Origin of the sequence: Sulfuritalea sp., from assembly GCF_017302275.1 — a bacterium.
Taxonomy (GTDB): domain Bacteria; phylum Pseudomonadota; class Gammaproteobacteria; order Burkholderiales; family Rhodocyclaceae; genus Sulfuritalea.
The window spans coordinates 1-51,991 of sequence record NZ_JAFLDR010000028.1; the positions used below are offsets into that span (position 1 = coordinate 1).

General features: G+C 64.3%; 50 protein-coding genes, 1 tRNA gene and 1 other RNA gene. 31 read left to right on the top strand and 21 right to left on the bottom strand.

All coding sequences use genetic code 11. From position 1 onward, the window contains the following. The first annotated feature begins 317 nt into the window (after positions 1-317). From J0M27_RS14635 to J0M27_RS14720, 18 genes are all read left to right on the top strand, one after another. A complete protein-coding gene (locus J0M27_RS14635) occupies positions 318-1,523 on the top strand; it encodes a hydrogenase small subunit (RefSeq protein ID WP_294993144.1) in 1,206 nt (401 codons plus the stop codon). A 2-nt stretch (positions 1,524-1,525) separates the two neighbouring features. Then, entirely contained in the window at positions 1,526-2,581 is a 1,056-nt protein-coding gene (hybA, locus tag J0M27_RS14640) for a hydrogenase 2 operon protein HybA (protein WP_294993146.1), read from the top strand. Between the two features lie 2 nt (positions 2,582-2,583). Then, the gene (gene hybB / locus J0M27_RS14645) at positions 2,584-3,750 is read left to right on the top strand and encodes a Ni/Fe-hydrogenase cytochrome b subunit (protein ID WP_294993148.1); all 1,167 of its coding nucleotides are present in this window, start codon (positions 2,584-2,586) and stop codon (positions 3,748-3,750) included. A 15-nt stretch (positions 3,751-3,765) separates the two neighbouring features. Continuing rightward, positions 3,766-5,472, top strand: coding sequence for a nickel-dependent hydrogenase large subunit (locus J0M27_RS14650; RefSeq protein WP_294993151.1), 1,707 nt, complete (start codon positions 3,766-3,768; stop codon positions 5,470-5,472). Positions 5,473-5,474: 2 nt separating this feature from the next. After that, positions 5,475-5,963, top strand: a complete 489-nt coding sequence (locus J0M27_RS14655; protein WP_294993154.1) for a HyaD/HybD family hydrogenase maturation endopeptidase — start codon at positions 5,475-5,477, stop codon at positions 5,961-5,963. Position 5,964: 1 nt separating this feature from the next. Continuing rightward, positions 5,965-6,228 (top strand): HypC/HybG/HupF family hydrogenase formation chaperone, encoded by a 264-nt coding sequence (locus J0M27_RS14660; protein WP_294993157.1) that lies wholly within the window; start codon positions 5,965-5,967, stop codon positions 6,226-6,228. Next, the gene (gene hybE / locus J0M27_RS14665) at positions 6,225-6,710 is read left to right on the top strand and encodes a [NiFe]-hydrogenase assembly chaperone HybE (protein ID WP_294993159.1); all 486 of its coding nucleotides are present in this window, start codon (positions 6,225-6,227) and stop codon (positions 6,708-6,710) included. The genes J0M27_RS14660 and hybE overlap by 4 nt, the downstream gene beginning before the upstream one ends. A 57-nt stretch (positions 6,711-6,767) precedes the next feature. After that, positions 6,768-7,154, top strand: a complete 387-nt coding sequence (locus tag J0M27_RS14670) for a hemerythrin family protein (RefSeq protein ID WP_294993161.1) — start codon at positions 6,768-6,770, stop codon at positions 7,152-7,154. Positions 7,155-7,169: 15 nt separating this feature from the next. Further along, complete coding sequence (gene hypA, locus J0M27_RS14675) at positions 7,170-7,511, top strand: hydrogenase maturation nickel metallochaperone HypA (RefSeq protein WP_294993164.1); 342 nt, start codon at positions 7,170-7,172, stop codon at positions 7,509-7,511. Positions 7,512-7,527: 16 nt separating this feature from the next. Continuing rightward, positions 7,528-8,547: a hydrogenase nickel incorporation protein HypB gene (gene hypB, locus J0M27_RS14680; RefSeq protein ID WP_294993166.1), complete on the top strand. Its 1,020-nt coding sequence runs from the start codon at positions 7,528-7,530 to the stop codon at positions 8,545-8,547. Beyond that, entirely contained in the window at positions 8,544-9,662 is a 1,119-nt protein-coding gene (locus tag J0M27_RS14685; RefSeq protein ID WP_294993169.1) for a carbamoyltransferase HypF, read from the top strand. Before hypB ends, J0M27_RS14685 begins: the two co-directional genes overlap by 4 nt. Before the next feature lie 375 nt (positions 9,663-10,037). Continuing rightward, entirely contained in the window at positions 10,038-10,271 is a 234-nt protein-coding gene (locus tag J0M27_RS14690; protein WP_294993172.1) for a HypC/HybG/HupF family hydrogenase formation chaperone, read from the top strand. Continuing rightward, positions 10,268-11,395: a hydrogenase formation protein HypD gene (gene hypD, locus J0M27_RS14695; RefSeq protein ID WP_294993174.1), complete on the top strand. Its 1,128-nt coding sequence runs from the start codon at positions 10,268-10,270 to the stop codon at positions 11,393-11,395. Before J0M27_RS14690 ends, hypD begins: the two co-directional genes overlap by 4 nt. Continuing rightward, complete coding sequence (hypE, locus tag J0M27_RS14700) at positions 11,395-12,459, top strand: hydrogenase expression/formation protein HypE (protein ID WP_294993177.1); 1,065 nt, start codon at positions 11,395-11,397, stop codon at positions 12,457-12,459. Before hypD ends, hypE begins: the two co-directional genes overlap by 1 nt. A gap of 11 nt (positions 12,460-12,470) precedes the next feature. Further along, positions 12,471-14,207 (top strand): hydrogenase maturation protein, encoded by a 1,737-nt coding sequence (locus tag J0M27_RS14705; RefSeq protein WP_294993178.1) that lies wholly within the window; start codon positions 12,471-12,473, stop codon positions 14,205-14,207. Continuing rightward, positions 14,204-15,640 (top strand): sigma-54 dependent transcriptional regulator, encoded by a 1,437-nt coding sequence (locus J0M27_RS14710; RefSeq protein ID WP_294993180.1) that lies wholly within the window; start codon positions 14,204-14,206, stop codon positions 15,638-15,640. Before J0M27_RS14705 ends, J0M27_RS14710 begins: the two co-directional genes overlap by 4 nt. Then, positions 15,637-16,629 carry a HupU protein gene (locus J0M27_RS14715; RefSeq protein ID WP_294993182.1) on the top strand — a complete coding sequence of 331 codons (993 nt, stop codon included), beginning with the start codon at positions 15,637-15,639 and terminating at the stop codon, positions 16,627-16,629. The genes J0M27_RS14710 and J0M27_RS14715 overlap by 4 nt, the downstream gene beginning before the upstream one ends. Then, positions 16,626-18,068, top strand: coding sequence for a nickel-dependent hydrogenase large subunit (locus tag J0M27_RS14720; protein ID WP_294993184.1), 1,443 nt, complete (start codon positions 16,626-16,628; stop codon positions 18,066-18,068). The genes J0M27_RS14715 and J0M27_RS14720 overlap by 4 nt, the downstream gene beginning before the upstream one ends. 4 nt (positions 18,069-18,072) lie before the next feature. On the opposite strand, the gene J0M27_RS14725 is transcribed toward J0M27_RS14720, so the two are convergent. After that, complete coding sequence (locus J0M27_RS14725; RefSeq protein ID WP_294993187.1) at positions 18,073-21,210, bottom strand: EAL domain-containing protein; 3,138 nt, start codon at positions 21,208-21,210, stop codon at positions 18,073-18,075. 144 nt (positions 21,211-21,354) lie between these two features. On the opposite strand from J0M27_RS14725, the gene J0M27_RS14730 reads away from it, so the two are divergent. Genes J0M27_RS14730 through J0M27_RS14755 form a run of 6 tightly spaced genes read left to right on the top strand, consistent with a single transcriptional unit; the run spans position 21,355 to position 26,876 of the window. Then, the gene (locus J0M27_RS14730; RefSeq protein ID WP_294993189.1) at positions 21,355-22,050 is read left to right on the top strand and encodes a VTT domain-containing protein; all 696 of its coding nucleotides are present in this window, start codon (positions 21,355-21,357) and stop codon (positions 22,048-22,050) included. Continuing rightward, positions 22,047-23,405 carry an ATP-grasp domain-containing protein gene (locus J0M27_RS14735; protein ID WP_294993190.1) on the top strand — a complete coding sequence of 453 codons (1,359 nt, stop codon included), beginning with the start codon at positions 22,047-22,049 and terminating at the stop codon, positions 23,403-23,405. Before J0M27_RS14730 ends, J0M27_RS14735 begins: the two co-directional genes overlap by 4 nt. Further along, positions 23,405-24,001: a YHS domain-containing (seleno)protein gene (locus J0M27_RS14740; protein ID WP_294993193.1), complete on the top strand. Its 597-nt coding sequence runs from the start codon at positions 23,405-23,407 to the stop codon at positions 23,999-24,001. Before J0M27_RS14735 ends, J0M27_RS14740 begins: the two co-directional genes overlap by 1 nt. An 18-nt stretch (positions 24,002-24,019) precedes the next feature. After that, complete coding sequence (locus J0M27_RS14745) at positions 24,020-24,457, top strand: PGDYG domain-containing protein (protein ID WP_294993196.1); 438 nt, start codon at positions 24,020-24,022, stop codon at positions 24,455-24,457. Between the two features lie 59 nt (positions 24,458-24,516). Then, positions 24,517-25,911: an ATP-binding protein gene (locus J0M27_RS14750; protein ID WP_294993199.1), complete on the top strand. Its 1,395-nt coding sequence runs from the start codon at positions 24,517-24,519 to the stop codon at positions 25,909-25,911. Next, positions 25,908-26,876: a nickel-dependent hydrogenase large subunit gene (locus tag J0M27_RS14755; protein WP_294993202.1), complete on the top strand. Its 969-nt coding sequence runs from the start codon at positions 25,908-25,910 to the stop codon at positions 26,874-26,876. The genes J0M27_RS14750 and J0M27_RS14755 overlap by 4 nt, the downstream gene beginning before the upstream one ends. A 221-nt stretch (positions 26,877-27,097) precedes the next feature. Here the strand turns inward: J0M27_RS14755 and J0M27_RS14760 are convergent, their stop codons facing one another. The 9 genes from J0M27_RS14760 to J0M27_RS14800 all read right to left on the bottom strand — a co-directional run bounded on the left by J0M27_RS14760 (position 27,098) and on the right by J0M27_RS14800 (position 35,592). Further along, a complete protein-coding gene (locus tag J0M27_RS14760; protein ID WP_294993206.1) occupies positions 27,098-28,726 on the bottom strand; it encodes an NAD(P)/FAD-dependent oxidoreductase in 1,629 nt (542 codons plus the stop codon). A 320-nt stretch (positions 28,727-29,046) separates the two neighbouring features. After that, a complete protein-coding gene (locus J0M27_RS14765) occupies positions 29,047-29,706 on the bottom strand; it encodes a lysoplasmalogenase (protein ID WP_294993208.1) in 660 nt (219 codons plus the stop codon). A gap of 16 nt (positions 29,707-29,722) precedes the next feature. Next, positions 29,723-30,487 carry a DUF2189 domain-containing protein gene (locus J0M27_RS14770; RefSeq protein WP_294993211.1) on the bottom strand — a complete coding sequence of 255 codons (765 nt, stop codon included), beginning with the start codon at positions 30,485-30,487 and terminating at the stop codon, positions 29,723-29,725. Then, positions 30,484-31,287 carry an alpha/beta hydrolase gene (locus J0M27_RS14775; protein ID WP_294993214.1) on the bottom strand — a complete coding sequence of 268 codons (804 nt, stop codon included), beginning with the start codon at positions 31,285-31,287 and terminating at the stop codon, positions 30,484-30,486. Before J0M27_RS14775 ends, J0M27_RS14770 begins: the two co-directional genes overlap by 4 nt. Before the next feature lie 13 nt (positions 31,288-31,300). Continuing rightward, on the bottom strand, positions 31,301-32,584 hold the full coding sequence (locus J0M27_RS14780) for an O-acetylhomoserine aminocarboxypropyltransferase (protein WP_294993216.1): 1,284 nt from the start codon (positions 32,582-32,584) through the stop codon (positions 31,301-31,303). A 9-nt stretch (positions 32,585-32,593) separates the two neighbouring features. After that, complete coding sequence (locus J0M27_RS14785; RefSeq protein ID WP_294993219.1) at positions 32,594-32,812, bottom strand: YdcH family protein; 219 nt, start codon at positions 32,810-32,812, stop codon at positions 32,594-32,596. 16 nt (positions 32,813-32,828) lie between these two features. After that, positions 32,829-33,260 (bottom strand): CBS domain-containing protein, encoded by a 432-nt coding sequence (locus tag J0M27_RS14790; protein WP_294993222.1) that lies wholly within the window; start codon positions 33,258-33,260, stop codon positions 32,829-32,831. A 152-nt stretch (positions 33,261-33,412) separates the two neighbouring features. Further along, on the bottom strand, positions 33,413-34,054 hold the full coding sequence (locus tag J0M27_RS14795) for a response regulator transcription factor (protein ID WP_294993224.1): 642 nt from the start codon (positions 34,052-34,054) through the stop codon (positions 33,413-33,415). A gap of 47 nt (positions 34,055-34,101) precedes the next feature. Beyond that, the gene (locus J0M27_RS14800) at positions 34,102-35,592 is read right to left on the bottom strand and encodes an ATP-binding protein (protein ID WP_294993228.1); all 1,491 of its coding nucleotides are present in this window, start codon (positions 35,590-35,592) and stop codon (positions 34,102-34,104) included. A 101-nt stretch (positions 35,593-35,693) separates the two neighbouring features. On the opposite strand from J0M27_RS14800, the gene J0M27_RS14805 reads away from it, so the two are divergent. Together J0M27_RS14805 and J0M27_RS14810 are read left to right on the top strand one after the other, a co-directional pair. Beyond that, positions 35,694-35,769: transfer RNA gene (locus J0M27_RS14805), tRNA-Thr, on the top strand. A 1,100-nt stretch (positions 35,770-36,869) separates the two neighbouring features. Then, positions 36,870-37,070, top strand: a complete 201-nt coding sequence (locus tag J0M27_RS14810; protein WP_294993231.1) for a hypothetical protein — start codon at positions 36,870-36,872, stop codon at positions 37,068-37,070. 113 nt (positions 37,071-37,183) lie between these two features. On the opposite strand, the gene J0M27_RS14815 is transcribed toward J0M27_RS14810, so the two are convergent. The 6 genes from J0M27_RS14815 to J0M27_RS14840 all read right to left on the bottom strand — a co-directional run bounded on the left by J0M27_RS14815 (position 37,184) and on the right by J0M27_RS14840 (position 43,827). Continuing rightward, positions 37,184-38,914 carry an FHA domain-containing serine/threonine-protein kinase gene (locus tag J0M27_RS14815; RefSeq protein WP_294993234.1) on the bottom strand — a complete coding sequence of 577 codons (1,731 nt, stop codon included), beginning with the start codon at positions 38,912-38,914 and terminating at the stop codon, positions 37,184-37,186. Positions 38,915-38,921: 7 nt separating this feature from the next. After that, complete coding sequence (locus J0M27_RS14820) at positions 38,922-39,626, bottom strand: hypothetical protein (RefSeq protein WP_294993237.1); 705 nt, start codon at positions 39,624-39,626, stop codon at positions 38,922-38,924. Positions 39,627-39,732: 106 nt separating this feature from the next. Then, positions 39,733-40,029 carry a hypothetical protein gene (locus J0M27_RS14825; protein ID WP_294993240.1) on the bottom strand — a complete coding sequence of 99 codons (297 nt, stop codon included), beginning with the start codon at positions 40,027-40,029 and terminating at the stop codon, positions 39,733-39,735. Positions 40,030-40,070: 41 nt separating this feature from the next. After that, positions 40,071-40,346, bottom strand: a complete 276-nt coding sequence (locus J0M27_RS14830; protein WP_294993243.1) for a hypothetical protein — start codon at positions 40,344-40,346, stop codon at positions 40,071-40,073. Beyond that, entirely contained in the window at positions 40,343-41,719 is a 1,377-nt protein-coding gene (locus tag J0M27_RS14835; RefSeq protein WP_294993245.1) for a hypothetical protein, read from the bottom strand. The genes J0M27_RS14830 and J0M27_RS14835 overlap by 4 nt, the downstream gene beginning before the upstream one ends. A gap of 5 nt (positions 41,720-41,724) precedes the next feature. After that, positions 41,725-43,827, bottom strand: a complete 2,103-nt coding sequence (locus J0M27_RS14840; protein WP_294993247.1) for an N-6 DNA methylase — start codon at positions 43,825-43,827, stop codon at positions 41,725-41,727. Between the two features lie 131 nt (positions 43,828-43,958). Between J0M27_RS14840 and J0M27_RS14845 the strand changes: the two genes are divergently transcribed. The 5 genes from J0M27_RS14845 to J0M27_RS14865 all read left to right on the top strand — a co-directional run bounded on the left by J0M27_RS14845 (position 43,959) and on the right by J0M27_RS14865 (position 48,195). Continuing rightward, positions 43,959-44,339: a helix-turn-helix transcriptional regulator gene (locus J0M27_RS14845; protein WP_294993249.1), complete on the top strand. Its 381-nt coding sequence runs from the start codon at positions 43,959-43,961 to the stop codon at positions 44,337-44,339. 195 nt (positions 44,340-44,534) lie between these two features. Next, positions 44,535-46,085 carry a hypothetical protein gene (locus tag J0M27_RS14850; protein ID WP_294993251.1) on the top strand — a complete coding sequence of 517 codons (1,551 nt, stop codon included), beginning with the start codon at positions 44,535-44,537 and terminating at the stop codon, positions 46,083-46,085. Positions 46,086-46,282: 197 nt separating this feature from the next. Continuing rightward, entirely contained in the window at positions 46,283-46,531 is a 249-nt protein-coding gene (locus tag J0M27_RS14855) for an AlpA family phage regulatory protein (protein ID WP_294993253.1), read from the top strand. A 20-nt stretch (positions 46,532-46,551) separates the two neighbouring features. Then, a complete protein-coding gene (locus tag J0M27_RS14860) occupies positions 46,552-47,022 on the top strand; it encodes a helix-turn-helix domain-containing protein (RefSeq protein ID WP_294993256.1) in 471 nt (156 codons plus the stop codon). 54 nt (positions 47,023-47,076) lie between these two features. Further along, complete coding sequence (locus J0M27_RS14865) at positions 47,077-48,195, top strand: site-specific integrase (protein ID WP_294993259.1); 1,119 nt, start codon at positions 47,077-47,079, stop codon at positions 48,193-48,195. 30 nt (positions 48,196-48,225) lie between these two features. Here the strand turns inward: J0M27_RS14865 and J0M27_RS14870 are convergent, their stop codons facing one another. The 5 genes from J0M27_RS14870 to J0M27_RS14890 all read right to left on the bottom strand — a co-directional run. Next, positions 48,226-49,440 (bottom strand): integrase arm-type DNA-binding domain-containing protein, encoded by a 1,215-nt coding sequence (locus J0M27_RS14870; protein WP_294993262.1) that lies wholly within the window; start codon positions 49,438-49,440, stop codon positions 48,226-48,228. Positions 49,441-49,605: 165 nt separating this feature from the next. Continuing rightward, positions 49,606-49,967: a transfer-messenger RNA gene (gene ssrA / locus J0M27_RS14875) on the bottom strand. Positions 49,968-50,017: 50 nt separating this feature from the next. Then, a complete protein-coding gene (locus J0M27_RS14880; protein ID WP_294993265.1) occupies positions 50,018-50,677 on the bottom strand; it encodes an HAD-IA family hydrolase in 660 nt (219 codons plus the stop codon). Next, positions 50,670-51,377, bottom strand: a complete 708-nt coding sequence (ubiG, locus tag J0M27_RS14885) for a bifunctional 2-polyprenyl-6-hydroxyphenol methylase/3-demethylubiquinol 3-O-methyltransferase UbiG (protein WP_294993268.1) — start codon at positions 51,375-51,377, stop codon at positions 50,670-50,672. The genes J0M27_RS14880 and ubiG overlap by 8 nt, the downstream gene beginning before the upstream one ends. Before the next feature lie 81 nt (positions 51,378-51,458). Continuing rightward, a partial coding sequence (locus J0M27_RS14890; protein WP_294993271.1) for an OmpA family protein occupies positions 51,459-51,991 on the bottom strand: 533 nt, incomplete at its 5' end.

Here is a 51,991-nt window from a genome sequence, read left to right on the forward strand (position 1 = left end):
CTCCGCTGAGCCCGGCCTTGGGCGGCGCGCTGCTCGCCGGGGGCTGGCTGGCGGCGCCGCTGATTGCCTGCGGCGTGCTCAAGATCGCCTACGACCTCGCCTTGTGGCGGAGCTTCCGGCAACACCGGATCTGAGTTGTGGTTAGCAGGGTGAATACAAGCTAACCGAAGAAATTACTTTAAGTGGAAATCAAATCTTCGCAAGCCATTGAATGCGCATGGTGCTGAAGAAAAAGCCCAATATGGCCCGGGACTTGCGTTTGTCTCTCCTTAAATACGGGCCGGGGTGCGGCCCGGCACACCAGGGGGACAGCAGACATGGGCAATCTCAACGAATTTTTCGACACCGGCCGCAACGCGCTCGATGATGTCGAGCGGCGCCTCGACATGCCGCGCCGCGAATTCCTGCAGTTCTGCGCCACGGTCGCCGCCACGCTGGGCCTGCCGGCCGGCGCCGAGGCGGCGGTGGCCCAGGCGGTGGAAGCCGCCAAGCGGCCCTCGGTGATCTGGTTGCACTTCCAGGAATGCACGGGCTGTTCAGAGTCGCTGCTGCGCGCCGAACACCCGACCCTGGAAAAGCTGATCCTCGACGTCATCTCGCTCGACTACCACGAGACCCTGATGGCCGCCGCCGGGCACCAGGCCGAAGCCGCGCGCAAGGCCGCCATGAAGGCCAACAAGGGCAAGTACGTGTTGGTGGTGGAAGGTGCGATCCCGACCAAGGCCAATGGCATCTACTGCAAGATCGGCGGCCAGACCGCGATCGACCTGCTCAAGGAATGCGCGGCCGATGCCGCCGCCGTGATCGCCATCGGTTCCTGCGCCTCCTGGGGCGGCATGCCCTCGACGATTCCCTCGATCTCGGGCGCCGACTCCAGCCCGACCGGTTCCGAGGGTGTTGCGAAAATCCTCGGCAAGGATGTGATGACCATCCCCGGTTGTCCGCCCAACCCCTACAACTTCCTTGCCGCCGTGGTGCATTTCCTCACTTTCGGCAAGCTGCCGGAACTCGACAAGTTGGGCCGGCCGAAGTTCGCCTACTCGCGCCTGATCCACGAAAACTGCGAACGCCGCGCCCACTTCGACGCCGGCCGCTTCGCCATGGAATTCGGCGACAGCGGCCACCGCCAGGGCTACTGCCTCTACAAGCTGGGCTGCAAGGGTCCGGAAACCTATGCCAACTGCTCGACGCTGGGCTTTGGCGACGCCGGCGAGAACAACTGGCCGGTCGGCTGCGGCCATCCCTGCATCGGCTGCACCGAAAAGGGTGTCGGCTTCACCAAGCCGATCCACCAGGTCGCCAAAATGCTCAACGTGACGCCGCCGCTGCAATATCCGCGCATCGTCGAAGAGCAGGGCAAGGCCGCTTCCTTCGCATCCGCCGCCGCAGTGGCGGCGGTAGCCGGCGCCGCCGCCGGTGCCGCCGTGATGCTGACCCGCAACCTGGGCCTGTCGCACGCCGCCGAGGAGGCCGAGCGTGCCAAGTCCGCCGCCAAGCAATCCGACGACAAGGCCGGAGCCTGATCATGGGTACCCGGCGCGACTTTCTGAAAGGTGTGCTGGCGGGTAGCGCGGCGGCCACCGCCGGCGCCGTGGCGAGTCCTGCCCTGGCGCGCGAAACCCGCCCGCGTCCGCCCGAAGCACTGGGCCTGCTCTACGACAGTACCCTCTGCGTCGGCTGCAAGGCCTGTGTCGCGGCCTGCAAGACGGCCAACGAAAACCCGGCCGAGTTCTCTACCCTCGACCACCTGTGGGATACGCCGCTCGACACCTCGGGCTATACCTTCAACCTGATCAAGATGTACCGCAACGGCACCATGGATGCCAAGGACCAGGAGACCAACGGCTTCGCTTTCATGAAGACGTCCTGCATGCACTGCGGCGACCCGTCCTGCGTCTCGGCCTGCCCGGTGTCGGCGATGACCAAGGACCCGGTGACCGGGGTGGTCGGCTACAACCCCGACAAGTGCATCGGCTGCCGCTACTGCGTCGCCGCCTGCCCCTTCGGCATTCCCAAGTACCAGTACGATTCCCCCACCGGCCGCATTGGCAAGTGCGAGCTGTGCCGCCATCGCCACAAGGACGGCCACTATTCGGCTTGCGCCGAGGTCTGTCCCACCGGGGCCACGCTCTTCGGCCGCACCGAGGACCTGCTGGCCGAGGCCAAGCGCCGGCTGGCCATGAAGCCGGGCGAGATGAACCGTTTTCCGCGCGGGCACCTGCGCCACGCCCAGGAAAAGGCTCTGCAGGGCAAGCCGGACGGCAAGGGCGTGATGATGCGCGCCGGCTGGCGCGACGAGCCGGACCAGAGCTATGAAACCCAGGCCGGCAAGTACCTGCAGCATGTCTATGGCGAGAAGGAATACGGCGGCACCCAGGTGCTCAAACTGTCGGGAGTGAATTTCCAGAAGCTGGGCATGCCCGACCTGCCGCCCGATGCCGCGGCGGCGATGTCGGAAACCATCCAGCACACGCTGTATGGCGGGCTGCTGATGCCCTTCGCCGTGCTCGGTGCGATGACGTTCGTCGCCAAGCGCAATGTAAAGCCGGAGGATGATGAATCCGGCAAGGAGGGGACCTGATCATGGCCAACCACAATCATGCGGCGCCCGCGCCGGTCGGCGGCAGCCTGGTCAATGCGCTTACCCTGACCTGCGGCGTGCTGATCGCCCTGATGGTGGCGATCCTGATGGTGCGCTTCCTGTTCGGCCTCGGCTCCGTCACCGCCCTCAACGATGGCTATCCCTGGGGCATCTGGGTGGTGGTCGATGTCGTCATCGGCTCGGCCTTCGCCTGCGGCGGCTTCTCGGTGGCGATGCTGGTCTACATCTTCAACAAGGGTGAATATCACCCGCTGGTGCGACCGGCGCTCCTGGCCAGTCTGTTCGGCTATACCCTGGCCGGTGCCGGCGTCATCTTCGACCTGGGGCGTCCCTGGAACGTCTGGCACATGTTCAATCCCTGGTCCATCAACCTGAATTCGGTGATGTTCGAGGTGGCGGTGTGCATCTCGCTTTACATCATCGTGATGTGGATCGAGTTCTCGCCGGTGATCCTCGAGCAGCAGGGCAAGCTCGAGCTGAAGAAGAAGGTAGGCAGGGCGATGTTCTTCATCATCGCGCTGGGCACGCTGCTGCCGATGATGCACCAATCGTCGCTGGGCACGCTGCTGGTGGTGCTCGGGGTGCAGATCCATCCGCTGTGGCAGACGCCGATCCAGCCCGCGCTCTACCTGTTGAGCGCCATCACCATGGGTTATGCGGTGGTGCTGTTCGAGTCCTGCCTGACGTCGACCGCCTACCGGCGCAAGATCGAAGGCCACCTGCTGACGCCGCTGGCGAAGATCATGCTCGGCTTCCTCGCCGTGTACCTGGTGATACGCATCGCCGACCTGGTGGTCCGCGGCGCGCTGCCCAGGGCCTTCGTGCCTTCGATCGAGGCGCTGTGCTTCTGGATCGAAATGCTGAGTTTCATTGTGCCGCTGATCCTGATCGGCGCCGAGGACAACCGCCGCAATCCGGCGCGGCTGTTCCTTGCCGGCGTGCTGCTGATGCTGGGCGGCGCCATGCTGCGCCTTAACGGCTTCCTGATCGGCTACGAGACCATCGTCGGCGATTCCGGCGGTTTCAGCTACTTCCCGACCCTGGCGGAGGTGCTGGTCACGGCCGGCATGTTCGCCCTCGAGGTTCTCGGTTACATCATCATCACCCGTCGCTTCCCGGTGCTGCCCCGGGAAGCCGCTACCCACTGAAGCACGGAGACAACCATGTCCAAGCGCGTAACGATTGATCCCATCACCCGCATCGAAGGCCACCTGCGCATCGACGTCGATGTCGATGGCGGTCGCGTCAAGAAGGCGTGGTCTTCCGGCCAGATGTGGCGTGGCGTCGAACTCATCCTGCTCGGCCGCGACCCGCGCGACGCCTGGGCCATCACCCAGCGTATCTGCGGCGTGTGCACCACGGTGCATGCGATCACCTCGGTGCGCGCGGTGGAGAATGCCCTGAACATGGAAGTGCCGCTCAATGCGCAGTACATTCGCAACCTGATCATCCTGGCCCACGCGGTGCATGACCAGATCGTGCATTTCTACCATCTCTCGGCGCTCGACTGGGTCGACGTCACCTCGGCGCTGAAGGCCGATCCGGACAAGGCCGCCGCGCTGGGCGAGAGCCTGTCCTCCTGGAGCCTCAACAACAAGCACGAAATGCGCAAGACCCATGAGCGGCTCAAGCATTTCGTCAATGGCGGCCAACTGGGGATCTTCACCAACGGCTACTGGGGCCACCCGGCGATGAAGCTTTCGCCCGAGGTCAACCTGATGGCCGTGGCCCACTACCTGCAGGCACTGGAAGTGCAGCGCAAGGCCAACAAGATCGTCTCCATCCTCGGCGCCAAGACCCCGCACATCCAGAACGTGGCCGTCGGCGGTGTGGCCAACCCGATCGCCACCGATTCGCAATCCGTGCTCACCGTCGAGCGCCTGATGGCGATCAAGGGTTTCATCGACGAGCTTTCCGACTTCGTCAAGAACGTGTACCTGATCGACGTCGCCGCCGTCGGCGCCTTCTATGCCGACTGGACGGCGATCGGCAAGGGCGTCACCAACTACCTGGCCGTGCCCGACATTCCGATGGACACCAAGGGCACGCAGTTCGCCATGCCCGGCGGCTTCATCGAGGGCGGCAACCTTTCCAGCTACAAGCCGATCAAGACTTTCGGCGACGAGTATTTCACCAAGGGCGTCGAGGAGTCGGTCAAGCATTCCTGGTACGACTATTCCAAGGGCGGCGCGCTGCACCCCTACAAGGGCGAGACCAAGCCCAACTACACCGACTTCAAGGACGACGCCAAGTATTCCTGGCTCAAGTCGCCGACCTTCTACGGCAAGGTGGCCCAGGTCGGCCCCCTGGCGCGCGTGCTCAACATGCTCGCCGCGGGCCACGAGCCGACCAAGAAATACGCCACCGCCGCGCTCGATACCGTCTCGGCGCTGGCCAAGACCAAGGTAGGCCTCGACGCCATGCACTCGACCATCGGCCGCCACGCCGCCCGCGCCGTGACGGCCGCGGTGCAGGTCGACATGCTGGCCGGGCAGTGGTCCGCGCTGGTCGAGAATATCGGCAAGGGCGATACCAAGACCTTCAACGCGCCCAAGTTCCCGAAGGACGAGGTCATGGGCGTGGGTTTCCACGAGGCCCCGCGCGGCGCGCTGTCGCACTGGGTGGTGATCGACAACGGCAAGATCAAGAACTACCAGTGCGTCGTGCCCTCGACCTGGAACGCCTGCCCGCGCAACGAGAAGGACGAGCCCGGCCCCTACGAGGCCTCGCTGCTCAACACCCCGATCGCCGACGCCGAGAAGCCGCTGGAGGTCTTGCGCACCATCCATTCCTTCGACCCCTGCATCGCCTGCGCCATCCACCTGACCGACAAGGAAAGCAATACCGCGATCAGCGTGAGGGCGGTTTGACCATGCGCGCGGTCGTCCTCGGCGTCGGCAACATCATCCTCAGCGACGAGGCCGCCGGCGTGCGCGCGGTCGAGGAGTTGCAGGCCGCCTGGTCGCTGCCGGAAAGCGTGCTGGCGATCGATGGCGGCACCTCGGGCATGGAGATGATCGAGGATTTGTCGGATCTCGATTTCCTGATCGTGCTCGACGTGGTCAAGACCGGGGCGCCGCCCGGTACCCTGGTGAAGATCGCCGGAGACGAAATCCCCGTGTTCTTCCGCCACAAGCTTTCGCCGCACCAGATCGCGCTGCCCGATGTGCTGGCCAGCCTGGAACTGCTCGACGCCATGCCGAAGGAAATCGTCGTCCTGGGCGTCGAATTCAGCTCGCTCGAACTGGGCCTGGAAATGACGCCGGCGATTGCACGCATGGTGCCGCGCCTGGCCGACCTTGCGGCCGAGGAGTTGCTTACCCGCGGTTACGGCCTGATGCCGGTGAGGAAGGTCGCCTGAAATGTGCCTCGCTGCCCCCTCGCGAGTAGTGGAGGTGCGTAACGGCGTGGCCGTCACGGAGTGCTTCGGCCAGCAGCGCGAAGTCAGCCTGTTGCTGATGGACGAGGAGATTGCCATCGGCGACTACCTGTTGATACAGGCCGGCGGTTTTGCTTTCGAACGGGTCGAAGCGACGCGAGCCGAAGAGGCCCTGGCCCTGATGCGCGAAGTGATGGAACAGGGAGGCGACGCCCGCAATTGGGGTGATGGTCTGGCGGCGGCATGAGTTTCCGGATCCATGAAGCCAGTCCCGCCGATGCGGTGGAGAATGCCTTCTTCCGCATCCAGCGCGAGCAGATGGCCGACGTGCCCATCCTCAATCCTGCCCTGTCCGTGGAAGCCGTCGATTTCCAGCGCTGGCAGGGGCACTGGCTGGGCATCGTGGTCACGCCCTGGTGCATGAGCCTCCTGCTGGTGCCGGGCAGCGCCGAAACCTGGGTTTCGACGGGTGACAACAAGCGGCGTTTCGTCAAGTTCCCGGCGGGCGATTTTGCCTTTCTCGGCAGCGCGGAAGCGGAACTCGGCGAGTACCAGAGCTGTCCCCTGTTTTCGCCGATGGGGCAATTTGCCACACAGTATGAGGCGACCATGACCGCGCGCGCCTCGCTGGTCGCGCTGCTGACCGATGCAGCCGCCGGGGAAGCGACGGTGCCTCCCCCCGCCGGACAGCCGTCGCTTTCGCGTCGACGCTTTCTGGCGATGCGTTAAGCTTGTCCTCCCACGGCAGGATCTCCGATTTCAGGAAAGGGCAGGGCAATGTCTGGCATGGCTGAATTCAATTCCGCATCCAACGCGGATACCGAGCGTGAACACGAGGTCCAGACCGGGTTGTTGCGCGAACTGTGCAAGGCTGCCGGCGCCAACGGCGACCCTGCCGTCGTCGGCGAGATACTGGCGCGACTGATTGACTACAGCCAGGCGCACTTCGCCTCGGAAGAACTGCTGATGCGCATGAAGAGCTACGACGACTACGAGGAGCACGTCGAAGACCACGCGCAGATGCTTGATGCCCTGCGCGGCATCGCCGCCGAGCACGCCCGCGGCGAAACGGCGCTGGTGGCCGGACGTGCCACGGAGACGCTGGATTTCATTGGCAAGCACATCGCCACGCGCGACCGGCGTTTCGCCGACAGCGTGCGCAATGGGCTTTGACGGCGAACGCGGGTAATGCATGAAATGGCGCTTGCCGAGGGGGTCCTGCAACTGATCGAGGATGCCGCCCGCGAACAAAACTTTGGACGGGTGACCACGGTCTGGCTGGAGATCGGGCAACTGTCAGGGGTCGAGGTCGAAGCGATGAAGTTCTGCTTCGACGCGGTGATGCGCGACAGCATCGCCGACGGCGCGACGCTGGAGATCGTCGACACGCCGGGTACCGGCTGGTGCATGGAGTGCTCGATGGCGGTGCCGATGAGCGAAGTGTTCGGCGAATGTCCGCAGTGCGGCAGCCACCAGATGCAGGTCACGGGTGGCACCGAGATGCGGGTCAAGGAACTTGAAGTCGCGTAGGCGATCGGAGAATTCAATGTGTACGACATGCGGCTGCGCCGCGGGCGAAGTGAAAATTGACGGTGACGATCCCCACCACGGGCACGAGCATGTGCATGCCGACGGTACGCGCCACAGCCACGGCCATGAGCACGAAGGCGAGCATGGCCCCGACCATCCGCACACCCATGAACACGTCCATGCCGACGGCACTCGCCACAGTCACGACCACGGCCATGAAGGCGAACATGCCCATGACCACGGCCACCGCTATGCGCCGGCGCATTCCCACGCGGTGGCCCATTCCCACGCCCCCGGCGTCAGCCAGAAGCGCATGGTGCAGATCGAGCAGGACATCCTGGCCAAGAACAACGCCTATGCCAAGCAGAACCGCGAGCGCCTGGCCGAGCGCGGCATTTTCACGCTGAACCTGGTGTCCAGCCCAGGCTCGGGCAAGACCACGCTGCTGTGCAAGACCATCGAGATGCTCAGGGGCAAGGCGTCGGTCGCCGTGATCGAAGGCGACCAGCAGACCGACCAGGATGCCGAACGCATTCGCGCCACGGGGGCGCCGGCGATCCAGATCAACACCGGCAAGGGCTGCCACCTCGACGCCCACATGGTCGGCCACGCCATGGAGAAGCTCGACCTGCGCGAGGATTCGCTGCTGATGGTGGAAAACGTCGGCAACCTGGTCTGCCCGGCGGCCTTCGACCTCGGTGAAGCGCACAAGGTGGTGATCCTCTCGGTCACCGAGGGCGAGGACAAGCCGATCAAGTACCCGGACATGTTCCGCGCTGCGACGCTGATGCTGCTCAACAAGTGCGACCTGCTGCCCTATCTCAGCTTCAAGGTCGACGCCGCGATCGAATTCGCCCGCCGCGTCAATCCGGCCATCGAGGTGATCCAGGTCTCGGCGACCACGGGGCAGGGCATGGACGAGTGGCTGAAGTGGCTGGAAGTCGGCGCCCGCGACACGGCGACGAAGAAGCTGGCGACCGTCGATGCGCTGAAGCGGCGCGTGGCCGAACTCGAAGCCAGGCTCGGCGCCCGATGACCGAGGCGGTAATTCCGCTGACTGCGCACTTCGCCGGCGCCGTGCCGGTGCTGGCGGCTGGCGCCTGGTTCAAGAACGCCTTGTGCGGCGTCAAGGGCGGTGAGGCCCGCATGTCGCGCGTGGTTGGCGACCTGAATACTCCGGAAGCCTGCATAGCCCATGAACAGGAAGCCGAGACTCTGTTGGTTTGGCTCGGCGAGCCGGTGGCGATTGCCCACGACCTGCATCCCGATTTCCATTCCTCGCGCCATGCGGCCGGCATTGCGGCGCGGCTAGGCATCACCGCCGTCCCGGTGCAGCACCACCATGCACACATCGCCGCGGTCTGCGCCGAGCATGGTGAATGCGGCCCGGTGATTGGCCTCGCGCTGGACGGCGTTGGTCTCGGCACCGACAGCACGCCCTGGGGCGGTGAACTGCTGAAGGTCGAGGGCGCGCATTTCGAGCGCCTCGGCCATCTCGCGCCCCTGGCGCTGCCCGGCGGCGATCGCGCCGCGCGCGAACCCTGGCGAATGGCGGCTGCCGTGCTGCACGACCTCGGTCGCGGCCACGAGGTGGCGGCGCGCTATCCGGGCGAACCGGGCGTCCCCACGGTGCTGGCGATGCTGGAAAAGAAGCTGAACTGCCCGCGCACCTCGAGCGCCGGCCGCCTGTTCGACGCCGCTTCCGGCCTGCTCGGGCTTTGCCTGAAAATGGACATGGACGCCGAAGCGGCGATCAAGCTGGAGCAGGCGGCCACGCGGCGCATCGAGGCCGAAGGCTGGCCGCAAGCGATGGCCGATGGCTGGCGTCTCGACGATGGCGTGCTCGACCTGCGCCCGCTGCTGGGTGAACTCGCCGGCCAGCGCGATGCGGAGCAGGGCGCGGCCCTGTTCCATGCGACGCTGGTGGCGGCGCTCAGCGAGTGGACGCAGCGTGCCTGTGTATCGGCGGGAATCGAAACCGTGGCGCTTGGCGGGGGCTGCTTCTTCAACCGTCTGTTGTCGGCCGGCCTGCGTCGCGATTTGGAAGCTCTTGGACTGCGCATGCTGGCGCCGATCAAGCTGGTGCCCGGTGATGCGGGGCTGGCGCTGGGGCAGGCGTGGGTTGCGCTTCACTCGCTGGAGAGCCGATGAAAACATTCGCGGATTTGGCGCTGGCGCGGGATCTGGAGGGTGGGGTGTTCTACTCCGCTCATGTCATCCGTCGTCGCCCTTCGGGCTCCTCGCCCCACGGCTTGCCCTGCATGGCAAGCCGGCTGCGGCAGCGCGGAGCAGTGCTCCGCGAAACCCTGCCTACGCCCTTCTTTACTTCGCTGCGCAGAACACCCCACCCTCCAGATCCGGTGACGTTGTTGCTGTGCGACGGTTGCACGGCAAGGGCGTATTCCGCCAAGGGGGATGGGTGGCCGACGCAGCGAGGTAAAGGGGGAGAGTCGGGCGAAGCCCGGCTCGGAGGACACGAGCAGCGGCGGTCACCCATCCCCCTTGGCGTGCTCTGAGGAAACTAATATGTGTTTGGCACTTCCAGTAAAAGTAATAGAAGTCGGCGCCAATGACACGGCGATAGTGGACCTGGGCGGTGTACGGAAAGAAATTTCACTGGCGTTACTGTCAGACGTGCAGGTTGGCGACTACGTGATCCTGCATGTCGGCTATGCGCTGACCAAACTCGATCCTGAAGAGGCCGAGAAGACCCTGGCGCTGTTTGCCGAAATGAACGCGGAAGCCGGCGCGGCCTCGTGAAATACATCGACGAATTTCGCGATGGCGAACTGGCGAGGAATCTCGGTGCCAGTATTGCCGCCACGGTCCAGCCCGGGCGCAACTACAGCTTCATGGAATTCTGCGGCGGACATACCCATGCGATTTCGCGTTATGGCTTGAGCGACCTGCTGCCGCCCACGGTGCGCATGGTGCATGGTCCCGGCTGCCCGGTCTGCGTGCTGCCCATCGGTCGCGTCGACCTGGCGATCCGGCTGGCGCTGGAGCGGGGCGTGATCCTGTGCACCTACGGCGATACGCTGCGCGTACCGGCTTCCGACGGGCTTTCGCTGATGAAGGCGAAAGCGCGCGGCGGCGATATCCGCATGGTGTATTCGACCATCGACGCGCTGCAGATCGCCCGCGACAATCCGGATTGCGAAGTGGTGTTCTTCGCCATCGGCTTCGAGACCACCACGCCGCCGACGGCGGTGGCGATCCAGCAGGCCGATGCCGAAGGGCTGAAGAATTTCAGCGTGCTCTGCTGCCACGTGCTGACGCCTTCGGCGATCAGCAACATCCTCGAATCGCCGGAAGTGCGGCAATGGGGCACGGTGCCGCTCGACGGCTTCATCGGCCCGGCCCATGTGTCCACCGTGATCGGCAGCCGGCCCTACGAATTCTTCGCCGAGGAATACCGCAAGCCCGTGGTCATCGCCGGCTTCGAGCCGCTGGACGTGATGCAGGCCATCCTGATGCTGGTGCGCCAGGTCAATGAAGGGCGCGCCGCGGTCGAGAACGAGTTCGCCCGCGCCGTGACGCGCGACGGCAACCTCAAGGCGCAGGACCGCGTCGCCGATGTCTTCGAACTGCGCCGCGAATTCGAGTGGCGCGGCTTGTCGGTCGTGCCCTATTCGGCGCTGCGCATCCGCCAGCGTTACGCTGCCTTCGACGCGGAGCGCCGCTTCAATCTGGACTACCGCTCGGTGCCGGACAACAAGGCCTGCGAATGTGGCGCGATACTCCGTGGCGTCAAGCGCCCGCAGGACTGCAAGATATTTGGCACCGTGTGCACGCCCGAGAATCCGATCGGCTCCTGCATGGTGAGCTCGGAGGGCGCCTGCGCCGCGCACTACAGCTACGGACGATACAAGGACATGCACTGATGGGCGAGGTCAAGAGGGGCTACGTGCGGCCACTGGACTTGAAGCACGGCTGCGTCGACCTGACGCACGGCTCGGGTGGGCGCTCGATGGTGCAGCTAATTTCCGAGCTCTTCGCCAAACACCTCGGCAACGAATACCTTGGACAGGGCAACGACGGCGCCGTGCTGCCGGCGCCGACTTTCAGGGGGCGCCCCGGACGCCTGGTGATGTCCACCGATTCGCATGTCGTCTCGCCGCTGTTTTTCCCCGGCGGCGACATCGGCTGCCTCTCGGTGCATGGCACGGTGAACGACGTGGCCGTGATGGGTGCCACGCCGCTCTACCTGTCGGCCGGATTCATCCTCGAGGAGGGCTTTCCGCTGGGCGACCTGGCGCGCATCGTCGAGTCCATGGCCGCCGCCGCGAAAGAGGCCGGCATGCCGGTGGTGACCGGCGACACCAAGGTGGTCGAGCGCGGCAAGGGCGACGGCGTCTTCATCACCACCACGGGCGTTGGCGTGCTGCCCGACGGCCTCGAGCTCGGTGGCAGCCGCGCGCGGCCGGGCGACGTGATCCTGGTTTCCGGCTCGCTGGGCGACCACGGCGTCGCCATCATGAGCAAGCGCGAGAACCTGACCTTCGAAGCGACCATCGAATCCGACACCGCGGCCCTGAACGGTCTGATCGCCGCGATGTTGGCCACCGGCGCCGGCCTGCGCTGCCTGCGCGATCCCACGCGCGGCGGGCTGGCGGCGACGCTCAACGAAATCGCCGGGCAGTCGGGCGTCGGCATGATGCTCTACGAGAAGGCGATCCCGGTGAAACCGGTGGTCGCCGCGGCCTGCGAATTCCTCGGCCTCGACCCGCTCTATGTCGCCAACGAAGGCAAGTTGGTGGTGATCTGCGATGCGCCCGATGCCGAACTGCTGCTCAACGCCATGCGCGCCCATCCGCTGGGGCGCGACGCCTGCTACATTGGCGACGTGATCGCCGACGACCACCATTTCGTGCAGATGACAACCACGTTTGGCGGCAAACGCATCGTCGATTGGCTGGCGGGCGACCAGTTGCCCCGCATTTGCTGAGTGGCCTGCCGATGCGCATCCTGCTCCTGACCCACGCCTTCAACAGCCTGACGCAGCGGCTGGGTGCGGCATTGCAGGGGTGTGGACACGAGATATCGATCGAGTTCGACATCGCCGACAGCGTCGCCGAGGAGGCCGTGGCGCTGTTCAGACCCGACCTGATCGTCGCGCCCTACCTGCGCCGCGCGATCCCCGCTTCGATCTGGCGGCGGCATGTGTGCCTGGTCGTGCATCCCGGCATCGTCGGCGATCGCGGTCCATCTGCGCTTGACTGGGCCTTGCTGGAAGGCGCGGCGGAGTGGGGCGTGACAGTGCTGCAGGCGGAAGCCGAGATGGATGCCGGGCCGGTCTGGGCCACGGCGAAGTTTTCGCTGCGCGCGGCGAAGAAATCCAGCATCTATCGCAACGAGGTGACGCAGGCGGCGGTGACGGCCGTGCTGCAGGCCGTCGAGCGTTACGCGGCGCACGAACTGCCGACGCCGCTGGCCGACTGGCCCGGCGCGCGCGGCCGCCTGCGGCCGCTGATGACGCAGACTGAGCGCGCTATCGACTGGCAGCAGGACGACAGCGCCACCGTGCTGCGCAAGATCGACGCCGCCGACGGCTTTCCCGGCGTCGCCGACAGCCTTTTCGGCATTCCCTGCCAGATCTTCGATGCCTGGCCGGAGGCGCGTTTGCATGGTGGGCCGGACGCCGCCCCGGGCGATGTCGTGGCCCGGCGCGAGACGGCGCTGTTGCGGCGCACCCGCGACGGTGCGATCTGGATCGGCCATGCCAGACGCGAAGGAGATTTCAAGCTGCCGGCGACGCTGGCCTTTGCCGCCGAGGCCGCGCAGTTGCCCGACGCGCCGCTGGCCGGCTGGGCACGCGCCGACCACGCCACCTGGCAGGACATCGCCTGGGAAGAATCGGGTAGTGACGAAAATGCGGTGGGCTTCCTGCATTTCGAGTTCTATAACGGCGCGATGTCCACCGCGCAGTGCCGTCGCTTGCGCGAAGCCCTGGCCTGGGCCAAGGCGCGCCCGGTGCGCGTGATCGTCTTGCAGGGCGGTGCCGACTTCTGGTCCAATGGCATCCACCTCAACGTGATCGAGGCGGCGAGCCTCAACGACGGATCGCCGGCCGACGAATCCTGGCACAACATCAACGCGATGAACGACCTGGCCCTGGAACTCATCGACAGCGGCAAACAGATCACCATCGCCGCGCTGGGGGGCAATGCCGGCGCCGGCGGCTGCTTCCTGGCGCGTGCCGCCGACCTGGTGTGGGCGCGCGACGGCGTGATGCTGAACCCGCACTACAAGAACATGGGCAACCTCTACGGCTCGGAATACTGGACCTACCTGCTGCCGCGCCGCGTCGGCGACCAGGGCGCGCGCGACATCATGCGCAACCGCCAGCCGCTGACCGCGCAGGCCGCGGTCGGGACCGGCTTCAGCGATGCCTGCCTGGCCGGCGATGCCGCGGCCTTCCGCACCGACGTGGCGCGGCGCGCCATGGAGATCGCATCGGCCCCGGACCTGAACGAACGCCTTGCCGCGAAGCGCGAGCGCCGCGCCAGGGACGAAGCGGAAAAGCCACTCGCCGCCTACCGCGCGGAGGAACTGGCGCAGATGCGGCGCAACTTCTACGGCTTCGACCCGAGCTACCATGTCGCGCGCCACCATTTCGTGCGCAAGTCGCTGGCATCTTGGACCCCGCGCCATCTGGCGCGGCACCGCGACCTCGGCTGGACCGTTCCCGAATGAGAACGCCTGCGCCACTTTCCGTGCTGGTGGTCGATGACGAGCCGCGCTCGCTGGAGACCCTGCGCCGCACGCTGGAAGAGGACTTCACGGTGTTCACCGCCGCATCGGCCGAGGATGGCGAAGCCGTCATGGCGCGCGAGTTCGTGCACATCGTGCTGTCCGACCAGCGCATGCCCGGCACCCAGGGCGTCGAGTTCCTGCGCCGCGTGCGCAGCCAGTGGCCGGACACGGTGCGGCTGATCCTGTCCGGTTACACCGATGCCGAGGACATCATCGCCGGCATCAACCAGGCGGGCATCTGGCAATACCTGCTCAAGCCCTGGCATCCCGAGCAATTGCTGCTGACGCTGAAGAGCGCGGCCGACTTGTGGCGCCTGCAGCAGGAAAACCAGCGCCTGTCGCTCGATCTGCGCGACAGCCCGGAATTGCTGGTACAGCGCGTCGCCAGCCGGCGTGGCACGCTCAAGGCGCGCTCGGGCTTCGACCGCCTCGCCCGTGCCGCCGACAGTCCGCTCAATGCCGTCTGCGAACTGGCGCGGAAGATCGCTGGGCACGAACTGTCGGTGCTGATCACCGGCGAATCTGGCACCGGCAAGGAGCTGCTGGCCCGCGCGATCCATTTTTCCAGCGACCGTGCGCAGCGTCCCTTCGTCGTCGAGAACTGCGGTGCGCTGCCCGATACCCTGCTCGAAGCCGAGCTCTTCGGCCACAAGAAGGGCGCCTTCACCGGCGCCCATGAAGACCGGATCGGCCTGTTCCAGCAGGCCGACGGCGGCACGCTGTTCCTCGACGAGATCGGCGACACGTCGCCGGCCTTCCAGGTCAAGCTGTTGCGCGCCCTGCAGGAAGGCGAGGTGCGTCCGGTGGGCAGCGCGCGCACCGTGCCGGTGGACGTGCGCATCATTGCCGCGACCAACCGCGACCTGGAGGCCGATGTCGCCAGCGGGCGCTTCCGCCGCGACCTGTACTACCGCATCGCCGGCATCGGCCTGCACATGCCCTGCCTGCGCGAACGGCCGCAGGATATCCCGCTGATCGTCGGCGGTCTTTTCAAAGAGTCGGCGCTGGCCGGACGGCGATTTTCCGACGCGGCGCTGAAGACCTTGCTGGCCTATCACTGGCCCGGAAATGTGCGCGAACTGCAGAACGAAGTCATGCGCGCGCTGGCGCTGGCGGAGGGCCACCTGCTCGACGCGGAGCTGCTGTCGCCGCGCCTGCGTGTGGCGAAGGTCATGTCCGGCGCGAGCTTCGCGGTCGATGGCGAAAGCGGCACGCTCAAGGACCGGTTGGACCGGCTCGAGGGGCAGGTGATCGCCGCGACCATGGAACGGCACAAGGGCAACAAGACGCGCGTCGCCGAGGAACTGGGCCTGACCCGCGTCGGCCTGCGCATGAAGCTTGCGCGCCTTGGTCTCGATGGAGATGCCGAATGAATCTGCTCTGGCTCCAGTCGGGCGGTTGCGGCGGTTGCACCCTGTCCTGGCTGGGCAGCGAGCAGGGCCCGCTGTTCCGCCTGCTGGCGGACGAGGGCATCGAGATCCTGTGGCATCCGAGCCTGTCCGAGGCCTGCCTGGATGACGCGCGCGAACTGATCGCGCGCTGTGCCGACGGCAGGGAATCGGTCGATGTGCTGTGCGTTGAAGGCTCCCTGCTGCGCGGGCCGCGCGGCAGCGGCGGCTTTCATCGCTTCGGCGGTGGCGCCAGACCGATGATCGACTGGATCAAGCAGATCGCCGGGCGCGCGAAGCATGTCGTCGCCATCGGCAGTTGCTCGGCCTGGGGCGGCATTACCGCGGCGGGCATGAACCCGACCGATGCCTGCGGCCTGCAGTACGACGGCGAAATGGCCGGCGGCCTGCTCGGGCCCGAGTTTCGCGACCCGAGCGGCCTGCCGGTGATCAACGTCGCCGGTTGTCCGCCGCATCCGGACTGGATGACAGAGACGCTGGCGGCACTGGCACATGGGCGTCTCGGCGCGGCCCAGCTCGATGACTACGGCCGGCCGCGCTTCTATGCCGACCAACTGGTGCACCACGGCTGTCCTCGCAACGAGTACTACGAATTCAAGGCCAGCGCCCAGAAACATTCCGACCAGGGCTGCCTCATGGAGCATCTGGGGTGTGCCGGTACCCAGGCCCATGCCGATTGCAACCAGCGGCTGTGGAACGGCGAAGGTTCCTGCCTGCGCGGCGGCTACGCCTGCATCCGCTGCACCGAGCCGGGCTTCGAGGAACCTGGCCACGCCTTCGAAACCACGCCCAAGGTAGCCGGCATCCCCATCGGCCTGCCGGCCGACATGCCCAAGGCCTGGTTCATCGCGCTCGCCGCCCTGTCGAAATCGGCAACGCCGGCGCGTGTGCGCGAGAACGCCACGGCCGACCACCAGCTGCGCGCGCCGTCGGTCAAGCGCAATAAAAAATGACCCGTCGCATTGTCGGCCCCTTCAATCGCGTCGAGGGCGACCTTGAGGTCACGCTCGACATCGACGCCGGGCAGGTAGCAGCGGCCTATGTCAATTCGCCGCTGTATCGCGGCTTCGAACAAATCCTGCAAGGCAAGCTGCCGGCCGATGCGCTGGTGCTGGTGCCGCGCATCTGCGGCATCTGCTCGGTGGCGCAATCGGCCGCCGCCGCGCTGGCGCTGGCCGATGCGGCGGGCATCGCGCCGCCGGCCAACGGCCGCCTGTCCGCAAACCTGACGCTGGCGGCGGAAAACATGGCCGACCACTTCACGCATTTCTACCTGTTCTTCATGCCTGACTTCGCCCGTGCGGAATATAAAAGTCGGCGCTGGCACCACGGCGCCGCGGAGCGCTTCCGCGCCACGGTCGGCACCGCGGTCAACGAAGTGCTGCCGGGGCGCGCCCGCTTCATGCAGGCGATGGGCCTCCTCGCCGGCAAGTGGCCTCACACGCTGGCGGTGCAGCCGGGCGGCTCGACGCGGCCGCTGCAGAGTTCCGAGGTCTTCCGCCTGCATCGCATCGTCCGCGAATTCCGCGCCTTCCTCGAAAGCGTCACCTTCGGCGCCCGTCTGGAGGTGATCGCGGCGATTTCGAGCCGTGGCGAACTCGAATCCTGGGCCGCATCCGGTCAGGGCGGCGACTTGCGAAGCTTCCTCGCGATCGCCGCCGACCTCGACCTCTGGCGACTCGGGCGCGGTACCGACCGCTACATGAGTTACGGTTGCTACGACGAAGGCGGTCGTCGGTTGTTCCCGGCCGGCGTGTGGCACGGCGCGCCATGTGCGCTGGATGCCGCCCTGATCGACGAGGACACCAGCCACGCCTGGTACGCCGCCACCGGACAGGCCCAGCCACCAGCCGAGGGCAGCACGCTGCCGGTGGCCGAGAAGGAGGGAGCCTATTCGTGGTGCAAGGCACCGCGCCTGGGCGGCCAGGTGGTGGAAACCGGCGCACTGGCGCGGCAGATGGTGGCGGGGCATCCGCTGGCGCGCGACATGGTCGCCCGCGACGGCGGCAGCGTCGCCGCCCGCGTTGTCGCCCGCCTGCTGGAGCTGGCCCTGGTGCTGCCGGCGATGGAACGCTGGCTCGGTGAATTGGTGCCCGGTGAACCCTGGTGCATCACGGCGGGGCTGGCGGACGAAACCTCCGGCACAGGCCTCGTCGAGGCTGCGCGAGGTTCGCTGGGTCACTGGCTGACGGTGCGCCGCGGCCGCATCCACAATTACCAGATCATCGCCCCGACCACCTGGAATTTCTCGCCGCGCGACTCGGGGGGCCAGCCCGGCGCTCTCGAACAGGCGCTGGCCGGCCTGCCGGCCGATCCAGCCGCGCCGCTGCCGGCGGCCATTCACCACGTGGTTCGCAGCTTCGATCCGTGCATGGTCTGCACGGTGCATTGATCCGCTATACGCGGCCCGACTGGACTTCCTCACGCAAGCGCGCCAGCGCCTGCAGCAGTTCGTCGCGCGGAGCGTACAGATCTGAAAACTGCCTGCGTGCCGCTTCCCTGTCCTCGCGCGCGAGTCGATCGATCTCGCAACCCACCGCATGCACACGCTCGTGAGCCTGCTCGACGTGTTGAAAACTGGCGTAGCTGCCATAGCGATCGCGGCCGGACAGGTCCAGCCAGTGCCCGAAACGGCAAGCGTGCGGGTCCAATGGTGGCGACGGGGCGGTGTGGCCCGGGGGTGACTTGATCGTGGCCTCCAGTTGCGAGGTCCAGCACAGGTGATCGATTTCGACGGTCAGCAACGGCAGATCCTCGCGCGGCCATATCGGTACGTCGCGCCATTCCGGCGGTTGCCGCCAGGCGGCGATCCAGGACGGAAGTTCTCCCGCCGGCATGGGGCGGGCGATGGCATAGCCCTGGGCCAGCTCGCAGCCGAGCTGCAACAGGAGGCGGCCATGGCGAATCGACTCGACGCCCTCGGCAATGACGTTGCGCCTGAAGGCGGCGGCGAGGCCGACGATGCTATCGACGATGGAGAGGTCGTCCGGGTCGGCCAGCATGTCGCGGATGAAGGACTGGTCGATTTTCAGGGTATCGGCACGCAGCTGCTTCAGGTAGGAGAGTGACGAGTAGCCGGTGCCGAAGTCGTCGATGGCAAAGCTGATACCCAGTGCCCTGCAATCCTCGATCACGCGCGACACCTTGGCGAGGTCATCGAGTGCGGTTGTCTCGAGGACTTCCAGTTCCAGTCGATGCGCTGCGACGGCCGGGTGGCGCGCAAGAAGTTCGCGCAGGTTTTCCACGAAGCCATCGGTGTGCAACTGCTCGGCGGCGATGTTTACGCTGAGCTTCAGGTCGCGGTTGCCCATGCTCCAGGCTTCGTACTGGCGTATCGCATTGCTCAGTATCCACCCTCCCAGCGGCGCATGCAGGCCCACCAGTTCAACCGTCGACATGAATTCGCCCGGATCGAGCAAGCCGCGCTCCGGGTGCTGCCAGCGGACAAGTGCTTCCGCGCCGACGACCTGCCCGCTGCGCATGTTGACCTGAGGCTGGAAGTACAGGACCAACTGGTCTTTGCCCATGGCATCCTGCACGGCCCTGCGCGATTCGCGCCGCATTTCGGAAATGCGGTCGTGCTCGGCGTCGAACAGGGTAAACCGATTCCTGCCTCCCTGCTTGGCCAGGTACATGGCCTGGTCGGCATGGCGCAGCAGCATGTCCGGATCGTCGCCGTCCAGCGGATACAGGGTGACACCCATGCTGCAAGAGACGCGTGCCTCGCCCTCTCTGAGGAAAAAGGGACGTACCATGGCGTCGCGTATGCGTTCGAGCGCGATTTCGCATTCCTCGAAACTGGTCAGGCTGCCCAGCAGCAGCACGAATTCGTCGCCGCCCATTCGGCTGACCGTGTCGCCGGCCCTGACGCGGGCCTGCAGGCGGCGGGAGGCTTCGACCAGCAAGGTGTCGCCGGCGGCGTGGCCCCAGGTGTCGTTGATCGCCTTGAATTCATCCAGGTCCAGATAGCAGACCGCCAGCAGCTTTTCGGAACGGCGGGCCTGGGCGATTGCCTGGTACAGCCGATCGGACAGCATGCGCCGGTTGGGCAAGCCGGTCAGTGTATCGAAGTAGGCCATTTGCTCGAGGCGCTTCTGCGATTCGCGCAGCGCGCTGACGTCGCTCGACAAGCCGATGAAATGCCGGATTCTTCCGCGCCTGTCGCGCACGGCGGAAATGCTGGTCTGCTGCACGTATAGCGACCCGTCCTTGCGGCGATTGACCAGTTCGCCGCGCCAGAAACCGGTTCGCAGGAGGTTATCCCACATCTCCCGATAGAACTCCGGACGCTGCTCTCCGGAAGAAAGGAAGCGCGGATTGCGTCCCAGCACCTCGTCTCGGGAGTATCCGGTCAAGGCGAGGAAGGTGTCGTTGGCATCGATCACCGCGCCGCTCGAATCGGTGATCATGATGCCCTCCTGCGCGTGTTCGAAGACGCCGGCGGCAAGTTGCAGGCGCTCCTTGCTGCGACGCAAGGCGGTATTGCTGACCGCGATGTACCAGAGCGCGGCCAGCAGTAGCGAGATGATCGACGCGGCGGCGAGGAACAGCGGCTTGCCGTAACGCGCAATGGCGTCGGACAGTTCGACTGGCAGGTCGGCATACGGCTCGAGGCGGAATTCGAGGAACAGGTCGTGGATGCTCTGGTAATTCTGCGGCAGGGTCCAGCCGTGGATGCCGGCGGCGCGCGCCGCCGGATGTTCAGGGCGCATGTCGAGCAGCGCTATCAGCAGGTCGCGCGCGAGTTCCTCGGAAACATGATCGAGTCGTGCAAATGGCCACTGCGGATAGAGTTGGGTACTGTGCTGGTAGGGAAAATTGGCGGTCTGGCGGGGGCTGATCACCTGCAATCGGGACGGATCCAGCGCTCCGGCCGCGGTCAGGTTCTCGATCAGGTCGGAGCGGATGAATCCGGCGTCCGCCGTTCCGTCGAGCACGCTTTCGATGACATTGTCTTGGCTCCGCAACTCGATTACGCCGCCCAGGTCGCGTGCCAGTTCGATGCCGGCATGGCGGGCTTCGCGCAGGTGCACCTGCCAGCCGCCGAAGCCCTTGACGTCCGGCACCGCGACCCGCTTGCCGCGCAGGTCGGCATAGGTCTTCAGGTCGTCGCGACCGGCACGGGCTATGGCCACGCCGCCGAAGCGGCCCACCGGCCCTTGCGGCCCGGCGGTGCGCATGGTCGCGATGTGCGAGATGCGACCACCGGATTCGAGTGCGACATAGTGACCGCTGTTGGTGATGGCGAGGTCGATCCGACGCTGCGCGATGGCCGGACCGAATTCGTCCAAGGTCAGCGGCACGATGCTGAAGCGGCGAGGCGCCAGCTTGCTTTCAAGGAATTCGGCGTGGGCCTGCCACTCCGCGCGCGCGCGTTCCGGGCCGCGAAATGCCAGTACCCCGATGCGCAGGGGTTCGGCGGCAACAGGCGCTCCCCCGGGCTGCGCGGCGAATGCAGGTCCGGCCTGCTGCAAGATGCAGAATACCAGCCCCAGGCGACGCAGGCTGGTGGTCAGGACAGGGAAATCAGGCATTGCGCCATCCTACCCGATCGGAATGGCGCCGCACCAGCCCGACGATGCCGAACCTGCTCCCGCTGGCGACCGTGATGCGCGGATCGTGTACACTGACGGCGGACTTCATGCTTCAATAATTCATTGCAAAAGAACAAGAATCCCTTGCGCGCTCCAATTTTCCTCATTCCGACAGGCTTGCTGGCGATCATTGCGGGGTGGATCGCCCATGGCGGCGGACTGCCGGATCCCGCGCAGGCGGTCGCGACCGTCGGGGATATCGTTGGCCTGCATCGTACCCATCCATTCGCTGTGACTTGCCTGCTGTTCTGCGCGCAGGTGCTGATGGCCGCGTTCGCGGTGCCCGGTAGTTCGCTCCTGTTGCTGGCCGCGGGTGCTGCCTGCGGATTGCTGGGCGGCACGTTGTTGAGCCTGTCGGCCTGCACGCTGGGTGCGGTGCTGACCATGCTTGGCTCGCGCCGTTTCCTGAGGGCGGCGGTGGTGCGGCGCCACGGCGCCAGGTTGCGCGAACTGGATGCCGGCTTTGCCCGGGACGGTGCCTTCTACCTGTTCAGCCTGCGCATGCTGCCGATGATTCCGTTCGTGGTCGTCAATCTGGCCGCCGGCCTCACCGGCATGCGCTTGTGGACCTTCGCCTGGGTCAGTTTTGTCGGCATGTTCGCCAGCACCCTGGCCTACGCCCATGCCGGGGTCGAACTGGCCCGCGTCGGCTCCCCGCAGGGCCTGTTGTCGCCGGGCCTGCTGCTGGCGCTGGCCGCGATCGGCCTCGTGCCGCTGGTGAGCGGAAAGTTGCTGGAACGGCGCGGCGTGTTCGTCATGGCCGGCGCACGCGACCGATGAGCGCTTCGCTGCCGGCGCGCAACCTGGTCCTGTTCAATTACGACTGGGATCGCATCGGGTTCGGGCGCTGGTTTGATGGATTTCCGCAGGATTCGATAGGGTTCGACCTGTTCAGCTTTCCGAGCAATGCCCATCTGGCGTTTTTCGACATGGAACGCATGGTGGAACGCCTTGCCGCCCGTGCCGGCCGCGCCGGCTGGCGGGCGGTGATTTCCAACCACGAGCAGTTCGGCGCGCTCGCCGCCGCCTTGCTGGCGGAACGCATGGGCTGGCCCGGCACGCCGGTCGATGCCGTGCTGGCCTGCCAGCACAAGCTGCATGCGCGTGAAGTCCTGCAGCGGGTCGCCCCCGAAGCCAATGCGTCTTTCGCCCCGCTGGCTGCCCGCTACGGCGACCCGGCGCCCGACGGGCTCGACTACCCGCTGTTCGTCAAGCCGGTGAAGGCGGCGTTCTCCGTCCTCGCGCGCCGCGTTGAAAGCCGCGCCGAGTTGCACGCCCTGACGCGTTTCGGGGTCGGTGAACTGTGGGTCATACGCCACCTGGTCGAGCCCTTCGAACGCGTCGCGCGCAAGCGCCTGCCGCAGGCAGGCACGGCCCACCGCATGCTGATCGAGCGGCCCGTTGACGGGCAACAGTACAACCTCGACGGCTACGTCTTCGGCGGCGAACTGCGCGATCTGGGCATCGTCGAATCGGTGATGTATCCCGGCACGCAGGCCTTCATGCGTTTCGACTACCCGAGCCGGATCGATGCACGGGTGCGACTGCAGGCGCTGGATGTGGCGCGACGCTTCCTGGCCGCCGTGGGTTACAGCCACGGCATGTTCAACATGGAGTTCTTCCACGATCCCGCCAGCGGCAAGCTCACGGTGATCGAATTCAATCCGCGCATGGCGGCCCAGTTTTCCGACCTGTACCTGCGGGTCGAGGGCGTCGACCTGCATCGCGTCGCACTGGAACTGGCCCACGGGCGCGATCCGGCGCTGCTGCCGCGCACGGTGCCGGTCGCCGGCGCCGCTTCCAGTTTGGTTTATCGCCTGTTCGATCCGACGCTGCGCCCGCCAATGCCGCAACCCGAAAGGCAGCGGGAATTCGCCCGGCGCTTTCCCGACGCGCTGCTGTTCACCTTTCCCAAGCCGCGCGGCTCGATGGCGCGGGATTACAAGTGGCTGGGCAGTTACCGCTACGGAATCGTGCACCTCGGCGGCCGCGATGCATACGACCTGCGGCGACGCTGCGAGGAGGCGAGCCGCTTGCTGGGCTGGCCGGCACCTTATGCCAGTTGCGACAGCGTGGTGCCGAACGGGTGGAAAGGCCCGCGGCCGGTTCCCCAACTCTCGATGGATACGACGTGATGAAGTTGCACTTCGGCGGCATGGTCCTCGCGCTGCTGCTTGCGCTTGCCCTATCCGGCTGCGGTTCCATGCTGGCGCAGAACCCAAGAGGCAAGCTGAAGCCGGTCAACGCGGTGGCTGAGGGCGCTGACGGCAGCGTCATGCTCAAGGGCGCGGATGTGGTGGCCTATTTCCAGCAGGGCAAGTACGTGCAGGGCAACCCGCGCTTGACCAGCACCTACGAGGAGGTCACCTTCCGTTTTGCCAGCCCCGAGCACAAGGCCATGTTCGATCGCGACCCGACCCGCTACCTGCCCCAGTACGGTGGCTATTGCGCCAACGGCATCGCCTATGGCATCCCCTGGGGCGGCGACGCCGATACCTGGAAGATCATCGGTGGCCGGCTTTTTATTTTCGGCGGGCAGGCTTCGAAGGATGCTTTCGGACTCGACGAAAAGCGCAACCTGGAGCTCGCGGACAAGTACTGGAAGGATGAAGTCGCCGGCAGCAACAGCTTCCTCCGGCGCATTTGGCGGCTGGTGGTCAAGGTGCCGCATTACCAGACCGGAGAGGAACTGGCCAGGGCCGTGGCCGACTCCCGGGCCAGGGCGCAGTAGTTTGCCGCAGGTGTTTTCGTGCGCGAACTGATGAATGTCGATCTTGCCGGCGATCCGGCAGCCGACTGGTTCGCCAAGGACGAAATCGTCGCGGTCGTCTTTGCCCGGACGGACGGTGAACTGGCTAGCCGCGAAGGCCCCAATCGCTATTCCGCCGGTGACGCGTTGATCACCGGCTCCACCGGCGACCGCTGGAGCGTGTCGCGCGCCCGCTTCGAAGCCAGGTACCTGCCCGTCGCTCCGCTGCGAGCCGGGGAGGATGGCGGCTATCGCTCCCGACCGATACCGGTGCGGGCGAAACAGATGGCCGCATCGTTCGCCGTTGCCCGCTCGGCCGGGGGCGACCTGCTGCACGGCGCGGCACGAGACTGGCTGCTGCAATATGCCCCGGGTGATTTCGGCATCGTCGAAGAGGCCCGCTTCCGAAAGGTCTATCGGCCGCTGCCGACTGCCTGACGACGGGCGGGCGCGGCACGGTCCTCACAGCAGAGTGCCGGCTGAGGTACATTTCGCCCATGAGCGCAAAGCCCCCATCGAATCCAGGCGCATTGCCCGAGCCGCAGATCGACGAGCCGCGTTCGGCCCTGACCGTCGAAATGCTCGCCGCCGCCGCCGGTGCCTCGGCGGAGGACGGAATCTGGCTCGACGTGATACGCAAGATGGACGAGGTCTATAACGACCTGCTGCAATACGAAGTGGCTCTGGAGGAGAAGAACGCGACGCTGGAGGACACCCAGCAGTTCATATCCTCGGTGCTGACCTCGATGTCCGACTTGCTGATCGTCTGCAGCCGGGCCGGGGTGATCGAAAGCGTGAATGCCGCGCTGGCCTCCCTGCTCGGCGTCGATGCCGATTCGCTGCACGGCTGCACGGTGTTCGATCTGTTTGCCGACGAGGAGTCGCGGCAGCGGGCCGGGCGCCTGTTCGGCGATCCCGACGGTCATGCCGTCGAGGACTGCGAGATGCTGCTGAAGGCGGCCAACGGCAGCGCGATTCCGGTCTCGCTCAACTGCACGCCACGCTATAACGGCGTCGGCAAGATGCTGGGCCTGGTCATTACCGGGCGCCCCGTGGGTGAATTGCGGCGCGCCTACCAGGCCTTGCGCCGCGCCCACGAGGACCTCAAGACCACCCAGCAGCAACTGGTCCACTCCGAGAAAATGGCCTCGCTGGGTCGATTGGTGGCGGGGGTCGCGCATGAGCTGAACAATCCGATCAGCTTCGTCTACGGCAATACCGTGGCGCTGAAGAAATATGCGCTGCGCCTGGCGCGTTACCTCGCGGCGGTGCATGGCGAATTGCCTTTGGATGAACGCGAGGCGCTGCGCGCCGAGCTGCGCATCGACCACATGCTGGACGACCTGCCGTCGCTGATCGACGGCACGGTGGAGGGGGCCGAGCGCACGCGCGACATCGTCGATGCGCTGAAGCGGTTTTCCGCGACGGATCGCGACGAGCGGCGCGCCTTCGACCTGGTCGAGGTGGTCGGGCGTGCCGTGCAGTGGGTGTGCAAGGCCACGGCGAACCAGTTCGAGGTCAAGCTCGATCTGCCGCCGACGATCGAGGTCACGGGCTCGCCGGGACAGTTGCAGCAGGTGGTGATGAATCTGGTCCAGAACGCGGCGGATGCCACCGAGAACGCCCGCGAGCGGCGGTTGGAAATTTCCGGGCGCGTCGAGGGCGGCATCGGCGTGATCGGGTTTCGCGACAGCGGGCCCGGCATTCCGACCGAGAACCTGCACAAGCTTTTCGATCCCTTCTTCACCACCAAGCCGGTCGGGCGCGGCACCGGCCTCGGCCTCGCCATCAGCTACGGCATCGTGGAACGGCATGGCGGCACCCTGTCGGCCGAAAACCATCCCAAAGGGGGCGCGCTGTTCGTGCTGCGCCTGCCGCTGGCCGGGGAATGAGCGCCGGCATCGATCCGGGCTGCGTGCGCCTGACGCTGGGCAGCGCCCATGGCCGGATCAATGCGGTCGAGGTTTGCAGCGAGCGCCCGGCGGTGGCGCAGGCTTTGCGCGGGCGAAACGCCGGGCAGGCCGTGAGCCTGGTGCCCCTGCTGTTCGCGCTCTGCGGCAAGGCGCAGGGACACGCCGCGCGACTCGCGCTGGCCGCGGCGCGCGGCACCGCTTGCGCGGCGCACGTCGATCCCGGTATTGAGCACGAGGCGCTGCGCGAGCACCTGTGGCGCTGGCTGCTGGACCTGCCGCCGCTGCTGGGCGCGCCGACGATGCAGTTCGAGTTCGTCGAGGCGATGCGCTGGCTGAGCGGCGGGCACCGTGCCGAACTGGCGGCCTTCCTCGCCGGCCCACGCATCGAGGATCTGGGCTGGCGCCTGCGGGAGATCGAGGACGCCGGCGACGCGAAGCTGCATCTGTTGCCTGGGTTCGATGCGCACGGGTCGCTGGCGCACGTTCCCCGACTCGACGCCGGCTTTTGCAAGCGTCCGCAATGGCAAGGCGCGGCGGCCGAGACCGGTGCGTTTGCCCGGCGTGGATGCGGCGACGGCATGGCCGCGGGCGCGCTGGCCATGCGCTGGCTGGCGCGCCTGGCGGAACTGCGCGACTGGGCCGCGGGAAATCAAAAAGTCGGCGCCGGCGGCACGGCGAGCGCGGTTCCGGTGGAAGCGGGCTGCGGGCGCGCACTGGTGGAAACGGCACGCGGCTTGCTGATGCACGAGATCGTGCTGGAGGGCGAGCGCATCGCCGACTATTTCATCGTCGCGCCGACCGAATGGAACTTCCATCCGCAGGGCCCGCTGGCCGGCTGGCTGCTCGGGCGCGACGCGAGCGATCGCGATGCCTTGGCGGGGTTCGCGGCGCGCGCGGTGGCCGCGCTGGATCCCTGCGTACGTTGGGAAATGGATTGGCTATGAGCTCCGACGATTTGCCTCGGCCACCCGGCTCAACGTGAAGTGCCTTGTTCGAAGGTTCCCGTGATAGCCGCGCGCAGCGCGCCTGCCAATACCCCCCCCGCGAGGGGCGAGGCGGGAATTCGCGACGCATGCGTCGCGCCGCCGCAGCCGGTTGGCTGTGCAAAGCCAACCGTGGGCCGCGCAGCGGAAGGGGGGCGGGCAAATTAAGGTTTTCGCGTGTTTCATCTTCCGCCGACGGCACTCGGGGTCATGAGCGTTAATGCCACCGCCTCGGCTACCCGGATGCCGTCGACCGCCGCCGACAGGATGCCGCCCGCGTAGCCGGCGCCTTCGCCGGCCGGAAAGAGGCCGCGCGTGTTGAGGCTCTGGAAGCCTTCGTCGCGGGTGATGCGGATCGGCGACGAAGTGCGGGTTTCGACTCCGGTCAGCAGGGCGTCCTCCATGGCGAAACCGGCGATTTCGCGAGCGAATGCGGGCAGCGACTCGCGCAGCGCGGCAACCACGTAGTCGGGCAGGCAGCGCGCCAGGTCGGTGGGCCGGACACCTGGGGTGTAGGAGGGCAGCACCGAGCCCAGGGTGGTCGATGCCCGTCCGGCCAGGAAGTCGCCGACGCGCTGCACCGGAGCCTTGTAGTCGCCGCCGCCGGCCTCGAAGGCGAGGCGTTCCCAGTGGCGCTGGAAGGCGATGCCGGCCAGCGGGTCGCTGCCGTCACCGGGAAAGTCGGCGGGAGTGACGCCGACCACGAGCGCGCTGTTGGCGTTGCGCTCGTTGCGCGAATACTGGCTCATGCCGTTGGTGACCACTCCGCCGGGCTCGGAGGTGGCGGCCACCACCGTGCCGCCGGGACACATGCAGAAACTGTAGGCCGAGCGGCCATTGGCGCAGTGGTGTACCAGCTTGTAGTCGGCCGCGCCGAGCAGCGGGTTGCCGGCATTCTTTCCGAGGCGGGCGCGGTCGATCAGGGATTGCGGATGCTCGATGCGCAGTCCGATCGAAAACGGCTTCGCCTCGACATGCACGCCGCGCGCATGGAGCATGGCGAAGGTATCGCGCGCGCTGTGGCCGACCGCCAGCACGACATGGGTGGCCACGAGAAATTCGCCATTGGCCAGGCGCAGGCCGCGCACCTGGCCATGATCGATGTCGATGTCCTCGACCCGGCTGCCGAAGCGGACTTCGCCGCCCAGCGACTCGATTTCGGCGCGCATGTTCTCGACCATGCCGACCAGCTTGAAGGTGCCGATGTGCGGCTTGGCGACGTAGAGGATTTCCGCCGGCGCCCCGGCCTTGACGAATTCCGTGAGCACCTTGCGCCCGCGAAACCGCGGGTCCTTGATCTGGCTGTAGAGCTTGCCGTCGGAGAAGGTGCCGGCGCCCCCCTCGCCGAACTGCACGTTCGACTCGGAGTTGAGCTGCCCCTTGCGCCACAGCCCCCAGGTGTCCTGGGTGCGTTCGCGCACCGCCTTGCCGCGCTCCAGGATCAGTGGACGAAAGCCCATCTGCGCCAGGATCAGGCCGGCAAAGAGGCCGCAGGGCCCGGTGCCGATCACCACCGGACGCGGGGTCGGCGGCGTTGCCGGTGGCGCGGTGACGAAACGGTAGGCGGTGTCCGGCGTCGGTCCGACGTGACGGTCGCCACGCAGGCGCGCCAGCACGGATTCTTCGTTGCGCAACTCGATATCGAGGGTGTAGATGAAGGTGATCGCCGAGGGCTTGCGCGCGTCGTGGCTGCGGCGAAAGATCGAGTAGCCGACCAGGTCGCCATCGGCGATGCCCAAGCGTGCAAGCACGGCCGAGCGCAGGTCGGCGTCGGTGTGGTCAAGGGGCAGCTTGAGTTCGGTCAGGCGCATGGCGTGGTCGCCACGGTCGGCGGCTAAATCGACATTCTATCCATGACGCCGGGCGGCTACGCCGGCGATCCGGGTTGCGAGCTTTGGCCGGGTGAGGTCGCAGCCGGCATTTTCATGGATAACCGGATCGTCTGTCCCTGACCGAGCTCGAATACTCGCCGGCACCGTTCCCGTGGAAGGCTTCGTGATCGCCGGAAACCCCGAATCCGCAGACGCTTCGACCACGCACCGACTCAGTGTCATTGCCGGGCTCGCGATCGTCTCGCTCGCCGTGCCGGACGCTGCCTGACGTGCCGCGCCGGCAATAGTCGGCGCTGGCGCTACGGCACTCTGGCGTTCCGATCCACGCCGCGCCGGATCGCAGCCGCGGCAATCAGCGCCTGGGCCATCCAGTAAGTGACGATGATGACGAAGGCTGCGGCGGGAAGCGATTGGTGGAAGCGGTGGATGCCGATCAGGAAATCCGACAGCCCGAACAGCAGCGCTCCGGCAAGGGCACTCCAGCGTGCGAGGATATCGCCATCCGGCTCCAGCGCACAGGCGGCGGCGCGCCAGATCATGGCGCCGATCGCCACCACGTAGATCGCCAGCGGCACGGCAAGCGCGCCGGCGCCTGGCAGCATCAGGCCCAAGCCGATGGCGCAGAACAGCGTCACCGGAACCAGCAGCGCCAGTGCCGGTTCGCGGTTCCAGCGCAGGAAGGCGGTGATGTACAGGCCATGGCCGATGGCGAAGGCGATCATGCCGGGCAGGAAGGCGTTGGGCAGCGCGAGGCAGGTATCGCCGACGGCGCCGAAGAACAGGCCCCAGGCGATCAGGCGGCCGGCGCGTGGTTCGCCCGATTGCCACACCGCGAGCCCGAGGACCAGCACCGGCCATGGCTTGGTCAGCAGTTTGAGCCAGAACATGTCGAGCGCAAGGCCGACCAGATACAGGCAAGCCGCCAGCGTGCCGACGACGACGAGCAGGACGGCTTTCATTTCGCCGCGACGGGGATCATGCCGGTTCGATCAATGCCCGGTAGGCATGCCATGTGGCATGGCCGACCAGCGGCATGGTGACGACCAGGCCGGCCAGCGCGGTGGCGATGCCGATTGCGGTAAGGAACACGATCAGCGCGCCCCAGACCAGCATCACGGGCAGGTTGCGCACCAGCGCGAGGAAGCTGCCCAGCATCGCCGTGACGGTGTCCTGGTTGCGATCCAGCATCATGGGGATCGAGACCACCGAAAACGCGAACACCAGACCCGCAAAAAAACCGCCGACGGCGACATAGGCGAGCAGGAACTCGATATTGTCGAATTTCGATATCTGGGCGATGAAACTTTCCAGGGTCGGCATGCCGCCATGGTAGAACAGCGCGAACATCACCAGCGAGGCGCGCGCCCAGACCAGGTAGATGACGATCAGGATCAGGGAATAGATGCCCATGCCGGCGAGGTTCCTGCGCCAGATCGTAAGGGTCGGCAGCAGGTCGGGCGCTTCACCCGCCTCGCGCCGGCGCGAGAGTTCGTACAGGCCGATGGCGAAGAAGGGGCCGACCAGCATGAAGCCGGTGGTGATGGCCGTCACCAGTTGCACGGCATGGCGGAAAGCCAGCCAGAGCAGGGCGCCACCCAGCGCAAAGGAAACGCCGTAGAACAGGCTGGCGATGCCGCAGGCCCGGAGGTCTTCGGCGCCGCGGCGCAGCCACTCGAAGGGTGCCGACAGCGGCAAGCCGCTGCGGACCACGGGAAAGGGGGCGTGCTGCGGCGTGTTCAAGCGGCGATGAAGGAACGCAGGGCATCGAGCATGGCGTCGGGCTGCTCCGAGATGACGTGGCCGGCGCCTTCGAGGCTGACCGTGCGCACGTCACGCAGCGCGGCGGCCAGCCTGGCCGCCGCCTTGGGATGGGTCATCATGTCCCGGCTGCCGCTGATGATCAGGACCGGGCAGGCAACCTCCGCCGCTGCCGCCATGCCGTGCCCATAGGCATTGCAGGCCGCCAGGTCGTTGTGCAGCACGCCGGGCTTCTGGCGCTCGGCCAGGCGCAGCGCCGCGCCGAAATGCCAGATTCCCGGCACGGCGTAACCGCCCATGGCGGCACGCGGTGAATGCGACCAGGTGTTGATCATGGAAATCGCCCTGGGTTCGTCGTTCTTCGCCGCGTCGAGCAGGGCCTCCGACACCGGCATCGGTACCGCGGTGCCGAACAGCGCGATGCGCGCGATGCGCGCCGGGTGGCGTGCGGCGCATTCGAGGGCGGCCAGCGAGCCCATGCTGTGGCCGACCAGCGCCACGGTTTTCACCGTGTCGCCAGCGCCGACTTCTTCGAGCAGCAATTCGATCCAGTCCGCGATGTCCTCGATCGACGGTAGCGGCTTGCCCTTGCTGCGGCCGTGGCCGGGCAGGTCGACGGCCAGCACGCCGAAGCCATGGTGGGCGAACCAGCGGCTTTGCAGCAGCCAGACGCTATGGTCGTTCTGCGCGCCGTGGATGAAGACGACGGTCGGCAGTGATGCGTCGAACGCCTTGCCGCCGGTGTAGGCGTAGGCCGGCTGGCCGTTGATCTCGAGTTCCATGTCAGGCCCGCATCTAAGCTTTGAGGGCGGCAGCGAGGCCGCGGTTCAGGTCTTCGATCAGGTCGCCGGCATCCTCCAGCCCGATCGAAAGGCGGATGGTGCCCGGATGGATGCCGGCGGCGACCAATGCGTCATCGGACATGCGGAAGTGCGTGGTCGATGCTGGATGGATCACCAGGGACTTGGCATCGCCGACGTTGGCCAGGTGCGAAAACACCCGCAAGGCCTCGATGAACTTGCGGCCGGCGGCGCGACCGCCCTTGAGGTTGAAGCTGAATACCGATCCCGCGCCGCGCGGCAGCAGCTTTTGCGCCAGTGCGTGGTCCGGGTGGCTTTCGAGTTCCGGGTAGGCTATCGGGCCGACGGCTTCACTCTTGACGAGATGGGCGACGGCCTGCCGGGTATTGGCGACGTGGCGCTCCATGCGCAGCGGCAGGGTTTCGACGCCCTGCAGCAACTGGAAGGCGGTCATCGGGCTCATGCAGGCGCCGAAGTCGCGCAGGCCCTCGCGCCGAGCGCGTAGCAGGAACGCGGCGATCGGGGATTCCTCGCTGAAATCCATGCCGTGAAAACCCGCGTAGGGTTCGGTCAGGGTCGGAAATTTTCCCGATCTGTCCCAGTCGAAGGTGCCGCCATCGACCAAGAGGCCGCCGATGGCGACGCCGTGGCCGCCGAGGAACTTGGTGGCGGAGTGGAAGATCAGGTCGGCGCCGTGATCGAAGGGGCGCATCAGCCAGGGCGTGGTGAAGGTGCTGTCCACCATCAGTGGCAGGCCGTGTTCGTGGGCCAATGCCGATACGGCTGGGACATCCAGTACGTCGAGGCCGGGATTGCCCAGCGTCTCGCCGAACAGCAGCCGCGTTTCCGGGCGGATCGCGGCGCGCCACGCATCGAGGTCGCGCGGGTCGACGAAGGTGGTCTGGATGCCGAAGCGGGGCAGGGTGAAATCGAGCAGGTTGTGCGAGCCGCCATAAAGGGAGCGGCTGGCGACGATGTGGGCACCGGCGCCCATCAGCGTGGCGATGGCCAGGTGCAGCGCCGCCTGCCCCGATGCCACGGCGATCGCGCCGACACCGCCCTCCAGCGCGGCGATGCGCTCTTCGAGCACCGCGTTGGTCGGATTCGAGATGCGCGAATAGACGTGGCCGGCGCGTTCCATGTTGAACAGCGCGGCGGCCTGGTCCGAATCCTTGAAGACGAAGGAGGTGGTCAGGTAGATCGGCGTGGCCCGCGCGCCGAAGCGCTCGTCCGGCACTTGCCCCGCGTGCAGGGCGAGAGTGTCAAAGTTGTAGGTCATGCCAAAGGCCTATGCATATTCATCGGGATCCAGCAGGCGCTCAAGTGCCGAGATGCGGTCCTTGATCATCAGCTTGCGCTTTTTCAGGCGCCGCACCAAAAGGTCGTCGTCGGGTGGCGTCGCCGTCAGCCGTTCGATCGCCTCGTCGAGGTCCCGATGCTCGACGCGCAGTTCTACAAGGCTTTCCCGCAGGGCTTCGGGTGTCTCCGGCGCGTCGTTGGCGGCCATCGCGTCAGGGTCCGGGTCAACTGGCGATGTACTGTTCCAGTTGCCGGATCAGGAAGGCCTGCTCGGAAATGGTTTCCTTGACCAGGTCGCCGATCGATACCATGCCGACGAGCCGCTTGCCGCCATCGAGCACGGGCAGGTGGCGAAAGTGCTTCTCGGTCATCAGCGCCATGGCCTGTGCGACGGTATGCTCGGGCAGGGCATGCAGCACTTTCTCGGTCATGATTTCCTTGACCGACAATTCCTTGGAAGACTTGCCGAGCAGGATCACCTTGCGCGCATAGTCGCGTTCGCTGAAGATGCCGACGAGTTCGTCATCACGCATCACCAGGAGGGCGCCGACGTCGTGCCTGGCCATGAGTTCGAGGGCCGTGAATACCGAATCGTCCGGGCCTACCGACAGCGGTGTACGCGGTTTCTCGCCGAGCAGTTGTTTCAGGGTTTTCATGGTGTTTCATCCTCTCGCGTCGGGTGGCCGGTGACCGGCCGGTTGTTGTCTGTGGCGGCTGCCGGTGCGCAGCACCGTGGTGCGGCTATTTTGCAGCAGTTTGCGTGCTTGGTGTGGTCCGCATCGGGCAATGATCCCCCACCGTCACGGCCTCATTCGGCGAGGCCGTGTTCGAGCCCGTAGCGGATAAGCTCGGCGGTGCTTTTCAGGCCCATCTTTTCCAGAAGGCGCGCGCGATAAGTACTGACGGTAGCGACGCCGAGGTTGAGCGCTTCGGCGATCTGCGTCAGCGTCTTGCCACCCGCGATCAAGACCAGTACCTGATATTCGCGATCGGTGATGCGCTCGTGAGGCGACTTGTCGGAACTGTCGGAGATGGCGTCGGCCAACTGCTGGGCAACGGCCGGGCTGAGGTACTTCTTCCCGGCGGCGACCTGGCGGATCGCGGTGACCAGCAACTCGGGCGCGCTTTGTTTGGTCAGGTAGCCGGAGGCGCCTGCCTTCAGGGCGCGCACCGCGTATTGCTCTTCCGGATGCATGCTGAGTATCAGGACCGGCAGCCGCGGAAACTCCTTCTTGAGCTGCTTCAGCGTATCTATGCCGTTGCGGTTTGGCATCGAAACGTCGAGCAGGAACACATCCCAGGGTTGTTGCCGCGCCAGGTTCAGTGCCTCGACGCCATCGTCGGCTTCGCCCGTCACCAGGAGGTCTTCCGTATCGGAAAGGATCTGCTTGAGACCCTGCCGCACAATGGCGTGGTCATCGGCAATCAGGACGTGGATCTTGTCGGCCATGGTCAGGAAGCTTGGTTTCTCGGTGAAGGCACGGCGTCAGGCCATGACTAGAACAGGTTGCGTTGCACGTCTTCTTCGCCCGGGGTTTCGACGCCGCGACGTTCCGGGACACGCAGGATGATATGGGTGCCACCATGCTCCGCCGGCCTGATGGAAAAGTCGCCGGCCAGGCTCAGAACCCGCTCCCGAATCCCGCGCAGGCCAAAGGATCTGGGCTTCTGCATGTCCTGCTCGGAAATCCCGCGTCCGTTGTCCCGAATCTCGAGCAGGATGTTACCGCGTTCGCGCCGCAAGCGCATCACGACCAGGGAAGCATGAGCATGCTTGGCGACATTGGTCAGTGCCTCCTGCGCGATCCGGAACAGCGCCAGCGACGTGTCCGGGTCGGGTTCGATGGCGTCTTCGTCGCATTGCACGCGGCAGGGAATCGCGAAGCGCTGGGTGAAGTCCTCGGCCTGGCATTCGATGGCGGCCGGCAGGCCGAATTCCTTCAGTATTCCCGGGCGCAGTTCGCGAGCCACGCGACTGGCCGTGCTCATCGCCTGGTCGAGCAGGTTTTCGATCGAATGGGCCTTTTCGCGCAGGCGTTCGGCGCCTTCGGGCAGCTTGCTTGCCAGCTGCGCCGCCTCGATCTTGAGGAAGACCAGAATGGATCCAAGTTCGTCGTGGATGTCGCGCGAGATCCGTTCCCGCTCCTCTTCCTTGGCGGCTTCGAGGTGGGTGGAAAGCTCGGCAAGCTGCTGGCGCGAGCCACGCAACTCGGCCTCGCTTTCCTTGCTTTCGGTGATGTTGCTGGCAATGCCGCGCCATTCCACCACTCCGGAATCGAAACGATGCGGCGTGGACCTCAGATTGATCCATTTCTGCCGGCTGCGGCCCCGCGTGTGGCCCTCCCAATTGAGCAGCGTTCCGCGCGCGGCCGATTCGCGCAAGGCCTCTTCCAGGCTCCGGCGCTTTTCGGCATCGAAAGCGTCGAACAGTTTGTCGGCGGAAGTCAGAAGGTGTTGCTGCTTGAAGCCGAAGAGCTTTTGGCAGCCCTCGCTGACGAACAGGAAGCGATATCCGCCCTCCGCACATCGTCGCAAATGGAACAGCATGCCTGGCAAGTTGGAAGCCAGCGCGTCGAAGCGCGCCTGGCTTTCATTGAGCATTTCCAGTGCGGCCCGATGGTCGGCACGATGGCGCGCTTCGCGCACCTCGCGCTCTACCGCGGGAATCAGGCGTTCCAGGCGATCCGCCTCGATCACGTCGCGCGCACCCGCTTTCATCGCCGGCTGCAACGGACAATCGTCGCCGGGGCCGGCGACCAGGATCAGGGGCAGGTCCACGCCGCTCGACTCGATTTCGCGCAGCGCCGCGTGCAAGGAAAAGGTCGGCGGTCCGGGCAGGTAGAGGGCCGCGTCCCAGAGTTGCTCGCTTAGCGCGTTGAGCAATTCCGCCGCGCTGCCGACGCGATGCAATTCGCCGCTTCTGCCCGCCGCGGCGAGCACCGGCGGCAGGTGTGCCGCCGCGTCGTCGTTGTCGGCAATGATCAGCAAGTTCAGGGGCTGTCGGGAGTGCGAAGGAGTCATCATGGACGACGGCGGATGGGGTGGTGGCGGAGTTTAATGCGGATCGGCTCCGCTATAATTCGGCCCGAGCCGGCATAGCTCAGATGGTAGAGCAACCGCCTTGTAAGCGGTAGGTCACCAGTTCGATTCCGGTTGCCGGCACCAGTCAAAGCGCCTCCCGAACGGGAGGCGCTGTGTCTTCATGGAATCTGGGTCGAAAAAAAGGACCGGAGGTGAATCCGGTCCCGATTAAGTGGGGCGGCGTCAACCGAATAGCTCGCCGAAAGCCATATGAATAGGCGTTCTACGCTTTTCTATTCTGCGAGTTACCCCCATAGTTACCCCTTCCAGGCGGCTGCTGCCCTTCTTTCGCCGTGCCGCCACCGCCGACTTTCACTACCAACTGACCACCGGCAACGCCGGCAAGCAAGCGCGCCCGTCGGCGCGGAAGCGGCCCACACCACCCAGCGCGCAGCGCCCGAATAACCCAACGCCGCGATGGCGACGCCGATATAGCCTTTGTCCGGGTTGGGGCGCAAGACATAACCGACCATTACCCGAACCCGCAGGGCGCGGCAGCGGCAGGCCACCAAGCGCAGCCTCGCGCAGCGACTGGCCTGCTTTGGGTAATGCGCGGTTATGTTGAATCGCTTGCGATTTACCCCTGCCCGGCGACGTGCAGTTGAGCGAAGCGAACTGACTGGTTCTGCATGGCCGACACAACCCGGCATCGCAGCCGTCCGCTTCAACGCAGTTAAGCGGCTGCGGGCCACGAAGTGCGAACGTCGAGCAGCCCCCCAGCGTAGCTGCCGAAGCCGTGGGCAGTTTTATCGCCGACGGCGCAGGCAGCGGGCAGTACGGGACAAGGCCAGCCAAGGGCAAAAGTCGGCGCTGGCGGGACGGCGATAAAGAGGGCGACAAAGCCGTGGCGCGCAGCGCGACGGCGCGGTGAAACACGCGACACGGTAGCCGCCTGCAAGCCGCAAGCCGGCGAGCAGACTTTCCGCTGGCCGGCGCAGTGGCGCAGCGGTGGCGGTGCCGGAGGGGACGGCGGCAATCGGAGGCACGAAGCCAGGGCGCGGCTTCATGCGCGCTGGCGGGCGTCCAGTCCGCGACGCGGTAGTCCGGCGGGCTGCTTGCGGCCCCCTGATGACCGCATGGGATGCAAGACATAACCGACCCTTATCGTGGCTGGGTACGACCGCTGACCGGTCGCCCTTTGCATTACACTGAGAATCGTATTTGAGATTCCTGGAGGTGGTTCGATGGCGTGGGACGAGAAAGCCTGGATAGACAGGGTGAATCAGGCGACAACAGGTCAGGAACTGATCGATCTGGCAATGGAAATCCCGGACGATTTGCCCTCGATAGTTCCGGACGACCCCGTAACTATTACCATGGAACAGCAGACGAATTTCATGAATTCGACCTCGAACACGCCAACCGAAAAGACACCGGCTGGCTAGGTGTAGGCTGAGTGCTGCCTGGAGCAATCTACTTGACTGGCGTGCGGGTAGTGACCCGGACCAGGCATGATCCGCTCAAGCGCCGATGCCTATAGGAACCATACCGCTTTCTCTTAAACCAGCAATCCGTCGTCGGTCACCACATTGATCGACCTCGTTCCGATCTTCAGTCCATGAACGCCATCGAGGAACGCCTTGCCAGACACATGCACGCCATCGACGGCGATGCCCGTCATGCTCCCCATGTCGTATATCCAGACATCGCCGGGAAAATTGACGATCACCGCATGCCGACGACTGATGCCATTCTGGCTGAACGGTATGTCGTTCGAGGCGTAGCGGCCAAGCGTAACGAGTGGCGTCTGAAAGGTATAGGTATAGCCATCACCACAATCGAAGACCAGCGTATGGGGCTTGCGGCGTTTCTCAGGAGTTCCGAATCGGTAATCCTGAAACAGCAGTTTTGATTTCAGCGGCGGCCGGTCGTCGGGCGTCCAACTCGCGGGGGATTCCGTGGCGATGTCAAGATTCATCCGCATGAAAGGATTGGTCAGCTTGTCCTTTTCATGATCGGCCAAGAAGCCGGGCGAGCATTCCTCCAACAACAGCCGGCACAGGAATTGGTTATTCTCAAAACAGTCGTTGGCCACCTTCTGCGCCATGATTGCGTCCGCCAACCGCGCGCCAAGCTCGTAGCGGCTAGTTTCGTAGAAGCACTGGATCAGCAGGTTGCTTGCCTCGTAATCGGCCGCCTCCCGTTGCAAGTGGTCGGTCAGCATGGAAATCGCTTGGGCATGATTGCCTTCTTCCAAGGCGATCCAGCCGAGTTCCTTCTGTAGATTGACGCGCGGACTGATGCGAACCGCCTCGGAGAAAAAATTCTTGGCATACGCCGTGCGCCGCATCAACAGTTCGAGGCGCCCGCCAACCACCAGCGCCGAAATGCAGTCGGGTGCCAGCAGCAGGGCATGCTCGATGTAGCTCTTCGCGGTCACCCATTTCCTGCGCGCGATCATGTTGCCGGCTTTCTCGGCAAGGCCATGCGCTTTCAGTCTGTTGCGATCAATGATGTACGGGACGTGACGCGATTCAATGGCCTGCGAGAAATCCGCCATCGACTGGAATCGCTGCTCCGGCGTGGGATGAGTGGCCTTCAGCAGGATCTCCTGAATCCAGCGGTCTAGGGTTGTTGGGATGAACTCGTGCAGGATTTTTGCCCGCAACAATTCTTTGTCGGGAATGTCGCGCAAGGGATTGCGGCCGAGCAGCAGTTCCAGCATGGTGACAGCCAGGGCATAGACATCGATGCGGGCGTCGTCGCTGGACGCTTCGCCCAGTGAAAGTTCCGGCGCCATATAGGCTCGCGTGCCCCAATTGCGGTTGGCCACGCCGAAATCGGCAACCTTCAGCCGGCCGTCTTCGGTAAGCAACAGGTTTTGCGGCTTGATGTCGTGATGGACGATACTATGCCGATGAACTTCGGCCAGGGTATCGGTCAGGGTCTTGCCCCAGGCGAACACCTTGTCCGGTGCCAGCGCGCGCCTGCGCGCGAACGCATCGAGGCTGCCGCCCGCGCAATACTCCATGACCAGAAACAGATTCTCGTCATCTTGAAAATGGTGCAGGAACTTGACGACGTGCGGATGATCGAGCGAGGACAAATGGTGCATTTCCTCGATCAGCAACTCGGCATTGCCAAGCGAATCGCTTCGGAGCTGTTTGATCGCGACCTGCCGCCCGGCAATCAACACGTCCTCCGCGAGCCATACTCGCCCGAAACCGCCTTCGCCAAGCGACCGGACAACCTGATACTTGTCGTCGAGAGGAAGAAGTGGAAGCTGCACGGCGCGGCTAATCCGAGCGGATGAAGAAATGCATGGCGTCCTTGGTCAGCAGCTTGTGCCCCTGCGGACAACGCCAGACGTTATAGGCCCAGCCCGATGTCACCATGTTCGTCGGCCCGGTATCGAGGGAAATCCGGTCCTGCGGAATGACCTCTCGGCATTTGCCGCAGGTGACCTGCCCGAGCGCGCGATTCATCATGCCGACGGCGACATTGAGGAACCAGCCATTCCACGGCGCAGGAACTTCAACGGGATCGAGTCGGGCGGAATCGCGCCCGCGCAGCCAGTCGAGTATTCCCGGATAGCGGCCATGCTCCGTGGCCGGCAATTCGGCCAGGCGCTTTTCCATGATCGCCAGCACTTCAGCGGCATCAAAAACGAACCTGCTGTCGCACTTCCCGGATTCGTCGTGCTCAGGCGCGTAGCGAATGAAGGCGCCGCAAGGTGGCAGATTGGCCTCCAGCCGATCCAACTCACGCTCGGCGTCGGCGCGACCTTCGTTCCAGATGTTTGGCGCGAACGTCGGATGAAGCAGCCCATCGAGTCTCAGCAGAAACAGCGGCCAGAGGATCACATTGAACCGGAACGTAGAGCCGACATTGCCGAATCGCCGGTCGTACTTGTCCAGCCGGTAGCGGATATGCCAGCCCATGCGCAGCGCCACCAGCGCGGCACCGGCAAGGTAGAGATACAGGAATGTCCAGGCGGTCATGGCGTCAGTCTTTTCTGGTTGGATAGTCGGCGCTCGCGGCACGGCGATCAAGTCAGGTTCTGCCGCAACGGAATCATGATCCCAGCCGGCAGGCTCATGGGGTGAGCTATCCCTCGTCGCCCGCTGAACCGTCGTAGAGAATCTTCCCCGATTGCCGGCCGATTACGATCACGCGGCTGCTGCGAAGAACGGGCTGGCCGCTGTCGTCGTTCCAAGGCACCTGAACCCACCAGCAGGGCTCCCGAAAGCCGGCATAGATGTTGAAGTCCGCCGGCTTTCTGGGGTGGCAGATCAGCGGCTCAGACGCCACCGACTGCGCGAGCGCCTGCCGTGCAATGTCCAGCGCCATGCGCCGCGTGACGGGCGGAAACAGAAGTACCTTCACTTGCTCAAACCAATTCATGCCGACCTCGAATCGTTTGCCTCATGACGCTTCATCGCCGATCACTGGCGCAAGGGACGAGCCTGTGGAACAATGTTCTCGGTTTCCTCCGGCAGATCGAGCGCGAAGCCCAACTGCGCGCGGCGATGTGCATTGCCTTCCACGTCCGCTACGTAATCACCCAGCCGCTCCAGTCGCGGGATGATCATGCGCTCGACCGCTTCGTCATCGAACTCGTTCAGGTTATCTTCCAGCACCTTGGCAAGGCAGTCGCGAATAGTGGCGACGATCTCCGCGTCGTCCGTCCGCTGGTAGGCAACAAGAAACTCAAAAATCATGGCTGCGCCGGCCCCAGCAATTGTTCCTCGAACCAGAGTTTCGCGGCCTGCCAGCCGGAATCAGCCTCGGCACGCAGACGGCGGGCTTCGTCGCGACGGCGGCGGGCTTCGGCGGCGATGGCTTCTTGCACGACAGGCTTTGGCACCGGAATCACGAGGGTCACAACATCCTCGTTAGTGAGGCGTGGATGGGTGTTGCCGGTCATCATGTGCCGGGTTTGGGCAAGGGTAAGGCGACTGCGAAGGATGGCGGCGAGGTAATCAGGCCGAAGAGTTTCATTGTTCTTGGCGCGCAGAACGTGAAACTCTGGCGAGCAACACCCATCGCTCTCTGTTACATGAACCTTGTTGAGATATGGCCGAAGGCGCGCAAACAGCACGTCGCCGCGCTGGAATACGGAACATGCCCCGGTTACGTCTTCATCCGTTGCCACAAGTTCGCCGGTGTTGCTTTGTACATTGGCGAGGCTGAGGTAGTTGGGGCCAGGTGCTCGTATCTGGTCACGGATGAAATCGACGACCTGCTCCAGTCGTGGGCAATTCAGTTGTTGCGTAGTGTCTGCAAGGGCGCGGATTGCCAGAATCCGTTCCGGGTGGAAGTAGTCGGCATTGAGCCGCGCCTGAGTGCCAAGGTCAATCAATGGAACTGCAAAAACCTTGCGCTCATCCTTGGGCGGACGGGTCAAGCCGAGGGTGGCGAGGAGGTAGTCGTCGAGACCGGCGAGCAGTGCGTCGGCTTGTGCCAATTTGGTCAACCGCGCTGCTCGCGCCGTGTCCATCGCTGCAACCAAATCGTTCTGCAATCTAGCCGTCGCAGGTATTGGTATGAGGACGTTTGCTAACTCGTCTTCGGTAATGGCCGGATAGTTGCCGCCACTACTCCGCATGAGCATCTGGCCGAGTCCGATAGACGAACTAAGCGCAAGCATGACGTACTTCTTCGATACCCGCGTATCTTGGAGATGCCGCAGCACGCAAAAGCCGGTGGACGCTATCGCGCCATCATCGACAGCACGGACACCAGCGATTGCGCCTCTATGTGGCCGGGTTAGCGAAACCAAAATATCGTCAGCACGAACAACTTGACGTGCGCGGCTTGGGGCTTTATTCGTCTCCACTACTGCTATCGAATATTCGTCGTTACCCAAACCAACCGCCGATATTTCGATGTAAGGAAATTCGGTCTGGAATCGGCCATCCTTCTGATCCCACACTTCACCAGATCGATCTATCAATCTCCCGAGTCTTGAAGCACCAAGCTTCTCCAGCCTGTGCAATAGGTGGCTGAACCGAGGGCGATGGAAGTGGGGATCAAGTCGCCATTTAACTTCGCCCCGTTGCAGCGCGAACCATTCCGGTTCGCCGTCAGCCACGGGGCTCAGACGAAAAAAGGCGTCGGGTCCTCTTGGAATGCGCGCCACTGCGCGACGAGTCCGGTGTCAGGGATGATCTCGCGGTGTCGCTCGCTCCAGCCCGGTTTCTTCGGATTGGTCGTGCTCCATTCATAAGTGACACGGTAATCGAACAGGTCGCTACTCAGGATTTCGATCTTTTCCTTCTCCGGCGTTTCGCTTACTGGCGTAACCGCAAAGGTATTGCGCCCGGTGGCGTCGTAACCGATGTTTTCGGCCAGTGCCATGAAAATAGGCGCGTCGTCGGGGACGATTTCGCCCTCGGCCAGGCGGCGCATGAAAACGATACTGGCCTTTACCCCGGCGTCGTAGTGGGAGAAGGCGAACTGCGGCAGGGAAACCACGGCCAATAGTTGAAAGTGCGCCAGCAGCCAGTCGCGCACTCCTTGCAGCGAGGAATTGGTGAGGATGCCGTCGGGCAGGACGATGGCGACGCGTCCCGTACCGGGCTTGAGGAAGGAATGCACCCGCTCCAGAAACAGGATTTCGGTCTTGATGCTGGTGCGGTCTTTTACCGCTTTGGCGCCGCGCTTGGCGTCCTGCTCGCCTTGACTCGATTCGTCGGGTTCGCTGCCGGTGGCGCTCTTGGAAAGGAAATTTCGCAGCTCGAATTGTTCGAGGTAGCCTTCCGCTTTTTCAGTGCGCTTGATCACGGAACCAAAAGGCGGATTGGTGAAAACGAGGTCGAAGCTGCCGGGCTTGAGACCCTTATTCTTGTCGAGAATGTAGTCGCGGTTCGGCCCCAACGGCTTGCCGTCGGCGGACATGGGCCGCTCGAAGAAGTCCAGCGCGTCGTGGCCGACGATGTTGGTATGGCCGTCGTCGTGGATGATCATGTTCATCTTGGCGACGCGCGCAAGTTCTTCATTGATCTCCAGACCGAACAGGTTTTTCTCGGCGAAGTCGTGCCAGAAGCGGAAGTGTTCAATGGTGCCGCGCTTCTTCTTGCGGTTGGCCTCGCGGCGCACATGGTCGAGAGCGTAAAGCAGGAAGCCGCCTGATCCGCAGGCCGGGTCGAGCGTCAGATGTTTACGGTCGGGGTTGAGCACTTCAATCGAGAAAGCAATGAGTTCGCGCGGCGTGAAGAACTGGCCGAAATCTCCCTTGAAGAAGCCGCCCATGAATTCCTCGAAGGCGACGCCCTTGGTGTCCAGTTCGGTTCGATCCAGCGAGATGCCTTGCAGGTGCTCCACGCACTGCGCGAGGATGGGCGGATCGATATTGATCTTGCCCTCGAATACGGTCGGGTCGGCGCTTTTCTCGTCGTCGTAGAGCCGATGAATGCGCGCCGCGAGTTGTTCGTCGGTTTCATCGCCGCGCTGGAAGGCGTAGGGGTTGCCGTCCTCGCGGTCGGGGTTTTTCTCGTCGCGATGCTTAACGAAGATGAGCTTGCAGAATTCGCCGAAAGCGGCAATGGGGCTACGCCGCCCGCCCTCCCACAGGGATTGGTGGCACTTGCGAATGGCGGAGCGGAGTTCTTCACGCGGAATCGCGGGCAGATCGGAAGCGGGAACGTGCGCGCCCTTCTCGATGCGGAAACCACCCTTGTAGAAACGCCATTCGGGCGGCTTGCCGTAGCGCACGGGAATATCGGCGATATGGTTCTTGTTGCGCTCGCCCGCCGGAAATTTGTCGAAGCGCAAAAGACGGCGGGTCAGGCCGGCGACGGTGCCGGCATAGGTCGCTCCCAAGCTGGCGCGATTGCCGCAGGCTTGTTCGATGGCCTGGGCAAACTCGGCGTCGCTCACGTCGGCGCGCTTGCACTCGAAGACAAACCAAGGCGATTTCAGTTCGTCGTCCTTGTCTGCATAGATCACGATGTCGGCAAGATCATGCGGCGTGCGGCGCGGCACCTTCACCTCGAAACGCATGCGCTCGGGCTTGTATTCGTACTTGTAGATCAGTTCGGCCCAGAACTCGGCGCGAACCTTTTCCTCGGGGTCGGAATACCGCTCGGAGTGACTTGCCTCGATGTAATGAATGCGCTGGGTCTTGCCATCGCCGGTAATCTTGGCATGGCCGTCTTCAAGCGCTCGTTCAAGATAGGACTTGGTAGTCGTTTGCCCCACTCGTGCTTCCACCACACCTGACATTGGCTGACTCCCTGTTGGATTTCTAACAATGACGCCAGCCATACATGACAAAGACTTGACGTGTGGAGTCATTCTAATTGACGTGTCGCGCTTTGCGCGAGGCGTCAATGCATACCAACATTCAGCTCATGCACATTGGGCAAGTCATCCGAGAGATCAGGGAAGCGCGCAACGCCACGCTGGAGGAAGTCGCCTTCGCCGCCGATACGAACGCCAGCAATCTCTCTCGCATCGAGCGGGGAACTCAGGGCTACTCGCCAGAAACTCTGGAAAGCATCGCTTCAGCTCTGGGGGTAACCGTGTCTGAATTGCATCTGCGCGCCGAAACCGCTACTGATACTGCTGGGAAGACAGCAGGCAGGAAGCGTCAATTGCAGCCGGCCACACTTGCAGCGAGCAAGTACTCGAAACTAACGCCAGAACACCGCGAACTTGCTGACGAGTTCATGGCGTTGCTGCTCAGGCGACAGCGGCCAAGCAAGCCGTAATCCGGTTCAAGTCGAAAAACGAATTCGGGAAAACTTTCGCACCGTATTGCCAGCGCCGACTTTCCAATTGCTGAGAGGCGGACTGTCTGGCCATTGAGCGCCTATCGATTGGGCAGCGTATCGAGATGCTTGTTGAATGTTCATCGGCTCGGCGGGCATGATCGCCCCACGGCCGAAATACGGTAACGTACTGCAATGTCTGATGCAGTCAAACCAAGCTTTCGCGAATACTGGCCTTACTTCAACGTTACCGACGACGGCTTTCTCTGGTGGCCGCTGAAAGACGCTATTCGTCTGGCAGCCGGGTATCAGCTTTACGTCGACGATGATCAGGCGCTGGAACCGGAGTTGCGCGCCACCAGCAAACGGGTTCTGGCCAATGAGCGCACCTTGATTGGCGCCTTTGGAGACGCCCGGTTGAGTATTGCGAAGCCGATCACGTTCGAGCGCGACGGCTTTCGCTATGTGGATGCCGCCGGCTTCCTGACCTGGCTTTCGCAGTACATCAGCCTGAAGCAACCCAAGATCGAGTTCCCCGACGCCCTCGCCGACGAAGTGAGAATCGCGTTGGCGAAGGCTGCGGCTGAGCGACCGCACAAGACCACGAGCGGGCCGTTCGAGAGCCTGACGCTTGCGCTGGAACCGTGGTTCGAGCAGGCGCTGGTTGAACTCCCCGACGCGCTGCGCTACCGCGTGGATCGGGAAATCCTGGTGCCGTGGGACTCGCTTGCACCTGCGCAACGGCGCGCTGCTGCGCTCCAGCGGGACTATCGGCACGATCCGGCAATGGAGCAGGATCGCCGGTCCTGGTGGGAATTTTTGGTGCGGAAACGTACCGTCAGAGCGCAGATCGCTACATGGGAAGCGACCGCTACCCCTGCGGCAAATGATCTGGCGCTGAAAGAGGGTCGGCTGAAAGAAATGCGGGAGGAACTAGCCCGTATGGATGAAAGGCAGCGGCAGGCATCCGGGAGCTATTCCCCGGCGCGAAAGCCGTCCGCCGCCGCGAATGAGGCACCCGCCATGGGCGCGGACTATATCGCCTACCCCAAGGCCATGGCGATGCTGGCCGGCCAACTGGATGCGACACCGGAAGAGCTGGCGGCCTGGGTTTGGATGGGGCCGAAGGATAGCGGGATCGCAGCCTACCTGAACGCCAATGAACTCGATCCGCCGCCGCGATTCCACTATGACCTCGGCAACGGCGACGATTTTGACTACGTGTCGCCGCTGATGGCCTGCTGGTTCAACGCGGAAGACATTGCCCAATTCGAGCCGACGGATCGCTACATCACAGGCCAAACGCTGATAGAACGTTGGAGCCGGCAACCGGGTTTGCAGGCAGAAGCCTTCATTCGCGCCAAGATTGCCGAATCGAGGTTGCTGGATGCGCACCCGATATTCGGAAGCACTCAAGGCACCTGCCCGGAGCAATCCGGTTTTCCGCCCCTGGCAAGCGGGCTGTTCCTGCTGGCACATGTTGAGGCGATTGAGGCAGAAGACTTTGCAAACGTCGAGGAAGGTAAGTCTAGAAAAGGTCAGAGCACTGTTCCGCCCGCTGCTCCAAAATCCAAAGGGCATCTGAATCATGACTTGCAGATGCAGGAACGAGCAAACCAGATCGCTGCTCAGAAAATGGAAGAGACAAAGCGGCCAGTCACACGGGATAAGGTGGCCAAGCTCTTGGCTGCCGAGCTTGGGATGACTATTGACACAGTCCTCCGCAGGATTCGTAAGCAGTGGTAAGTGGCCGGTTGCCCAAGTACCTAAAACTGCCCAAATAACTCATTGATTCGACGGACGTAAAGCGACCCGCCAAAAGCTTCCGCCTAAATTTTTGCCCACGCAAAGTGCCTGCCAGGTGATCCGCTGCAATCCTCAATTGCACGGACAAGGCCACCAAGCAACGCGGAGCACCCGGCCTTGTTCGTAGGGAAATGAACATGGCTGAGCAACTTCGATCGTTTTTGCGCCTCAAGCAGGTCAAGGCCGTCACCGGCATGTCCCGTAGCTGGATTTACGAGGCGATACGGCGGGGCGAGTTTCCGGCCCCCGTCACTCTTGGCGCGCGGGCTGTGGCGTGGGATTCGATTTCCGTGGCGGCTTGGCAGGAACGGCGCATTCGGGAAAGCGCAAGTCAGCGACAGGAGAACGCCAGCGCTGCGCCGGCTCGCGCCAAACACGGCGGCTGAGTTTCGGGACGCGCTGATCCATGGGCAAGCGCCACCCAAACCCACGCCTCGCCAAAATCCATCGCAATTACACCGTGGACGAGGTCGCCAGCCTGTATTCCATCCACAGGAACACGGTGCGCGAGTGGATCAAGCGGGGGCTCCCGACAAGTGATGATCGACGACCGATGCTGATCCTCGGCCGGGATCTGCTTGCCTTCCTTCAGGCACGGCGGATGAGGAACAAGCGCCCATGCCAGGCAGGCGAAATCTACTGCGTCCGCTGCCGAGTGCCGAGAGCGCCGGCCGGGAACATGGCCGACTACTCGGCCATTACCGAGACGACAGGGAACCTGGTCGCGATCTGTCCGGATTGCCAGACGATCATTTACCGGCGTGTCAGCCTGGCCAGACTGGACCAGATTTGCGGCGATTTGGACATCGCGTTTCCGCAGGCACTGCGACACATAGACGATAGCGCCAACCTCTCCGTGAACCGTGACTTCAGATAGGGAGCCGCGGACCATGACAATTCACAACGACGACGACGACGGGAAGTTCAGGCCATGACGACGCACAACCCCGACAACGAGCGAATCAAGCGCAGGTACTTTGCCTATTTGAAGGAAGCCCGACGCCATAGCGAACCGACGGTCGACGCGGTAGCGAAAGCGCTGGCCCGCTTCGAGGCCGATAGCAAATACCGCGACTTCAGGAAGTTTCATTCCGAACTGGCGATTGCGTTCAAGAAGCATTTGGCCGACCAGCGGAACCAGCAGACCGGCGAGAAGCTGAGCAAGGCAACCCTGCATGCCACCCTTGCGCATTTGAAAGCCTTCTTCCACTGGCTCGCCGGGCAACCCGGCTACAAGTCACGCCTTCAGTATTCCGACGCCGACTATTTCAACCTGTCGGAAAAGGATGTGCGCATTGCCACGGCAAGGCGGGAACAAACCGGGCCGACGCTGGACCAGGTGAAACACGTCATCGCCATGATGCCGGGCGGCAGCGAGATCGAGCGGCGGAACCGTGCGCTGATCGCGTTCACGATTGCGACCGGCGCACGCGACAGCGCCATCGCGTCATTGAAACTGAAGCACGTCGATCTGGCTGCTGGCTGCGTCAATCAGGATGCGCGCGAGGTGCGGACAAAGTTCAGCAAGACATTCACGACCTACTTTTTCCCGGTCGGAGACGAAATTCTGCGAATCGTCGAGGAATGGGTGACGTTTCTGCGGGAGGAAATGCTTTGGGGCAATGACGATCCATTGTTTCCGGCGACACGTATTGCCTTGGGGGAATCGCGCCAGTTCGAGGTGGTCGGCCTGGAACGGTCCCATTGGAGCAGCGCCGCCAGAATCCGCGAGATATTCCGCAGCGCCTTCAATAGCGCTGGCCTGCCTTACTTCAACCCGCACAGCTTTCGGAACACGCTTGTCCGGCTTGGCCAGTCGGTCTGCAAGACGCCTGAAGAGTTCAAGGCATGGAGCCAGAACCTGGGGCATGAAAAGGTGCTGACGACTTTCTTGAGTTACGGGCAGGTCGAGAGCGCGCGCCAAGGCGCGATCATTCGTGGGTTGGCAACGCCAAAGCTCGCCGCGCAGACGGACATGAGAGTGCTCGCGAAGGCGCTGATGCGTGAATTGCGCGAGTCCAGCGCGGACGTGCATAGATTCGTTGAGTAGCAAGAGTCGGCGCTGGCAACACGGCGCCGACTACGCCGCGTTACCGTGGAGCGGGATCACTTCGGCCCCAGCCTTCAGCTTGTCGAGATAGTCCGCCCATTGCTGCATCATCTTCTTCCGTTCGGGAAGGTGAGCGGTGCGGTTGTAGGCGCGTCCGTTCGGGTCTTTCACGGCATGGGCTAACTGGTGCTCGATCAGGTCAGGGCGCACGCCCAGCACTTCGTCGAGAATGGTCCGCGCCATCGCCCGGAAGCCGTGCCCGCTCATTTCATCCTTGGCGATACCCAGGCGCCGCATGGCAGCGAGGATCGCGTTATCGCTCATAGGTCGGCCGTTGGTTCGCGCGCCGGGAAAGACATAGGTTCCGGTGCCAGTCAGTGCATGGAGTTCCCGCAGGATCGCGACGGCTTGCGTCGCCAGCGGGACGATATGCTCGCTGTCGGTTTTCGTGACGTGATACCGCCATTCGGCGGCGTCGAGATCAATATCGGCCCATACCGCTTTGCGCAGTTCGCCGGGGCGCACGAATACCAAGGGCGCAAGACGCAGGGCGCAGGCGACTGTCAGGGTGCCCTGGTAGCCGTCAAGGGTGCGCAGCAGTTCTGCTGCCTTTGACGGATCAGTCACTGCCGCGAAGTTTTCGGCTTTGACCGGGGGCAGGGCGCCGCGCAGGTCCGGTGCAATGTCCCGTTCCGCGCGCCCGGTTGCGATGGCATAGCGGAATACCTGCCCGCAGTTGGCCAGCGCCCGGTGCGCGGTTTCGAGCGCCCCCCGGTTCTCGATTCGGCGCACCACGGCCAGCAGTTCCGGGGCCTTGATTTCGGCAATGGGTCGGCCACCGATCCACGGAAAAATATCGCGCTCGAAGCGCCGCAGGATGCGGTCGCCGTGATGTTCTGCCCAGTTGGGGGAATACTTCCCGTACCACTCCCGCGCTACGACTTCAAAACTGTTCGCGGCGCGTTCCACCTTGGTCGCCTTGGTGGCCTTCCGGTGTTCGCCGGGGTCGATGTCATCGGCCAGCAGTTTCCGGGCATCGTCGCGCCGGGTTCTGGCGTCCTTCAATCCGACATCCGGATAGACGCCGAGGGAGAGCAGCTTTTCCTTGCCGTCGAATTTGTAGCGAAGTCGCCACCACTTACCCCCGGCAGGGGTAACCAGAAGGAACAGGCCGCGCTCGTCAAACAGCTTGACTGGCTTCGCGCCGGGCTTGGTGTTGCGGACTGCGGTATCGGTCAGGGCCATTGTGGGGTAACTCCATCTGAGGTTTCGGGGTTACCCCTAAGAGTTACCCCTGTCTAAAGCTGGATGCTACGGGACAATGTTACCCCTTGCTGGACGCTAAAGTCAATAAAAAACCCGCACTTGGCGGGTTTTAAGGATGTTGCTGGATTGCTTTGTATCATTAAATGGTGGAGGCGGCGGGAATTGAACCCGCGTCCATAAGCGCGCCACAGGCAGTTCTACATACTTAGTCTCGCCGTTTGATTTAACCCGCTACCCGCCGACGGACAGGCTGGCTTCAGGCGATTCGCTGGATTTTCGAACCGTGCATCGCGACCCTGCACAGCCTTAGCATCTGTTAATGATCCTGATGCAACTTGCGTTGCCTGGTCCAGATGCAAACCAGTTCAGGAGCCAGCCGCAATTAAGCGGCTAGAGCGAAACGCTCGTCGTTGGCAGTTAGTGCTTTCCAGATGGATTTACGAGGTACCCGGATCCTCGGTATGCCCTGCATGCTTTGTCACCCATGTCGAAGCCATGTCGCCCCCTGGATGTTGCGTATCAGATGAGGCCGGACACGCGTGTTGCAAGCGCGATTCTAACGCGTCACGGCGGTGAGGCCGAGAATTTCGCCGGGTGTTCGGGCTATCGCGTCGGCTCCCCAGTCTGCCGGCGGCTTGCCGTCGCCAAGATAGCCCCATCCGGCGACCACGGTGGTCATGCCCGCCGCGCGTCCCGAGGCGACATCGCGCTCGTCGTCGCCCACGTAGACGCATCGGGATGCTGAAATTCCCATCACGGCGCTGGCCAGGTGCATCGGGTGGGCATGAGGCTTGGCGCGCCGGGCGCTGTCGCCACAGACGACGCAGATGCAGCGCTGGCGCAAGCCGAGGCCTTCGATGAGCGGGATTGCGAACCGCTGCGACTTGTTGGTCACGATGCCCCAGGGGATCGCACGGGCATCGAGTTCGTCGAGATGCTCCGCCATGCCGTCGAACAGGCGGGTACCGACGCAGAGCGCCTCCTGGTAAATCCCCAGGAAACGCTGCTGCAGATCGGAGTAGCCGGGATCGGTCGGTGCAATTCCCAAACCGGCGCCGATCATGCCGCGTGCGCCGGAGGATACGTGCGGCCGAAGCTTTTCCATCGATAGCGGCGGGTGTCCCTGTTCGTGCAACAGCTGGTTTAGCGCTCCGCCAAGGTCGGGAGCGGTGTCCGCCAGCGTCCCGTCAAGGTCGAAGAGTACGGCTTCAAGCACTGCGCCGCGCCCGTATGAGGTAATTGATGTCGGTATCGCCACCGATCACGCCTTGGCGGCTGAAGGGGTTGTAGCGCAGGCCGGTGATATCCAGTACTTCCAGTCCTGCATTCCGACACAGGCGTGCCAATTCGCCGGGCTTGAGGAATCGGGTGTAGTCGTGGGTGCCGCGCGGAATCAGGTTGAACACATACTCGGCGCCGATTACAGCGAACAAATAGGCCTTGGTATTGCGGTTGAGCGTGGACAGGAATACCTGTCCACCAGGCTTCACCAGGCGGGCGCAGGCGCTCACGGTACTGGCAGGATCCGGCACATGCTCCAGCATTTCGAGGCAGGTGACGACATCGAAACCGGCCGGATTCTCGTCAGCCATGGTTTCGGCGGCGATCAGGCAGTAATCGACCGCATGCCCGCTTTCGTAGAGGTGCAGGCGGGCGATTCCTAGCGCCTTTTCCGACAGGTCGATCCCGGTGACCTGGGCCCCCAGCGCTGCCATGCCTTCACTGAGGAGTCCGCCGCCGCATCCGACATCGAGCACGCGCTTGCCTTTGAGGTTGGCATGCCCGTCGATCCACGCCACGCGCGCCGGATTGATGTCGTGCAGGGGGCGGAACTCCGAGTTCGGATCCCACCAGCGATGGGCGGTTTCACTGAACTTGTCGATTTCACGTGGATCGGCGTTGCTGGCTGTGCTCATGTCCGGGTATGCGATGTTCGGATGGCGTGGGCAAAATGAAAAAGCCCTGCAGGGCAGGGCTTTTTCGGGAGCTGCTCGGTATTACTTGGTACCGATGACTTCGATCTCGACGCGACGATCGGGTTGCAGGCAGTCAACGACCTTCTTGCTCTTCGGCCCCTTGCACTGGTCGGCCTTGGTGATCGGCTGCTTCTTGCCCTTGCCTTCGGTATAGACCCGGTTCGGTTCGACGCCCTTGCTCACCAGATAGGCCTTGACCGCTTCCGCGCGTTTCTCGGAGAGCTTCAGGTTGTAGGCATCGGTGCCGAAGCGGTCGGCGTGACCGACGGCGATGATGACTTCAAGCTTGATGCCCTTGATATCGGCGGAGAGCTTGTCCAGCTTGGCCTTGCCTTCGGCGCGCAGATCGGCCTTGTTGAAGTCGAACAGGGCGTCGGCGGCAACGGTGATCTTTTCACCGGTGGGCTTCGGTCCGGCGACCGGGGCAGGAGCCGGCGGTTCGCAGACTTCCTTCGGCAGCAGGTCCTTGTCGCACTGGCAGCCGGCCGGATCCTTGGCGGCAGCCGCCGGGGTCCAGTAGCCGGTCCGCCAGCACAGGCCGAAGCCGCTCAGGG

What these genes read in the sequence shown, in the direction of transcription:
- J0M27_RS14635 (WP_294993144.1), top strand. Translation starts at nt 318, where the DNA reads ATGGGCAATCTCAACGAATTTTTCGACACCGGCCGCAACGCGCTCGAT.
- hybA (WP_294993146.1), top strand. Translation starts at nt 1,526, where the DNA reads ATGGGTACCCGGCGCGACTTTCTGAAAGGTGTGCTGGCGGGTAGCGCG.
- hybB (WP_294993148.1), top strand. Translation starts at nt 2,584, where the DNA reads ATGGCCAACCACAATCATGCGGCGCCCGCGCCGGTCGGCGGCAGCCTG.
- J0M27_RS14650 (WP_294993151.1), top strand. Translation starts at nt 3,766, where the DNA reads ATGTCCAAGCGCGTAACGATTGATCCCATCACCCGCATCGAAGGCCAC.
- J0M27_RS14655 (WP_294993154.1), top strand. Translation starts at nt 5,475, where the DNA reads ATGCGCGCGGTCGTCCTCGGCGTCGGCAACATCATCCTCAGCGACGAG.
- J0M27_RS14660 (WP_294993157.1), top strand. Translation starts at nt 5,965, where the DNA reads ATGTGCCTCGCTGCCCCCTCGCGAGTAGTGGAGGTGCGTAACGGCGTG.
- hybE (WP_294993159.1), top strand. Translation starts at nt 6,225, where the DNA reads ATGAGTTTCCGGATCCATGAAGCCAGTCCCGCCGATGCGGTGGAGAAT.
- J0M27_RS14670 (WP_294993161.1), top strand. Translation starts at nt 6,768, where the DNA reads ATGGCTGAATTCAATTCCGCATCCAACGCGGATACCGAGCGTGAACAC.
- hypA (WP_294993164.1), top strand. Translation starts at nt 7,170, where the DNA reads ATGCATGAAATGGCGCTTGCCGAGGGGGTCCTGCAACTGATCGAGGAT.
- hypB (WP_294993166.1), top strand. Translation starts at nt 7,528, where the DNA reads ATGTGTACGACATGCGGCTGCGCCGCGGGCGAAGTGAAAATTGACGGT.
- J0M27_RS14685 (WP_294993169.1), top strand. Translation starts at nt 8,544, where the DNA reads ATGACCGAGGCGGTAATTCCGCTGACTGCGCACTTCGCCGGCGCCGTG.
- J0M27_RS14690 (WP_294993172.1), top strand. Translation starts at nt 10,038, where the DNA reads ATGTGTTTGGCACTTCCAGTAAAAGTAATAGAAGTCGGCGCCAATGAC.
- hypE (WP_294993177.1), top strand. Translation starts at nt 11,395, where the DNA reads ATGGGCGAGGTCAAGAGGGGCTACGTGCGGCCACTGGACTTGAAGCAC.
- J0M27_RS14705 (WP_294993178.1), top strand. Translation starts at nt 12,471, where the DNA reads ATGCGCATCCTGCTCCTGACCCACGCCTTCAACAGCCTGACGCAGCGG.
- J0M27_RS14710 (WP_294993180.1), top strand. Translation starts at nt 14,204, where the DNA reads ATGAGAACGCCTGCGCCACTTTCCGTGCTGGTGGTCGATGACGAGCCG.
- J0M27_RS14715 (WP_294993182.1), top strand. Translation starts at nt 15,637, where the DNA reads ATGAATCTGCTCTGGCTCCAGTCGGGCGGTTGCGGCGGTTGCACCCTG.
- J0M27_RS14720 (WP_294993184.1), top strand. Translation starts at nt 16,626, where the DNA reads ATGACCCGTCGCATTGTCGGCCCCTTCAATCGCGTCGAGGGCGACCTT.
- J0M27_RS14725 (WP_294993187.1), bottom strand. Translation starts at nt 21,210, where the DNA reads ATGCCTGATTTCCCTGTCCTGACCACCAGCCTGCGTCGCCTGGGGCTG.
- J0M27_RS14735 (WP_294993190.1), top strand. Translation starts at nt 22,047, where the DNA reads ATGAGCGCTTCGCTGCCGGCGCGCAACCTGGTCCTGTTCAATTACGAC.
- J0M27_RS14740 (WP_294993193.1), top strand. Translation starts at nt 23,405, where the DNA reads ATGAAGTTGCACTTCGGCGGCATGGTCCTCGCGCTGCTGCTTGCGCTT.
- J0M27_RS14750 (WP_294993199.1), top strand. Translation starts at nt 24,517, where the DNA reads ATGAGCGCAAAGCCCCCATCGAATCCAGGCGCATTGCCCGAGCCGCAG.
- J0M27_RS14755 (WP_294993202.1), top strand. Translation starts at nt 25,908, where the DNA reads ATGAGCGCCGGCATCGATCCGGGCTGCGTGCGCCTGACGCTGGGCAGC.
- J0M27_RS14760 (WP_294993206.1), bottom strand. Translation starts at nt 28,726, where the DNA reads ATGCGCCTGACCGAACTCAAGCTGCCCCTTGACCACACCGACGCCGAC.
- J0M27_RS14765 (WP_294993208.1), bottom strand. Translation starts at nt 29,706, where the DNA reads ATGAAAGCCGTCCTGCTCGTCGTCGTCGGCACGCTGGCGGCTTGCCTG.
- J0M27_RS14775 (WP_294993214.1), bottom strand. Translation starts at nt 31,287, where the DNA reads ATGGAACTCGAGATCAACGGCCAGCCGGCCTACGCCTACACCGGCGGC.
- J0M27_RS14780 (WP_294993216.1), bottom strand. Translation starts at nt 32,584, where the DNA reads ATGACCTACAACTTTGACACTCTCGCCCTGCACGCGGGGCAAGTGCCG.
- J0M27_RS14785 (WP_294993219.1), bottom strand. Translation starts at nt 32,812, where the DNA reads ATGGCCGCCAACGACGCGCCGGAGACACCCGAAGCCCTGCGGGAAAGC.
- J0M27_RS14790 (WP_294993222.1), bottom strand. Translation starts at nt 33,260, where the DNA reads ATGAAAACCCTGAAACAACTGCTCGGCGAGAAACCGCGTACACCGCTG.
- J0M27_RS14795 (WP_294993224.1), bottom strand. Translation starts at nt 34,054, where the DNA reads ATGGCCGACAAGATCCACGTCCTGATTGCCGATGACCACGCCATTGTG.
- J0M27_RS14810 (WP_294993231.1), top strand. Translation starts at nt 36,870, where the DNA reads ATGGCGTGGGACGAGAAAGCCTGGATAGACAGGGTGAATCAGGCGACA.
- J0M27_RS14820 (WP_294993237.1), bottom strand. Translation starts at nt 39,626, where the DNA reads ATGACCGCCTGGACATTCCTGTATCTCTACCTTGCCGGTGCCGCGCTG.
- J0M27_RS14825 (WP_294993240.1), bottom strand. Translation starts at nt 40,029, where the DNA reads ATGAATTGGTTTGAGCAAGTGAAGGTACTTCTGTTTCCGCCCGTCACG.
- J0M27_RS14830 (WP_294993243.1), bottom strand. Translation starts at nt 40,346, where the DNA reads ATGATTTTTGAGTTTCTTGTTGCCTACCAGCGGACGGACGACGCGGAG.
- J0M27_RS14845 (WP_294993249.1), top strand. Translation starts at nt 43,959, where the DNA reads ATGCATACCAACATTCAGCTCATGCACATTGGGCAAGTCATCCGAGAG.
- J0M27_RS14850 (WP_294993251.1), top strand. Translation starts at nt 44,535, where the DNA reads ATGTCTGATGCAGTCAAACCAAGCTTTCGCGAATACTGGCCTTACTTC.
- J0M27_RS14855 (WP_294993253.1), top strand. Translation starts at nt 46,283, where the DNA reads ATGGCTGAGCAACTTCGATCGTTTTTGCGCCTCAAGCAGGTCAAGGCC.
- J0M27_RS14860 (WP_294993256.1), top strand. Translation starts at nt 46,552, where the DNA reads ATGGGCAAGCGCCACCCAAACCCACGCCTCGCCAAAATCCATCGCAAT.
- J0M27_RS14865 (WP_294993259.1), top strand. Translation starts at nt 47,077, where the DNA reads ATGACGACGCACAACCCCGACAACGAGCGAATCAAGCGCAGGTACTTT.
- J0M27_RS14870 (WP_294993262.1), bottom strand. Translation starts at nt 49,440, where the DNA reads ATGGCCCTGACCGATACCGCAGTCCGCAACACCAAGCCCGGCGCGAAG.
- ubiG (WP_294993268.1), bottom strand. Translation starts at nt 51,377, where the DNA reads ATGAGCACAGCCAGCAACGCCGATCCACGTGAAATCGACAAGTTCAGT.